Below are 57,671 nucleotides of genomic sequence, written 5' to 3'. Positions count from 1 at the left end.
AGCCAGAGCCAGGCGGTCAGCTGCCAGGCCAGTGAGGGAGCAACGCCGGAGAAAGGCTGCCCCAGCAGGGACTCCACGGTCGCCATGACTGCGGCCAGCCAGAGGGTGAACAGGATAGGGCTGCCAAACAGCGCCTTGGGATTGAAGCGATAGAGGGCCTCAACCATTGCCTGGATGATCTGTGATTTCTGTTTTTTGCCCTTCACCAACATGGTGTCGGTGCTCATTGCAGTGGACTTGCTCATTGGAAAGCTCCCAGCATCAGATAGTTGGCCATTGGCATCCGGATGGTGATCGACAGGGTCAGGTTCATCAGAATGCTCCTCCGATCAGACTCAGATGTTCGGCCACCGGGCCCAGTGCCAGCACCGGCAGGAAGGAGAGGCCACCTATCAGCAGGACGGTGATGATCAGCAGGGTAACGAACAGCGGGCCGCTGATGGGGAAGTCCCCTTCGCTCGTCTCCTGACGGGGCGCGCGGGCCAGCTGACCGGCGATGGCCAGTACCGGAATGATGTAGCCGAAGCGACCGAGCAGCATGGCCAGACCGATGGCGATGCACTGCCAGTTGTCACCGGCGGCAAAACCGGCGAAGGCGGAGCCGTTGTTGCCGGCAGCCGAGGCGTAGGCATAAATGAGGCGTGACAGACCGTGCGGGCCATCATGGCCGATGATGGTGCTGGCATCCGGCATCAGCAGGGTGACACCACCGATCACCAAAACCCCCACCGGCATGACCAGCATGCTGGCGACGACCCACTTCATTTCGGTGATGCCGAGGCGTTTGCCCAGATAGGTCGGGGTGCGTCCCACCATCAGGCCGCACAGGAACACGGTCAGCAGCACGAACAGCATCATGCCGTAGATACCGGAGCCGACCCCGCCGAAGATGACCTCACCCAGCAGCATGTTGATCATGCCAACCATGCCGCCGAGCGGAGTAAAGCTGTCGTGCATGGCGTTGACGGCACCGTTGGAGGCTGCAGTGGTTGCCACTTCCCAGATGCTGGAGAGCACAGGGCCGAAGCGGCTCTCCTTGCCTTCCCAGTTGCCAGCCATGTTGCTGGCGTCAGTGGTGAGCTGGGCGAGGGTGTGATCCGGTTTCAGCTCCTGTGAGAGGGAGACGAAGAGCCCCAGCACCAGCATGAGGGTCATGGCACCGAGAATGGCGCGGCTGTGGGCCATGTCCTTCACATAGCGGCCCAGAGTAAAGACCATGGCGGCGGCGATGGTGAGCAGGGCGACCATCTCCAGCCAGTTGGAGAGGGCTGTCGGGTTCTCGAACGGATGCGCCGAGTTGATGCCGAAGAAGCCGCCGCCGTTGGAGCCCAGCTGCTTGATGGCGATCTGCGAGGCCGCCGGGCCGAGGGGCAGCAGCTGCTCCTGACCTTCCACACCGTGGAACGGCAGATAGGCTGACAGGCTTTGCGGCACCCCTTGCCATACCAGCACCAGCGCCATGATCAGCGCGATGGGCAGCAGCACATAGAGGCAGAAACGCACCAGATCCTGCCAGAAGTTGCCAAGGTTGATGGTCTGCTGACGAGCGATACCGCGGAACAGGGCAATGGCGACGGCGGCGCCCGTCCCTGCGGAGACGAAGTTCTGGGTGGTCAGCCCAACCATCTGGCTGAAGTAGGAGAGGCTGGCCTCACCGGAATAGGCTTGCCAGTTGGTGTTGGTCATAAAGCTGACCGCGGTGTTGAATGCCAGTTGCCAGCTCAGACCCGGCAGTTGTTGCGGGTTGAGGGGCAGCAACCCCTGCGCCATCAGGATCAGGAACAGCAGACCGAAACCGGCGCCGTTGAAGGCCAGCAGGCTGAGGGCGTAGGACTTCCAGTCCTGCTCCCGTCCATCGGTGCCACAGCAAGCCAGCGTGGCGCGCTCGACCGGTGCCAACCAGCGGATTTTGCCTTCAAATACCCGGTAGATGTAGTTGCCCAGCAGCGGTGCCGGCAGCAGAACCAGCAGCACGAAGGCCACCGGATAGATAATTTCTTGCTGCATATAGGTAGTCCCTCACTCGTGACTGCGCGTGAGTGCGCGCATCAGATAGGCCATCAAGGCGAGGACGAGCAGCAGATATAGCCAATTCATATCGACTCCATTGAGATAATTAGCTGCGAGAGCCGATGTAAGATCATATCGACTCTGTTGGTGTCATTGACGCTGAAAAGGGTATGTAAAACAGGCGTAAAGGCGCCATAAAGCGCCATGTGGCAGGCGTAAAATCGGCGTAAAGAACGACGGATTTGCGAGAGAAATGGCGAGGAGTGATCAAAAAACCCGGCCTGAGCCGGGTTTGGGTGAAGGGGTTACATGGCTGTAGACGCCGGCTGCTCGTGACAGGCCAACTTCATCTGCCCTTAGCGCATAGTGACGAACTCTTCCGCGCTGGTCGGATGGATAGCAACGCAGTTGTCGAAGTCCGCCTTGGTGGCCCCCATCTTCATGGCGACGCCAAAGCCTTGCAGGATCTCGTCCATGGCAAAGCCGATACCATGCAGACCGACCACCTTCTCTTCCGGGCCGACACAGACCAGCTTCATCCGGGTGGGCTGGCGATGCTGGGTCAGTGCCGAGTACATGGCGGTGAACTGGCTGCGGTAGACCTTCACCTGGTCCTCGCCGTATTCGGCGATAGCTTCAGGTTCGGTCATGCCGATGGTGCCGATGGGCGGGTGGCTGAACACCACGGTCGGTACCAGATCGTAGTTGAGGTGCTCGTTCGGCTTGTTGTTGAACAGCCGTTCGGAGAGGCGACGGCCCGCAGCGACGGCCACCGGGGTGAGCTGGATGCGACCCGTGTTGTCACCCACTGCATAGATGTTGGCGACGGCGGTGTTCTGGAACTTGTCGGTCGGGATAAAGCCCTTCTCGTCCAGCGTGATGCCAGCGGCAGCCAGATTGAGGTTGTCGGTAGCCGGTACCCGGCCGATGGCCCAGATCAGGCAGTCGACGGTGAGATGGCGGCCATCTTCCAGTTGCAGGGTCAGGCTGTTGTCAGCGTTCTTGAGCACGGCTTTGGGAATGGCGTGGGTGTGCAGCTTGGGCCCTTCCTGCGCCATGATTTCGACCAGTGTCTCGTGGATCATGGGGTCGAAGTTGCGCAGCGGTGCGTGCTTGCGCACCACCAGATGGGTCTCTGAGCCGAGTGCCTGCATCACCCCGGCGATCTCGACTGCGATGTAGCCAGCTCCAACCACGGCAACCCGCTTGGGCTGGCTTTGCAGGTCAAAGAAACCGTCGGAGTCGATACCCAGCTCGGCACCCGGGATGGCCGGAATTTCCGGGCGGCCACCGGTAGCGATCAGGATATGATCGGCCGTGTAGTGCTCGCCATTAACCTCGATGGTGTTGCTGCTGACGAAGCGGGCGAAGCCCTTGATGACGGTGATCTGGTTCTTGCCCAGCACGTTCTGATAGGACTGGTGAATGCGGCCTATGTAGGCCTGGCGGGACTCGACCAGCTTGGCCCAGTTGAAGTGGTTGAGGGTGGTGTCAAAGCCGTAGTCGGCGCCATATTTCAGGGCATCGGCGATCTGGCCTGCATACCACATAGCCTTCTTCGGTACGCAGCCTACGTTGACGCAGGTTCCACCCAACTCTTTGGCTTCAATCAGGGCAACTTTCTTACCGTACATGGCAGCCCGGTTGGCAGAAGCAATACCGCCGCTGCCGCCGCCGATGGCGATATAGTCAAAATGCTGTGCCATTGCGAGGTTCTCCGCTCATTAAGAATGCAATCACAGCATGATGGGGATAAAGCGGCTGGCTCACAAGAGCCAGCACTCAGTTATGTTGGATCGGCAGGCGAATATGGAACTGGGCGCCCTGGCCCGGTTCGCTGGCACAGCTGATACGGCCTTTCAGCAGTTGCACCACCAGGTTGTAGATGATGTGGGTGCCCAGACCGCTGCCACCCTGACCCCGCTTGGAGGTGACGAAGGGATCGAAGATGCGCGGCAAGATTTCGGGCGGGATGCCGCGGCCATTGTCCGAATAGTCGATAAACAGCTCCTCTCCCTGCTGTTCCACCTTGATGGTGATCTTCTTCGGTTTGTCCCAGTTGTCGAACCCGTGGTTGATGGAGTTGAGGATCAGGTTCGAGTAGATCTGGGTAAAACTGCCCGGGAAGGAGAATATAGACAGCTTGGGATCGCACTGGATATCCACTTCGCACTGGCTCTTCTTCAGTTTGTGGCCAAGCGAGACCACCACCTGATGGAGGTTGTCGGCGAGGCTGAAGTTGTAGCGTGCTTCCGATGACTGGTCGACCGCCACCTGCTTGAAGCTGGCAATCAGCTCGGAGGCGCGCCGCAGGTTGCTCTGCAGCAGCTGCATCGACTCGTCGAGGTTGACGGTGAACTCGTTGAGATAGGAACGCGACAGCTGTTTTGACTCTATATGAGATTTGAAATCGGCAACCCGTTCCTGCAGGTAGGAGGAGGCGGTCACACTGATGCCGATTGGGGTATTGATCTCGTGTGCCACCCCGGCCACCAGCGAGCCGAGGGAGGCCATCTTCTCCGACTCCACCAGGGTTTGCTGGGCTTGTTTCAGGTCGTCGTACGCCTTGCCCAGCTGGTTGTTGGCTTCGCTCAGGCTGCGGGTACGCTCCACCACTTTTCCTTCCAGCTGCTCGTTGAGCTGGATTATCTCCCGCTCGACCTTTTTCAGCTGGGTGATGTCGTAGCCGAAGCCGATCTGGTACTTGAGGTTCGGCCCTTCATAGAAGGGTACGAAGGTCCACTGCAGCACCAGCTCGTGGGCCTGCTGGTCATGCATGATGACCTCTTTGTCCGCTAGTGAACCTTCCGCCGCCAGAATATCGTTCAGCTCTTCCCGTTGCGCCGGGCTGACAAAGAGATCCAGCCAGTTGTGTTGCAACAGCTCCTGCTGGTGGTAGCCGGTCAGCAGTATGGCTGCCGGGTTGATGCTGGCGATGGTCAAGTCTGGTTCCATGCAGCAGATGACCATGTTGGCGGAGTTGATCAGGGTGGCGGAGAAATCCCGCTCCTGTTGCAGCTGTTCCACCGCCTGATGACGAGCGACCAGCTCGTCACGTAGCCGGGTGCGCATCTGGTTGAGGGTGGATACCAGGGTATCCAGTTCGTCGGGTTTCTTGCGCGGCTGCGGGCGGCCTTCCAGCTCCAGCGCCATGTCGAGCCGATCGAGGTTGAACTTCTGGGCGTAGTTGGCGATGCGGTTGATGTGCCTGACCACCAGATAGTAAATGATGATCAGGATACAAAATGAGACCACCAGGGTCTTGATGGTCTGGCTGACCATGATCAGCACTGACTTCTCAATCAGACGCTGGTAAATCTGCTCCAGCGACGCGGCGACAAACAGCTTGCCGACAATTTCCCCCTGATAGGTGAGATTGAACTCCTGGGAGATGTCATAGCTTTCCCGTTCCACTCCCTGGGTCAACAGTGGCACTTCGGAGTTGCCGAGCATCTCCTTGACCATCACAAACTGCATGTTGGGCAGGTTCATGATCCCTTCGATCTGCACTTTGACCTGCTCCTCATCGAGGTTCCACAAGCTGGCGGCAATAGGTTGCAAAAAGGAGGCTTCGATCTGGCCGATGCTGTCTTCGATGACGGCGACATCCTTGCGGTAATCCCAGGCGAGTTGCAGCACCGTAATGATCATCGCCAATACGGTACTACACACCAGAATATAGGAGAGCAGGCGGTATGAGAGTCCGTTGCGGCCTACGGCCTCGGCGGTCTTGGAGATGAGTCCTGACATGGCGTCCTTGCGGTCTGGATGTTGTGTTTTTTAGTTTAACTGCTTCATGGACTTATGTCGTCTTTCCTGCGAACCATAAAAAAGGCCCCGTATCGGGGCCTTGGCAAGTGATTGATGATCAGTGTCCGCCGTTTGCCTTGGGCGGAATGGTTTCATCGAATACCGGCAAGGGTTTGTGCTCGGAAGCCAGATAGGTGTAGATCACCGGCAGTACGAACAGGGTGAACAGGGTACCGATGGCAAGGCCTGCCACGATGACGATACCGATGCTGAATCGTTGTGCTGCACCGGCGCCTGCGGCGTAGAGCAGCGGGATCAGACCGGCAATCATGGCGGCGGTGGTCATCAGGATCGGACGCAGACGCACCTTGGCGGCTTGCATCACGGCTTCCATCCGGTTCATGCCGCGCAGCAGCTGCTCTTCCTTCGCTACTTCACAGATCAGGATGCCGTGCTTGGTAATCAGACCCACCAGGGTGATGAGGCCCACCTGGGAGTAGATGTTCATGGTCGCCAGTCCCCAAGCCAAGGCAATCAAGGCCCCGCTGATGGCGAGCGGTACAGAGACCATGATGACCAGCGGGTCACGCACCGACTCGAACTGGATCGCCAGCACCAGGAAGATGATCGCCAGTGCCAGCGCGAAGGTGGCATAGAGCGCATTGCCTTCGGTGACGAACTGACGGGCTTCACCCATGAAGTCGTAACGATAGCCTTGCGGCAGCTTCTCGTCGGCGGTGGTCTGGAACCAGTTGATCGCATCACCCATGGCCACACCCGGAGCCGGAACGGCACCGATAGTGGCGGAGTTCAGCTGGTTGAAGTGGGGCAGGGCGCGGGGCTCGCCAACCACTTCAATGGTGATCAGGCTGCCGAGCGGGATCGACTTGCCATCTGCGGCCCGCACGTAGTAGCCCTTGATGGACTCCGGATTGAGACGGTATTTGCGCTCGACCTGCGGGATCACCTCGTAGGAGCGGCCATCCAGGTCGATACGGTTGACGTAACCGTCCGCCATCATGGTGCCCATGGTGATACCGATATCCTGCATGGTGATGCCGTAGGCACCCGCCTTGTCCTTGTCGATGCGGATCTTCATGGTGGCGGAGTCGTAGTTCAGATCGAGATCCGAATAGACGAACTGACCGTTACTCTGCGCCGCGGCCAGAATTTCACCGGCCACCAGGAACAGGCTTTCGAAGCTGTTCGGGGTGGTGATGACGAACTGGATCGGCAGACCACTCGATGCTCCCGGTAGTTCCGGGAACTGGAAGGTGGTGATGGCCATACCCGGGATGTCTTTCACCAGATTGGCGACCCGATCCAGCACCTCTTTCTGGCTCGCTTCACGCTGACTCCAGGGCACCATGGAGGCGATACCGAACGCCTGGTTGGCGTTGAACACCCCTGAGAAGACCTGGGAGAAGGCGATCTCGGGCTGCTCGTCCAGGATCTTGTTCACATCCGCCATGGTGTTTTCGATGTAGTCCAGGTTGGCGTTGGACGGTGCGGTACCCAGCACGGCCATTACCCCCTTGTCCTCTGACGGTGCCAGTTCGCTCGGGATGAACTTGAACAGCAACGGCAGGCTGGCGAACACGATGACGGCGAACACCACGATGACGGGGCGCTTTTTCATCACGGCGTGCAGCATGCTGTCGTAGCGATCGGTCATCCGTTCCAGCAGGTGGTGGACCGTGCTCTCGAATTTGCCCGGCTGCTCGTTGGCTTTGAGCATCTTGGAACACATCATCGGTGACAGGGTCAGGGCGATGATGCCCGAGACGAACACGGCGCCAGCCAGGGTCAGGGCAAACTCCTTGAACAGGGAGCCGGTGATGCCCCCCATCAGGGCGATAGGCGCGTATACCGCAGCCAGGGTAACCGTCATGGCGATGACCGGCACCGCAATTTCACGGGTACCGATAATGGCGGCCCGGAACGGCTCTTCACCTTCTTTGATATGGCGGTCGACGTTCTCCAGCACCACGATGGCGTCATCCACCACCAGACCGATCGCCAGCACCATCGCCAGCAGGGTCATCAGGTTTATCGAGAAGCCGAACATATCCATCATCATCACCACGCCGATAAGACTGAGCGGAATGGTGATGATCGGGATGATGACCGCGCGGAACGAGCCGAGGAACAGGGTGATGACCACCAGAACGATGGCGGCTGCCTCCAGGATGGTCTTGATAACCTCGTGGATGGACTCGTTGATCGCCACGGTGGAGTCATACATCACGTTGAGACGCATGGTGCTCGGCATATTGCGCTCAAGGCTCGGCAGCAGTGCCAGCACATCGCGGGCGATGTTGATGGGGTTGGCTGTCGGGGCGGCGTTGACCGCCATGACCACGGCTTCGCGACCATTGGCGCTGGCACGATAGACATCGTGACTCTTCTCGAGGGTTACCTTGGCGATGTCCGCCAGACGGATCACCTTGCCGTCGCGGGTAGCCACCACCAGTCGCTTCAGCTCGTCGACATCCTTGACCTGGGTCTCGGCATTGCCATTGAACAGGGTGAAGTAACCGGTCGCCTGACCTGTCGCGGACTGATAGTTGTTGCTGTTGAGCACCGTCATCACGTCGCTGGCAGTCAGGTTGAAGGCCGCCATCTTGGCCGGATCCAGCCATACCCGCAGGGCAAACTCGACACCGCCGTAGAGGTCAACCTTGGAGACCCCGCCGACAGTAAAGAGCTGCGGCTTGATAACCCGCTCCAGATAGTCGGTGATCTGGCTGGAGTTGAGCTCCGGGCTGGTAAAGCCGAGGTAGAGCACCGCCGTGGTTGAACCGGTGGAGGAGGTGACCGAGGGGTCTTCCGCCTCTTTCGGCAACTGAGAGCGCACCGAGTTCACCTTCGCCAGGATGTCGGACAGCGCGGCGTTGGGGTCGGTATTGAGCTTCATGTATGCAGTGATGGTGGAGCTACCCAGCTGGCTGGAGGAGGTCATGAAGTCGATGTTGTCGGCTTGCGCGACCGCCTGTTCCAGCGGCTGGGTGATGAACCCCTGGATCAGATCAGAACTGGCGCCATAGTAGCCAGTGCTGACGGTGATCACCGTGTTGGTCACCTCGGGGTATTCCCGTACCTGCATCTTGAAGATGGCCTGAAAGCCCAGCAAGGCGATCAGGAAGCTGAGCGAGATCGCCAGCACAGGCCGTTTTATAAATATGTCAGTAAATCGCATCGCAGATCTCCGCGCTTACAGCATCGGGGTTTGTGCCGGAACGGCCAGGGCATCGTTCTCGACCACATGCACCTTGGTGTCGTTGCTCAGGCGAACCTGACCCGACAGTACGATCTGGTCACCGGCCTGGATGCCGGAGAGCACATGCACATCGTTGCCACGGCGCTCACCCGCCTTGACCACAACCTGCTTGGCTCGCAGCACTTTCACCTTGTTACCCTCTTTGTCGGTCTCTTCGCCCTCTTTGAGCACATAGACGTTCTGACCGTAAAGGGTGAAGGAGATAGCGGTCTGCGGGATCACGATCTGATCTTTCACCGTCGGCAGAATGATGCTGGCGCGGGCGAACATACCGGAACGGAGCTGACCGTCGTTGTTCGGAATGTCTGCCTGTACCTGGATCAGGCCGCTCTGGAAGTTGACCGCAGGCTCGATGGCGGTGATATGGCCGTCAAACTGGGTTTGCGGATAGGCATCCACATTGATCTTGATGGTCTGGCCCAGCTTGATTTTGGAGATATCGGTCTGGGGCACGGTGAAGCGCAGACGCATCACGCTGGTATCTTCCAAGCGCACGATATCTGTGCCTGGTTGCAGATACTGGCCAAGGAACACATTGCGCAGGCCGACCACGCCGCTAAAGGGCGCGCGCACTTCACGACGGGCAATGGTCGCCTTCAGACTCTCGATATCCGCTTCCAGCGAGCGATAGGCCGCTTCGGCTTCATCCAGCTGCTCTTTGGAGATGGAGCTGGTCTTGTAGAGGTTCTGGAAGCGTTCGAATTTGGCTTTTGCCGCTGGCAGCTTGGCCTGGGAGGCGCGCAGATTGGCCTTCTCCACGGTGGAGTCCAGGCTCAGCAGCAGTTGGTCAGCCTTGACCGGTTTGCCCGACTCAAAGGTGATGGCATCAATGGTGCCAGCCAGTTCGGTGGAGAGGGTCACCCCCTGATTCGGCTCGATGAAGCCGATCGCTTCGATGGTCGGTACCCAATCCTGCGCCTTGGTCACCATGGCGGTGACGGGGAACTCGGGTTCCGGCCGGTTGGCCATGTATTGGGCAATCATCTTCTGTTTGAACAAATTGAAGCCGATGACGCTGCCAAACAAGGCGATCGCTATCAGCAACATAATGGCCATCCACTTTTTCATGAACAGGCTCCTGAGGTGGAAAGATTAGGGGATAAAATGGCATTCCAGCTGGCCTGGATCGCGGTTTCCAACTGCGATTCGGTCAGCGTGATGTTGTGCACCCTGCACTGCAGGGCCAGATGCATGACACTGTCCAGACTCAACACCTGGAGTGCCCGTATCGGTAAATCAATAAACAATCCTTGTTCAACGCCCTGTTCAAAAAATCGGTCCAGAGGCTCCCAGGCAGCCAGAATGACAGGATTGGTCTCCAATTCTGCCCCTAGCGGAGAGCTCTCGTACTGCAATTTGCACCGGATAGCGTTGGGTTCGTTAACAAAAATGGCATGAATATTGAGCCATAATTGGCGAAATTGTTGAAATGAAACTTTATCGATCGCTACATCTGCCATGACCATGGGGACACACTGCAAGATAGTGTGCTGATGCAGTTGCCGGATCAGATCATCCTTGTCACCGAAGTAGCGATAGATGGTGCCGGTGGCAACATTGGCCTTCTTGGCGACTTCTGCAATCGACAGACCATGAAAACCCCGTTCACCCAGCACCTCATGGGCCGCGTTGAAGATGCTCTCTTTTTTATCCAGAATCATCAGTGTGACTTTCGATTGAATGAACGTTCATTCATTCTAGATGGGCACAACATCAAGTCAAGACGGCAAGATGAACTGATGCGGGGATGTATGCCTTTTGTCAGGCTACAGGCAGGAATGTGGAAGAAAAACACACAGATTGCCTGAAAAAACAACGAACAGTCCTTCGGTGACAGAAAAGTGTAGACAAACCAGAAACCATCATTAATAATGCGCCCCGTTCGACAGCGTAGCGCCCGTAGCTCAGCTGGATAGAGCGCTGCCCTCCGGAGGCAGAGGTCACAGGTTCGAATCCTGTCGGGCGCACCATCAAAAGTGCGTCGGTTAAACGGGCGTTGTTGTGGAACAAAAACAGCTGTGGTGGCTGTAGCTCAGTTGGTAGAGTCCCGGATTGTGATTCCGGTTGTCGTGGGTTCGAGCCCCATCAGCCACCCCATTTTACAGCTTGTCAGGTACGCGAAGGTGGCGGAATTGGTAGACGCGCTAGCTTCAGGTGTTAGTGCCCCCCGGGTGTGAGGGTTCGAGTCCCTCTCTTCGCACCATACTTGCTGTATGACGAGGATGACCATAAGGTCGTCTTTGTTTTTTGAAGTAAACTATTTTGAAAGAAATAGCCTCGGTGATTAGCGCAGCCCGGTAGCGCATCTGGTTTGGGACCAGAGGGTCAAAGGTTCGAATCCTTTATCACCGACCACATTTAGAAAAACCTCGCTTCGGCGGGGTTTTTTGCTTTCTGGCCTCCGCTGGGCCAGTACTCTCTCCCTGTTACGTCTGTTTACACTCTATTTGGGCAGCGCGCCCCGCCTTTCGGTTATGCTTCAGCCTCGAGTCACTGACAACCGGATGTCATCGGCCCATTTCAGGCATTTTTCCATGAATAACAAAATTTCCTTTGCTTGCTCCCCCGCCATGCTGGCTGCCTTGCTGCTGGGGGGGTGTACCATCAAGCCGCCATCCACCGATGTGATGATGGGCTCCATTGCATCACAACCGCAGGAGGAGCGTTCTCTCTCCCCCTTGCTGACCAGCGGTGATTTTTGCGTTGCGGTGTCCCAACAGAAGGTGTTGGCACAACCTTGCAGCGGAAAAGACGATCAATTGTTCGAGTGGGATCTGGGTGAGTTGCGCCTGCAGGATCTCTGTTTGCAAGCCAAAAACGACAGCGAAGTGATGCTGGCACCCTGTGACGGTCAGGCGCAGTGGGAGTGGCAGAAAGACAGGCTTTTCAACAGCAAGGTCTCCCGCTGCCTCGATGTGGCCGGGCGACGCCATACTCCCGGCACGCCTCTGCGGTTGGCTGAATGCTACGGCGGGGCGAACCAGAGCTTCAGCTGGCAGCGGCCCAATCCCTGGCTGGAGACTCTGAAAAAACAAAGCCTCACATGGTGAGGCTTTGCTGAATCGGATAGCGGGCTGAAGAGGATCAGGCTGCGCTGACGCTCTCCAGCTCGAACAGCTTCTCCAGATAGACGGCGACGCCATCTTCGTCAGAGGTGAGGGTCTGCTCATACTCCGGCAGCGCCATTTTCAGGCGGTCATGGGCGTTGCCCATCACGATGCCGCGTCCCACCATGGTCAACATCTCGAAGTCGTTCATGCCATCGCCGAAGGCGATCGCCTCCAACATATCGAAACCGTTCTGCTCCAGCACGGCTCGCACAGCATTGCCCTTGTGCACCCCGGCGTGCATCACTTCGAGGCAGTCCGGCAATGAGAAGGTGACGTTGAGCTGATCGCCATAGCGCTGGTTGAGGTGTGCCTCGATCTTCAGCAGCTTTTCGTGGTCGCCGATGTAGAACACCTTGTTGATCTGCTCTTTCGGTTCCTGTTTCAGGTCATCGACCAGGCGGTAGGTGAACCCTGACTCGTCGTGGAACTGCAGCAGCCAGGGCAGCTCTTCTTCCACCACCCAGTCATCACCCTGATAGACATTGAGGTGGATAGAGGGATCTCGCTCCAGTGCAATCAGCTCGGCGGCAATCTCGGTCGGCAGCGGCTGGTTGAAAATCAGCTGATCCTGTTTGTCATGGACCACGGCGCCATTGGAAGTAATGAGGTAGATGTCCATCCCCAGCGCATCGCGGAAGCTGCGTACGTCAACGTGATGACGGCCGGTGGCGACCACGAATTTCACACCTTGTTCTACCAGGCGGTGCAGGGTATCCCGGGTACGGGGAGAGATCTGGTGCTGCTTGTTGAGCAGAGTGCCATCGAGATCGGATACAACTACCTTGAACATCATTACCTCGGCATCGATTGAAAACAGGGGCAGTTTACCTTAGCCCGCATTGTCACCCCATTTATTTAGGGTTACAAAAAATAGCCGGCTCAGAAGCGGGCGAAAAAGTCGACCATCGCGGTCAGGGCGGGTTGGCGCTTGTCATCGGATTCGATAAACAGCTCGTGCCAGGCACCCTCGATGCGCAGTGGTTTGCCCCCTTCGCACTTGGCAATGGTGCAGAAGCGATCCTGTGCGGCATTGTCCACCACGCTGTCGCTGCCAGCTTGCAGCACCAGCAGCGGGGTTTTGATGGCGCCCGCATCGGCGATGGCGGCATCGGCACCAGTGATCCCCTGATAAATCCAGTGGGCGGTCGCGCCACCCAGCTTGATCTGCGGGTGCTGTTCGTAGAGTTGGCGGAAGGCTTGATAGCGGGGCTGGCTGTGAGTCAGCTCGTTATCGGCAAAGCCGTGATCCTGATAGGCTCCCTGACCGGGGCCGTAGGGAGGCTCACCAATCCAACCGCCGACCGTGCCTATGGTGCTCGCCAATCCCTTGGCCAGCCACTTGGGCAGACCGCCGAGATTGATGCCCAGCATGGGGGAGGAGAGCACGGCCGCCTTGATATCATCGGGCCAGCGTTCCAGATAGCGGGCCGAGATGGCGCCGCCCATGGAGTGGGCCAGCAGGAACAGCTTTGCAGGCTGGTCCGCCATGATTATCTGGTCGTGAAACTGCTTGAGATCGACCACATAATCGTCGAACTGGTCGACATATCCCTTCTGCGGGTCATTCAGCATCCGGTCGGACATCCCCTGACCACGATGGTCGATGAGATAGAGGCTGTAGCCCTGACGCCAGAGATCCCACGCCAGCTCCTGATACTTGAGGTAGCTCTCGACCCTGCCATTGACGATCAGGATGGCGCGATCGACCTTGGCTTGCCGTAGCGCGGCATAGCGGATGGTTACGCCATCCTTGCCCTTAAACTCTCCTTCCACCGCATGCTGGCGCCAGAAGTCGGGCAGGGTTTGCTGGTAGAGGCTGGGTACATCGGCTTCGCTGGTGAGCTGATAGGTATTGGTCACGGCAAGGGCTCCGGCAGAAAACAGGGTCAGGGCCAACAGGGAAAGAGAGAGGGGTTTCATCAGGCACACTCCTGTTGCCAATGGTGATAAAGGGCGGCGATATCCCCCGAGCAGAGTAGCGCCATGCTGGCTTGCAAGCGGGGCAGGGGCCAGTCCCACCACTGCATCTCTTGCAGCATGAGGATCTGCTCATCGCTGAAACGGCGGCGGATCGGCTGGGCCGGGTTGCCGCCGACTATGGTGTAAGGGGCCACATCCTTGGTCACCACGGCGCGGGTGGCGATGACCGCACCATCACCTATGGTGATGCCGGGCATGATCATCGCTTCCGAGCCGATCCAGACATCGTTGCCAATCCGGGTGTCTCCCTTGCGCAGAAAGCCGCTGCGGGCCCCTTCGCCAAAGGTGTCGGGATTGAACGGGAAGGTGGAAACCCAATCCAGCCGGTGGCCCTGATTGCCCGCCAGCATGAAGGTGGCGCCCGAGCCGATGGAGCAGAACTTGCCGATGATCAGCTGATCCACCTCGCCCCAGAGGCCGCTCTCCCAGGTGTCGCGGGTCGAGCCATCGCCGAGCAGGTAACGGACGCAGTGATCCTCGAACGGCTTGCCGTGATAGTAGCCGGAGTAGTAGCTGTAGTCGCCGGCCTCTATGTTCGGGTTGGTCAGGTGATCCCGGATGATTTGCGATTCCAGCCAGCTGCCAAAAGGGTTCTCCATCACTCCTCCTGCGGATCGTCCTGCTCGCTCTGCTGCGCCCACCCTTTGCGGGTCAGCTGCATCCGTTGCCACCACTCTTCGTCCGCCAGAATTTCACCGGCCGGGCCGAGCTGGGGGTAGGGCATCTCTTTCTCTTTGCAGAGCTGGGCATAGATAGGATAACCCCCCTCGAACAGGATGCTGTTTTGCTCCTCCAGCGTGAGCGGGCAGCCGCGTTGATAGCAACCGGCCAGCTCGCGCTGGCGCTGCGCCTCGTAGAGGATGGCGGCGGCAGCCACCGAGACGTTGAGGGACTGCACCATGCCGACCATGGGGATGACGATATGGTGATCGGCCAGGGCCAGCGCCTCTTCACCGATGCCGTGCTTTTCCTGACCCACCAGAATGGCAGTCGGTTTGGTGTAGTCGATGGCGCGAAAATCGACCGAGCTTTCAGAGAGATGGGTCGCCAGGATCTGCATGCCGGAGGCTTTCAGCTCGGCAACGGCTGTGCCGATATCCGGGTGCAGTTTTACATCCACCCAGTTCTGGCTGCCGCGGGCGGTGCCCTTGCGCTTGTGGATCCAGGTTTTGGGCCAGACGGCGTGTACCCGGTGGATGCCGATGGCATCGGCGGTACGCACGATGGCGGCCAGATTGTGAGGTTTGTGTACCTCTTCCATACAGACGGTCAAATCGAGCTGACGCTGGGCCAGCATGTCGGTGATGCGCTTGAAGCGTTCGGGGGTCATGGCTTGTCTCAATAAAAGCAGCAGGCGGCTTGCGCCGCCTGTGTTCAGTTCTTCTGTCGGCTCACCTTGAGCACGTTGGGCATCACGCGGATCTTGCGCATGATGTTGGCCAGGTGGATGCGGCTCTTGGTGGTGATGAGCAGGCTGACCTGATAGACCCGGCCATCCTTCTCTTCGGTGCTGATGGCGTGAATGTTGGCGCCGGTGGCGGCAATCACGTTGGCCAGCTCGGCCAGCGCACCCTGATGGTTGACGATTTCGATGCTGATACCGGTGCGGAACTCCTGTTCCTGCTCCTTGTCCACTTCCCACTGCACCGGCAGGTACTTGTCCGGCTCCTTGCTGTAGCCCTTGATGTTGCGGCAGGCTTCCTGGTGGATCACCAGACCCTTGCCCGGGCTGATGTGGGCGATAATGGCATCCCCCGGGATCGGACGGCAGCAGTTGGCGAAGGTGACCAGCATGCCGTCGGCACCCTTGATCGGCATCTTCTTGCTGCTGGTTTTGGGCTGCTCTTCCGGCGGCAGTTCATCCCCCAGCATGCGGCGCGCCACCATTACGCTCATGGCGTTGCCGAGGCCCACATCGGCCAGCAGCCCCTGTAGATTTTCGTGCTTGGTATCGGCCAGCACCTGCTTGATGCGTGGCTCGGGAATATCTTCGATATTCTTGGCGCCTAGTGCATGGTTGAGCAGGCGGCGACCCAGCACCACCGACTCTTCGGTGCGCAGGTTCTTGAGGAACTGGCGGATCTTGGAGCGAGCCTTGGTGGTCACCACGAAGTTGAGCCAGGCTGCATTGGGGCGAGCCCCCGGCGCCGTGATGATCTCCACCGTCTGGCCCGAGTGCAGCGGGCTGCTGAGCGGGTAGGGGTGGCGGTCGACCCGCGAACCGACGCAGGCGTGGCCGATGTCGGTGTGCACCGTATAGGCAAAGTCCACCGGCGTGGCGCCAGCGGGCAGCTCCATGATTCGTCCTTCCGGCGTGAACACGTAGATCTCGTCGGGGAAGAGGTCGGTCTTGACCCCTTCGATAAATTCAAACGAGCTGCCGGCGCTCTGCTGCAATTCCAGCAGGCTCTGCATCCAGCGCTGGGCGCGGATCTGGGCAGTGGTGCCCGAGCTGTCGCCATCCTGCTTGTAGGCCCAGTGGGCGGCAACCCCTTTGTCGGCCATCTGATCCATGAACTCGGTGCGAATTTGCACCTCGACCGGTACCCCGTGCGGCCCCACCAGAGAGGTGTGCAGCGACTGGTAGCCGTTGGTCTTGGGGATGGCGATGTAATCCTTGAAGCGGCCGGGGCGCGGTTTGTAGAGGCTGTGCATCTGCCCCAGCACCCGGTAACAGGTATCTATGTCCTTCACCTTTACCCGAAAGGCGTAGATATCCATTACCTCATGAAATTGCAGCTCTTTTTTCTCCATCTTGTTGTAGATGGAGAAGAGATTCTTCTCGCGGCCACTGACCTGATGCTCGATCCCCGCCTCTTTCAGACGACCGCTGATTTCGCTCTGGATGGAGTCGATGATCTCGCGGCGATTGCCACGGGCGCGGCGCACCGATTCGCGCAACACGCGGGATCGCATGGGATAGAGCGCCTCGAAACCCAGCTCTTCCAGCTCGTTCTTCATGGTGTGAATACCGAGGCGGTTGGCGATGGGAGCGAAGATTTCGAGGGTTTCCCGGGCGATGCGGCGGCGTTTGTCAGGGCGCAGGGAGCCCAGGGTGCGCATGTTGTGGGTGCGGTCGGCCAGCTTGATCAGAATGACCCGGATATCCTGGGTCATTGCCATCACCATCTTGCGGAAGTTCTCGGCCTGCGCCTCTTTGCGATCGCGAAATTTCAGCTTGTCGAGCTTGGAGACCCCGGCCACCAGTTCTGCAACCGCATTGCCAAACTGTTCGGCCAGATCGGCCTTGGTGACCGAGGTGTCTTCGATGACGTCGTGCAGTACGGCGGCCATCAGGGTTTCATGATCGAGGCGCATGTCACCCAAGATTCGGGCAACGGCAACAGGGTGGGTGATATAGGGTTCGCCACTGGAACGCATCTGGCCCTGGTGGGCATCACGGGCCACCACATAGGCTTGCTTGAGCTTCTCAACCTGCTCTGGCGGCAGGTAGGAACTGGCTATTTCTTTAAGGTTTTCAAATAAATACAAGACAGTCCCCGCAGCGGTGAAACGGCAATTCGTGGAATTGAGGGTATAGCCCTGAGTTTGCGAGGTTTTCGAGCGGTTGTAAATGGGGATGAACAGTCGGCACCCGGGCGGGTGCCAACCGGAGGAATAACTTAACCGCGGCCTTCGGCGATGGCAGCAACGGCAGCCAGCTCGGCGGCTTCCTGCTCTTGCTGTTCGTAGCGGTCCTGGGTGTCCATCACTTGATTGTTCACCAGACCCAGCTCGATCTCACGCAGGGCGATCACAGTCGGCTTGTCGTTCTCTTCGTCGACCAGGGGATCTTTGCCTTGTACCGCGATTTGACGAGCGCGGCGCGCGGCGACCAGCACCAGGTCAAAACGGTTACCTACCTGTTTTACAGCATCTTCTACAGTAACGCGTGCCATGCAGGACTCCAGTGTTTGGGCTTTCTGTATTTAGAAAAGCAGTGTTTAAAAATGACGCAAAAGTTTACTTGTTTTTGGCTTACTCTGCCAGTAGCTGTTGCAGCAAGTTTTTTTGAGCCTGTTGCTGGTGACGCATCTCCAGCCGTTGGCACTCAATAATGGACCTGAGCTGGAACAGCGCCTGCTCGAAGTCTTCATTGATAATGACATAGTCATACTCGTCGTAGTGCACCATTTCGGCAATGGCTTTCGCCATCCGGCCGGCGATCACTTCGGCGCTGTCCTGACCGCGCCCAATCAGGCGGCGTTCCAGCTCTTCGCGGCTGGGGGGCAGGATGAAAATGGATTTGGTCGGCATCTGCTCGCGGATCTGGCGGGCACCCTGCCAGTCGATGTCGAGGAATACGTCGATCCCTTTGGCCAGACAGGCTTCGATGGCGGCGCGGGAGGTGCCGTAGTAGTTGCCGAACACTTCGGCCCATTCCAGAAAATCACCACGCTCGATCAGCGCCTTGAACTCTTCCACCTGAACGAAGTGGTAGTGTACGCCGTGCTCTTCGCCCGGGCGGGTGGCGCGAGTGGTGTGGGAAACCGATAGCTGCATCTTGCCAGCTTGATTGTGGTTGGTCAGCAAGGCATTGAGCAGACTGGATTTACCCGCGCCGCTCGGAGAAGAGATGATATAGAGTGTGCCTTGTTGCGCCATATTATTACCTTTAATCGAAACCGCTGTTTTGGTTGTAGCAGAGACCGCCGTCTTGTGCCCGAAAGGGAGACAGCCAAACGCAAAACGCGGAAAATTCTTGAGTCAGGGGGATGTAAAGGCGGCGAATTTTACCAGAATGCGGCGAATAAAAAAACGGCCGGAATCATATTCCAGCCGATCAAAGTATTCGTAGCTTGCTGCGGGAGCGTAACCCACATCAGCCTGCATTGTGCCTTTGGCTGAGGGCAGAGGCTATCAGGTTATCCCTGCCTGATGGCTCGGAATTCCCGAGGTGCCCTGTCATTACGGCAGTTGACGATCTGCACAGAGGCGGTCGAAGGCGGTGATCACCTGCTCGCTGGTGATTTTTCGCATGGCCTCCGGGTCTTTGAGACGGGTGCGCCAGCTCAATTCGGCCAGCGGCTTGCCGGTCTCCTGTTCGACCAGCTCCTGATAGACGCTGACCACGTAGTCGCGGCACAGATAGGGGCCGGTGCGGGCCGGATTGTGGTGGGCATAGAGACCGATCACCGGCGTGCCCACTATGGTGGCCATATGGGTGGGGCCGGTATCGGGGGCCAGCACCAGACTCGCCTCACCAATCAGCGCCAGCAGTTGCTTGAGGTTGGTCTGCCCCACCAGATCGACCGGTTTGCTCTGGCTTAAGCGCTGGATCTCGGCAGCCAGGTCCCGCTCCAGTTTGGCAGGCCCACCACAGAGATAGACCTGAAAGCCCTTGTTGGCGGCGTGATCTGCCAGCGCGGCATAGCCTGCGGCCGTCCAGTTTTTGAATGCCTTGCTGGCGGCTGCGCAGATAAGCAGAGTCGGTTTGCCGCCAATCTTCTCCCTTGCCCACGCCTGATGATCGGCGCTGATGGGCAGTTGCCAGTCCGGGGTCAGATCCTTGATGCCGAGCTCTTTGGCGAAAGCGAGGAAACCGTCCAGCACATGGGGAGAGGCAGGCGAAGGCACCTTGTGGTTGGTGAACAGCCACTGGCCGTCGTTGGCCCGCTCCCGATCAAACCCGAGTTTGACCTTGGCCTTGATGCCGAGGGTGGCGATGCTGGCCCGCATCGCCGCCTGCAGGTGGAGCAGGGCATCGAATTTGCGCCCCTTGAGGGTCTGCCAGAGATCGCGATAGCCGCGCCACCCCTTGCTCTTGTCGAAGGGGATCACCTCGACGCCGGGCAGATCGGCAAACAGGGTTGCCTCGATTTTGCCGGTGATCCAGGTGATACGGGTCTGTGGCCACTCCCGCTGGATGACGCGCACCAGCGCCAGTGCGTGGCAGCAATCCCCGATGGCGGAGAGCCGCAGGATGCAGATGGAGGAGGGGGGCGTTTGAAATAGCGGCATGTTGTGGCGCACGGCTGGCAAAAAGGGTGGATGGCATTATGCAAACTCCCCTCTGGATTGTAAAATTGCGCACAATCGTCAGCCAGGATAGGCCGGGCCCAGCGCCATGACCTGTCTCTGCACGTCGTTGATTAAAGGCCACTATTGCGGGCATGCCAGAGCGGCAGCCTCATCGCCAATTGAAAAATTGCGATCCATGACCCACCGAGCGGGATCTCCACGATGCGAGTACAGACCGAACACAACCAGATCTGCTGGTATGCCGAAGGGGCCTTTCGCGACCCCTCTCCCCAGTTATTCGATCCTGCCTGGTGGCAGAACAACCGTCAGGTGGTGGGAACCTCCATCGGGCGGGGGGTGACCTGGTTCGTCAAGGATGAGTCCCGCCATCTGGTGCTGCGCCACTACTATCGCGGCGGCATGGTGGGCAAGGTGGTGCGGGATCGCTTCTGGTTCGAAGGGGTCGAGTCGAGCCGCGCCATGGCCGAATACACCCTGCTGGCCAAGCTGTGCGAGCTGGGGCTGCCGGTGCCGCGTCCGTTTGGTGCCCGCATGGTCAAACAGGGACCCTTCTATCGTGCCGATATCCTGATCGAGCGAATTCGCGGTGCCAAGGATATGGTGGCGTTGCTCAAGCAGGGGCCGGTGGCGACCGAGGTGTGGCACAAGATAGGTCAGACAGTGCGTCAGCTGCACGATGCCGGGGTCTATCACGCCGATCTCAACAGCCACAACCTGCTGCTCGATAAAGAGGGCAAGGTGTGGGTGATCGATTTTGACAAGGGTGCGATCCGCTCCCCCGGCGAATGGCAGAAGGCCAATCTGGAACGCTTGCTCCGTTCATTCAATAAAGAGTCTCAACTGCATACCAGTTTCCACTTCGTACCGGAGAACTGGCAGACCTTGATGAACGGGTATCAGGGAAAAGCGATCTGACCCTGTTGCTCGGCGTGAACGCCAATGTTACTTATTGAGCAGGTATTCAGATCCTGTTTCGAGGCGCCCCATGGAAATGCTCAAGACACCTTTGGTCGATGTGACTGCCCGGCTTGATCCGGGTCTGCTGTCTGATGCCATGGCGCTGCTGGAGGCGGGGATCTGGAGCTGGTCAGCCCAACACGGACTGCAGCGTGATCCCTCCTGCCTGCGCCTGTTGGGATTGGGAGAGTGCTGGCCGGATGATCTCGGCTGGCTGGATCGGGTTCATCCCGACGATGTTGCCCGGCTGGAGGATGCCCTGCTCGCCTGCCAGAGCGGCCGCAGCAGCGGTCTGCGCCTCGAATACCGCATTCTGCATCATCACGGTCACTACATCCGGCTGGAAGAGCGGATGCGTCGCGATGAGCGGGGTTATCTGCTGGGGGTCGTCCGTCACCTCGATCCCGCTGCCGTGCTGGTGGAGGAGCGACATGGCACCGATCCGCTGACCGGTCTGGAGAGCCGTGGCCGTTTCGAGCAACTGCTGGAGGAGCGGCTGGCGACCGAGAGTGGCACTTTCAGTCTGCTGCAGTTTTCGGTCGATCACATGGCCAAAATCCAGCAACTGTTTGGCGAAGCGGCTTGCGACGCCATGCTGGCCAAGCTGGCGCGTATCGTACGCCACGAACTGCGGCGGGAAGATCCCTTTGCCCGCTGGGATGAGGACGGTTTTATCCTGATGCTCTCCCAGACCGAGCGGATGAGTGCGCTGGAGATCGCCGAGCGGCTGCGCCTCGAGATTGCCGATGCCAGCCTGCTGTCACAGCGGCCGGTCACCGTCAGCATCGGGTTGGTGCAGAGTCAGGCTGGCGAGCAGCTCGATCATCTGCTGGCCCGGCTGGCCAGCTGTCACAGTCAGGCCAGACGGGAGCACAACACCGTCGTCGGCTGAGTGAGGTCAGGGTTGGCCGCGCTTGTCACGCTGGCAGACCCAGAGCGAGGCCAGCATCAGCAGGCCGCCGATGGTTAGTCGGGTCAGGTCGGTATCCTTGCCCCAGAGCAGCAGATTGACCAGCAAGCCGGCCGGAATGAGCGCATTGTTCATGATGGCCAGCACCCCGCTGGTGACCAGTGTCGCCCCCTTGTTCCAGAGGAAGTAGCCTAGGCCGGAGGCACCCACCCCCAGCCAGAGCAGAATGCCCCACTGCAACCCTGACGTTGGGTATTGCGGCTTGCCCAGCAGCCACCAGGCGGGCAATGCGATCACCAGCGCTCCCAGATAGAAGCAGCCGAACACCGCCAGTTGCGGCGGTTGCTCCGCCTCCCGTGCCAGCAGTACCTTGTAGCCCACTTGACCCAGGGCGAAACAGAGGTTGGCCCCCTGCACCACCATAAATCCCAGCACATAGCTTTCGGTCAGGCCGTCGAAGCGGATGACGGCAGCCCCGAGCACCGCCAGCAGGGCGCCCCACAGATAGGTGGGCTTGAAGCGCCCTTCCAGCAGGTCGTGGAGCAGGGTGACGTAGATGGGGGTGAAGATGGTAAAGACCAGCACTTCCGGCACCGTCAGCAGCAGAAAGGAGTGGTAGTAGAAGAGATACATGATGCCGAGCTGGATGGCGCCCAGCGCCATCAGCTTGGCCGCCAGATCGGGGCGCAGCCAGCGGCGGCGCAGGAAGGGGAGAAACACCAGACTGGCGAGGGCGATGCGGGTCAGCACCGAGAAGTAGGCATCCACCTGGCCAGCGAGGTAGACCCCGATCAGGCTGAAGGAGAATGACCAGAGCAGGGTGACCCCTATCAAGTAGTTCATGTGTTTGATTTATCATCAGTTGTCAATTTTAAGGGGGCTATGATGGCCGAGATGGAAGCGGCAATCCAGCGTTTATGGGCGCGATTGCCACAGGTCGGAGCATTTTCCTTTACCGCCAGCAATAGCGAGGGGTCGGCGACCGACTGGAATGGTCGGGGCGAGGGGCGTGTGCAGGTGACCGATCATCAGGGGGGCTGGCTGTTTAACGAGCAGGGCCGTTACATCACGCCTCATGGCAGGGAGCTCGCCATGCACAACCGCTTCTGGTGGCAGCGCAGCGAACGGGGGATCCGTCTCTCCCATCTGCGTTATGAGGCGCCGGTCGAACTGTTCGAGCTGCTGCCGCAGGGGGATGGCCGCTGGCTGACCGCCGAGCCCCATCTGTGCGGGGCGGATCACTACAGCGCCGAGCTGACCGAGATCGACGGTGGTTTTCTGCTGAGCTGGCAGATCACCGGGCCGCGCAAGAACGAGCGACTCAGCTATCGCTATCTGATCTGACGCCGGCTGGCAGGCATAAAAAAACCGGCGCAGAGCGCCGGTAGCGGGGGACAAATCGGAGGTTTTTTAAAACAGTCCCAAAAACAGGAGAGATAGACTCTCGTCACACATTCAGAGATGGACTTCAGGCATTCAGGGCATAGCTCAGCATGGCTTGCAGCTTGCTATCGAAGAACCAGGGCAGCAGTACCATCAGCAGGCCCAGGATCCCGGCCAGCCGCTGGCGATACTGCCAGCCGGCAATCAGTACCAGACCACCGCACAGTGTGGTCAGGATGCCTGACATAGGGATACCTCGCGCTGCATGCGACGCTGTTGCGCCCACTGGTTCATGGCGACCGAGCCGAGGATCAGGGCCAGAGCAACACCTGTGGTGGGATGGATCTGCTCGCCGAGGAACAGGGCACCCAGCATCACGCCGAACAGCGGCACCAGATAGTTGCTGAAGGAGGCGAACGTCGGGCCGGCCTTCTGGATCAGCGCCATGTAGAGGAAGTAGACCAGACCGGTACAGAGGGTACCCAGCACGGTGATCGCGCTCAGGGCCTGGGTGCTCGGCAGGGTCAGGCTGCCGAGATCAACCATGAAGGGGGCGACCAGCAGCAACTGGATTGCCGAGGAGATCAGGATATTGCGGGCGACCACTACCGGATGGTCCTTGGCGAAGCGCTTGATCATCAGCAGGCCGATGGCGAAGCAGCTGGCACCCAGCAGGATGGCCATGGCACCGAGCAGACCGGCGTTCATGCCCTGGGAGAGTTTCGGCCAGAACAGGGTGAGCACACCGGCAAAGCCGATGATCACGGAAAGCAGACCGGTTTTGGTGATTCTTTCACCAGAAATAAACAGCGGTGCAGCCAGAATGGTCACAAACGGGATACAGCCCATGACCACGGCGGCGACGGCGCTATCCACATACTGTTGGCCCCAGGCGACCATGATGAAGGGGATGGTGGCATCCAGCAGGGCGATCAGCATATAGGTGCGCCACGGGGTGTGCTCACTCTTGAGCCGCATGAACAGGCAGAGCAGACCCAGGGTCAGGCTGCCGCACAGGGCACGACCGGCAGCCACCAGAATGGGGGGCAACTCGGCAACGGCCTGGTGCATGAAAATGAATTGGGAACCCCACAGCAGGCCAATGGCCAGCAATAACAGATAGCTACGCATTTGAATCTCCGATGTATTAAGCCAGCGCATTCTAGGCAATCTGTTACTATGGTAAAAATGAATTGTTGGCATTTAACTATGGCAAATATCGATGGATAGCTCGCTCGCCCGTCTCGACCTCAACCTGCTCGCCGTATTCGACATGCTGATGCAGGAACGCAATGTCACCCGTGCCGCCGAACGGCTGCATCTCTCCCAATCCACCGTCAGTCACGCCTTGGGGCGGCTGCGGGTGGCGCTGGATGACCCGCTGTTCGTGATGAGTCGGCGCGAGATGATGCCGACCGAGCGAGCCAAGGCGCTGGCCGGTCCGGTACGGCAGGCGCTGGCGATGCTGGAGCAGGGATTGCGGCAGGCCAAGGGGTTTGATCCAGCCACTGCGCGGCGGATTTTCCGCATCGCCACCCCGGGTTCGGTAGAGCACGGACTGGTACCGGTGCTGGTGGAGCGGCTCCATCGGCAGGCCCCTCACTGTCGGCTGGAGGTGTGCGAGCTGGCCGACAGCAACTACGAGCGGGAGCTGGAGAAGGGGGAGCTGGATCTGGTGATCGGTTTCGCCGGGGCGAATCACCTCTCACCCCGCTTGTGGCGGGAGGAGTGGTTCAACAACCCGCTGGTCTGCCTGTCGCCGCTCGGCAGCGAATTGCCCGATGTGCTGACTCCGGTCGAGCTGGTGAGCCGTCCCCACATCCACACCTCCAGCTGGGGTCACAGTCAGGCGATGGTGGAGCTCTGGCTGGCCCGCTTCGGGGTGGAGCGGGAGCTGGGCGTGCGGTTGCCGAGCTTTATGGCGGTGCCGCCACTGATGGCGACCGGCCGCTATCTGGTGGTGGTGCCCGAGATGATCGGGCGCCACTTCTGCCGCTACTACCCGCTGCGGATGCACCAGCTCGACCCCGCAATCCCCATCGTCTACCTGATGGCGGGGCACCCGCTCACCGCCCACGACGAGGCGATAGGCTGGTTCAAGAGCCTGTTGCACCAGCTGGTGTTCGACCTCTACGGCGACGATGCGCTCGGGACTCCCGCTCAGCGGATGCTGGCGAAGTAGTCGAGCCCCATGGTGCTTTTCACCTCTGCCAAGACCTCATCGGTGATGATGCGAGCCTGCTCGGTGCCCTGATAGAGCAGCTCCAGCAGCATCTTCTTGTCGGCGATGGCCGCAGCACGGCGCTCCCGCATCGGGGCGAGCAGGGTTTGCAGGCAGTCATTGAGCACCTGTTTGCAGCGCATGTCCCCCAGTCCGCCTCGTCGGTAGTGGGCCTTCATCTCGGCGACCAGCGCCTTGTCGGGGTGGAAAGCATCGAGATAGGCGAACACCGTATTTCCCTCCACCTGACCCGGATCGCTCACCTTGAGGTGGTTGGGGTCGGTATACATGGCGAACACCGCCTGTTTGACCTCTTCCGCCGACATGCCGAGCTCTATGGTGTTGCCGAGGGATTTGGACATCTTGGCCTTGCCGTCGATGCCGGGCAGGCGGCCGGTGTCACTCAGGATCGGTTGGCACTCGGTCAGCACCTCTTTGCCTACCAGCGAGTTGAAGCGGCGGACGATCTCGTTGGTCTGCTCCAGCATCGGCAGCTGATCTTCCCCGACCGGCACGTGGCTGGCGCGAAAGGCGGTGATGTCGGCGGCCTGACTCACCGGATAAACCAGAAAACCGGCCGGCAGCGTGCGTTCGAACCCTTTCTGCTGGATCTCCGCCTTGACGGTGGGGTTGCGCTCCAGCCGGGCGACGCTGACCAGATTGAGGTAGTAGCAGGTGAGTTCGGCGAGAGCGGGCAGGGCGCTCTGCAGGCAGAAGGTGGTCTTGGCCGGGTCGAGGCCGACCGCCAGATAGTCGGCCATCACCTCCAGCACGTTGTCGGCCACCTTGGCCGGGTTGTGGCCGTTGTCGGTCAGCGCCTGCAAGTCGGCGATCATCACGAATTGACGGTAGTGGTGCTGGGCTTCGACGCGCTGGCGCAGGGAGCCGACATAGTGGCCGATGTGCAGTTTGCCGGTGGGACGATCGCCAGTCAGGATTACGGGGTTGTGCATGTCACTCTCTCCAGTTGGGTGAGCCGGGAGGCGACAAAGGGATAAAAACAGTTGACCGCCTCTCGGCGGTCACGGTGTTTTCTTTGGGAAATTTACAATAGAAACGCGGTGCCGCCTGTTTAGGAGCAGCACCACCAGTAGTTGTGATTGAATGCGGTCATATTCATAGCAAATCAAACTACGCCGGTTTCATTACTTCTGCAAGGGGACGACCAGCAGATCGCAGGGCACCGTATTCATCAGCTGACGGGCGCTGGAGGTGAGCAGGCTCCAGAAGCTCTGGCGATGGCCGCACACCAGCAGGTCGATCTCGTACTCCTTGACTGCCTGATTGACCCGCTCGCTCAGATCGCCGCAGATCACCAGCTTCTTCTCGATGGGATAGTCCACCGAGGCCAGAAATGCCTCCAGCTTCTCTTTCGCTTCGGCGATCACCTGATCCTGCACGTTGTCGATGTCGATATCGATCATCTCGGTGTAGAGATCCTTGAGGTCCACATCGACATGGATAACCGACAGCTTGGCGCCGTTGGAGCGGGCTCTGTCCACCGCCTTGTCTATCACCTTGCGGTTATCTTCAGAGAGGTCGATCGCAGCCAGAATATGCTTGTAATAGGTTGTTCCACTCATGGGGGTTCTCCTTACCGATCCTTCAGCCCACTATACCAATCTCTGCTGAAACTAAAATGGTGCCTCAGGCACAGTTTTGGGATTTAAATGAGTTTAATGACGTGTGACACAGGGTCAGCCACTCAGTTATTAACCACTATTCGCCTATAAATTAAACAATAGTTTGACGCCGGTCACACCCCTCGGCTTGCCGATCTGGGGGGAGAGGCATAGGATGGGCCCGTGCTTCGCAATGAACACAAAACAACAAAAAGCATCTGAATACCGCTTTGGGGAGCCACGTGCTCCCTTTTGTTTTTCTGCCTCATTTCTTGCCGCTTTTCTGACTGATAGCGATCCGGCATCAAGTTAATCTCCTTCGATTTGGTTATGCTGTAGCCAGTTTCTTTGGAGGCCTTCCCATGATCATTCATCCCCAGATTCAAGGTTGTGTTGCCCGCAACTGTCACCCTATCGGCTGTCGCGCCGCAGTGCAGCAGCAGATCGAACGGATCAAGGCTGCTGGCCCGTTCAACGGCCCCAAGCGGGTGCTGGTGCTGGGTGCCTCCTCCGGGTTTGGACTGGCGTCGCGCATTGCACTCGCCTTCGGTGCCGGTGCCGACACCATCGGCATCTCCTTCGAGCGTGGCTCTTCCGACAAAGGATTGGGCAGCGCCGGTTGGTACAACAACATCTGGTTTCGCAAGGAGGCGGAGCAGGAGGGGCGTATCGCCATCAACCTGATCGGTGATGCCTTCTCCGACGGCATGCGCCAGCAGGCCATCGACACCATCCGCCAGCAGCTTGGGCAGGTGGATCTGGTGATCTATTCGCTCGCGAGCGGCATCCGGGTGCTGCCCGATGGCACGCAGGTGCGTTCGGTGCTCAAGACCACCGGCCAGCCGTTCAGCGGTTGGGGGTTGGATCTGGAGCGCGATACCCTGGTGCAGCAGTCGCTGGCACCAGCAACGCCGGAGGAGATCCGCGACACCGTCACCGTGATGGGCGGCGAGGATTGGCAGCTCTGGATGCAGGCGTTGCAGCAGGCGGATTGTCTCGCCCCCGGTGCGCAAACCGTGGCCTACTCCTACATCGGCCCGGAATCCACCTATCCCCTCTATCGGGATGGCACCATCGGTTATGCCAAGGAGCATCTGCACGCCACCGCCGAGACCATCAACCTGCAGCTGGCCGAGATTGGTGGTCACGCCTGGGTGTCGGTCTGCAAGGCGCTGGTGACCAAGGCGAGCGCCTATATCCCGGTGCTGCCGGTCTATCTGGGCCTGCTGATGGGGGTAATGAAGGAGCGCGGTGTGCACGAAGGCTGCATTGAGCAGATGCAGCGACTGTTCGCCGCCAAGATGTACGGGCCCAATGGGGTGGTGGCCGATGGTAACCGGCTGATCCGGATGGATGACCACGAGCTCGACCCGGCCATTCAGGCCGCCGTTTCGGCGCTCTGGCCCAAGGTGACGCCGGACAATTTCCACGGGCTGGGGGACTTTGCCGGGCTGCGGCAGGACTTCATGCAGCTCAACGGCTTCGAGCTGCCGGGTGTCGATTATGCTGCGCCGGTGGATGTCGCCTCCCTTAGGGAGCTGACCCCCTGAGCTGAAAGAAACGGGATCTCCCTCTCGTTGGCGGGTTGATTCGCGGCGGGAGTGTGGCGACAATCGATACCAAATCACTGAGGAGAAACAAGATGCTGGCCCAAGCCATGATCGAGAAGTTGAACGAGCAGATTAACCTGGAGTTCTACTCCTCCAATCTCTATCTGCAGATGAGCGCCTGGTGCGAAGACAAGGGCTTTGAAGGGGCGGCGACCTTCCTGCGTCAGCACGCGGTCGAGGAGCGCCAGCATATGGAGCGTCTGTTCACCTACGTGAGCGAGACCGGCGCCATGCCCAAGCTGGGTGCCATCGATGCCCCTCCCCACGAGTTCAAGTCGCTGGGCGACGTGTTCCGTACCACCCTGGAGCACGAGTACCACATCACCAAGTGCATCAATGGTCTGGCCCACGTAGCCTTCACTACCCAGGACTACTCCACCTTCAATTTCCTGCAGTGGTATGTGGCCGAGCAGCATGAAGAGGAGAAGCTGTTCAAGAGCATCGTCGACCGTCTGGGTCTGGTGGGTGAAGATGGCAAGGGCCTCTACTTCATCGACAAGGAGCTGGCCGAACTGGCCAAGGGCGCCCCTGCCAGCATCATGGACAGCAACGCCTGATAGTCGTGGACACTTAGTGTTCAGCCAGTACAATAACGGCCCTTTTAAGGGCCGTTGTTTATTCTGGTGGGCAGTCACCGTTGTGATGTCAGCCAGAGGCAATCTCGGTTCTGGCCAGGTGCCGTTTCTATTTTGATAAGTGAGTGATGATGAAGCAGGTCGATGTGGTGGTGATCGGGGCCGGTGCGGCCGGATTGATGTGTGCGGCGCAGGCGGGCTACCGTGGCCGCTCCGTGCTGGTGCTCGATAACGCCAAGAAGCCGGGCCGCAAGATCCTCATTAGTGGCGGTGGTCGCTGCAACTTCACCAACCATCAGGCGGGCGCTCACGCCTACCTGTCGGAGAATCCCCACTTCAGCAAGTCGGCGCTGGCTCGCTATACCCAGCAGGACTTCATCGATCTGGTGGATCGCCACGGGGTCAACTATCACGAGCGCACCTTGGGGCAGCTGTTCTGTCTCGAGAGTGCCAAGGAGATCGTCGATGTGCTGCTCACTGAGTGCGACTGGGCCGGGGTGACCCTGCAGTTCCAGACCGAGATCCTCACCGTCAGCAAGCAGGACGAAGGCTTTGTGTTGACGACCAGCAAGGGTGAGATCGGCTGTCACTCGCTGGTGGTGGCGACCGGCGGTCTCTCCATGCCCAAGCTGGGTGCGACCCCTTATGGCTTCAAGCTGGCGGAGCAGTTCGGCCTCAACGTGCTGCCGACCCGCGCCGGTCTGGTGCCCTTTACCCTCCATCAGGCGGAGAAAGAGGCGTTTGCCGATCTGGCGGGCATCAGCCTGCCGGTAGCGGTCACCGCCGAGGATGGCACTCGCTTCAAGGAGGCGATGCTGTTTACCCATCGCGGCCTCTCCGGCCCCGTCATCCTGCAGATCTCCTCCTACTGGCACGCTGGCGAGAAGATCCACATCAACCTGCTGCCGGAGCTGGATATTCCGGCCGCCCTGCGCGAATGGGCGCAAGCGCACCCCGCGCAGGAGCTGAAAACCGTGCTGGGGCGCGAGCTGCCCAAGCGTTTCGTCGACAAGCTGGTGGAGTTGGGTCAGCTGGTCAGCAAGCCGATGCGCCAGTACAACGAGCGGGAACTTGAAGCGATCGCCAACCTGCTGGGTGACTGGCAGATCCTGCCCAACGGCACTGAGGGGTATCGCACCGCAGAAGTGACCTTGGGTGGCGTCGATACCAACGAGCTCTCCTCCAAGACCATGGAGGCACGCAAGGTGCCCGGCCTATACTTCATCGGCGAAGTGGTGGATGTGACCGGCTGGCTGGGTGGCTACAACTTCCAGTGGGCCTGGTCCTCCGGCTGGGTGGCTGGCCAGTTCTGTTGATAGGAAGAAAAATCTGTGCAGAGATCTTGCCATACCTATTCATGTAAGAACTTTCCTTTTTGTGTGGCGAGCTCTTTTATTGTTCAACTGAGTGCAATGAAATATGCCCCTTATGAAAAAGGGGTATTAGATGATTGCTCGGGTGATAGGGTTGTTATGTATTTTTCAATGGTCATGGGCTGCAGAGTCATTTCAGTTCCAAAGCTATCGGGATGGATTCTTGCGCATGATGCTAATCACACCCAGCGTCCAGGGAGAGCTATTTTTACGGGGTGATGATAAATTGGTGCCATTACAAGGCGGTATAATCGAAGATTTGTTTACCCTGCGTATTCCAGTATCCTGTCAGTTATTAAGTTCGCAACAAACTATCTATTGGTCATCGCCAGGACGGCCACTAATCAAGGGTCAGGTGCCGGCACAGTCGTGCAAGCGTCTCCCTGAGTTGCCATTGAAATTGCCGGTTCGGGTTTTTTCCAAAGGTGGGAAATGCCTGATCGATACTGCGGGTAATACTTTGTGGCATACAGCATCTGAATTGGCAAAGAAAAATCGTGCGTCTGTCTATCAAAATGTTTACGCATTATTTCTTACAAATAAACCCGCCTTTGCGGGGCAAGATATTCATCGGTTACGTGCTCAGGTTCTTCATTGTCCTGATCCAGCATTGTTTGAACATATCGATGCTGAACATGCCCGCCAGCTATTTAAGGAAGGACTACTGTTGCAAAAACAATAAAATCTATAATGAATTGAAAGCCATATTGCGATTGTTTTCGTCATTTTATACTGAATCAGTCTCAGCCTATTGCATAGGCTACCCTCCCTATTGGGCGTTTTTATGCCGATGTTACCACTCTCGCCTATTCAATTAAGTTGTTGTCATGTTGATGACTTTTAAATGAGTTTTTAAGCGCATAAAAAGCATAGTATAGTTGCCTTTTATTTAGAGTGGTGCGCAGTTTTGAGATATTTATAACTGTGGTTTTATAAATATACAGAACAAGAATGTGTAGTAATGTTATACTAAGGCAGATGCCATGATTTCATCATGGCATCTGCCTTAATTGTTGTGTTATCTCAGCCTGGCAAAGCCAGGTATTAATTTGGTTAATATATTGGCAGCATCAATTCCAGAGACCGGTAAGAATGATTTTTCCACTCTGATGAACGAGCCCTTCCCAGTCATCACCGCTCACTGTTTTTCTGGTCATATTGTCAGTGAGTGAAAATTGCAGGCCCAGGTCATAGAAGCGGGTATAACCTATACCCCCCTCATCCCATTCTTGTGCTGGTCGTGATTCAATAATCTTTCTGGACCTCAGGTCTATGGGAGGACCATTACACTCTATGGGCGTGGATACCGGCTGGTTACCAGCAGAGCTGAAGATGATGCTGGTAGGCACAGGCACTGCCCGGGAGGATTCGATTTGTCCGTCCGGGTAGAAGGTACACCGACCCTGATGGGGAATACCGACATCTTGCGTGACTTTGACCTCCAGTCGAGCCGCATTGGTATAACCGGTTTCCGACAGCTCGTAGTTAAACACCAGATTGTCCTTGCCCACCTCACCGGTCTGATAAGGCGATGGGTTACCATCGGCCGACTTGATGCTCACTGTCTGTGCTCGCGGTATAAACTCAAAACCGCCCTTAAATGGTATGCGTAAACCGTCCAAAGGCGAGTTAGTATATGAAGTGATAAGTTGGGCTATGTTATCTATATTTAATTTTTTGTCATTTGCCATGTTTTTTATTAAATTTGAACTTAAAAACATTTTTATCTGTGATGTGCCACGCTGCTCCCTTACTCTTTGAGAGCTTGAATAGTTGCTACCTTGCAAGCCAACCCAGTCCTCATTGGCAAACTTAAAAGCCACTTTATCATAAAGAGTGATCTTGCGAGCAGAAAAGAAAAAAGGAGCTAAGGGCGAACTGCTAGTGCCGTTCCAATCTAGCTGATATGAGGCAACGGTACACGAGATCCCCTTGGCGTAAATAACCGTATCGGCAACACAGGAGCCGCTTCCACCGGGGGCTGGGAGCGGATTGCCATTGCTATCTATCACGATCTCTTCATTGATATCTTTGCTGACAAGCTTGATGTGTCCGACTTTATTGGTGGTTAATTTACGCACGCGCCAGTCGACTGGCCCGGTTTGGGCGGTGCAACGATTGGAGTTGTTCTTATCTTGGTAGATGCAATAGTTGAGGTCACGCACTACCGATGTGCCTACTGGCATATCCCGCAGATACCAGAATGCACTTTGCGATAATTTGCTGAGCAAGCCAACGGTACGACTGCTAGGGTCGCTGAAGCCATAGAAGCCTTTGGAGTCTATCTGAGCGGGCCTCACACGTGTATTCTTGCCGATGCATCCCTGCTTATTAGAGCCATTACTGTCACACAGCAAACCCACATACGGGAAGGGAATGGGGCCATCCTCCCATACATCTAGTTTGTAGCCATCCAGTAATCTTGATGGCAGAAAAGGAACATCATTGTTAAAGGCCAATACACCATCAGATGTACCGCCCAGATTAGTGATGTTAACATAAGTTATATCAGGGGTATAAGCCAAGAAATCGGGATGGTTCTCTACGCTAAGGATTACAATGTCTGACGCTCGTTCGATATAACGGACCGGGGTGTTGGCCATCACTTGGGAACTACTTAGCAGTAGCGTGAATATTTTTACAAGGTTTTTCATAAATTTCTCGAGGGTGTTTTAAATATTTCAAAGTAGTCATGCTTTGACATGTTTTATTTCAGTCGACAGGCCATGTTTGCAGATGTGGTATTGTTTTTATTGAATACTGCACCGCGAGGCAATAGTATTCATCATGGCATTTTCATTAATTGTTGTGTTATCTCAGCCTGGCAAAGCCAGGCATTAATTTGGTTAATATATTGGCAGCATCAATTCCAGAGACCGGTAAGAATGATTTTTCCACTCTGATGAACGAGCCCTTCCCAGTCATCACCGCTCACTGTTTTTCTGGTCATATTGTCAGTGAGTGAAAATTGCAGGCCCAGGTCATAGAAGCGGGTATAACCTATACCCCCCTCATCCCATTCTTGTGCTGGTCGTGATTCAATAATCTTTCTGGACCTCAGGTCTATGGGAGGGCCATTACACTCTATGGGCGTGGATACCGGCTGGTTACCAACAGAGTTGAAGATGATGCTGGTAGGCACAGGCACTGCCCGGGAGGATTCGATTTGTCCGTCCGGGTAGAAGGTACACCGACCCTGATGGGGAATACCGACATCTTGCGTGACTTTGACCTCCAGTCGGGCCGCATTGGTATAACCGGTTTCCGACAGCTCGTAGTTAAACACCAGATTGTCCTTGCCCACCTCACCGGTCTGATAAGGCGATGGGTTACCATCGGCCGACTTGATGCTCACTGTCTGTGCTCGCGGTATAAACTCAAACCCTCCCCTAAAAGGTATGGATAGACCAAACAGGTAACCGGTTGAATATGTGGCATACAGTTCCGCAATGTCATCGAAATGTATTTTATTTTGCTTGTACATTCTCTTGAGAAGTGCATTATTGAAAAATACTTTAATCTGTTCTGTTCCGCTCCGGCTTCTAATCCTTGCTGAGTTCACTATAGTTGTATTCCCAGGATAAATAGGCGCCCAGTTAATTTGTGGGCCAAACTTGAAGGCGATTAATTCATTGCTACCAGATAGTCTTTGCTTGAGAACCATAGAAAAGAAATATTCATCTAAGGGTGAATAAGGGGGATACGGAGCCGGTACCCAGCTTAGGTTGTATGAGGCAATGGTGCATGTGAGCCCATCGCTATCGCCCACCCTGTCAGCAATACAGGCGCCGCTCCCACCGGGGGCAGGAGTAGGGTTGCCATTGCTATCTATCACAATCTCTTCATTGATATCTTTGCTGACAAACTTGATGTGCCCGGCCTTATTGGTGGTTAATTTACGCACGCGCCAGTCGTGTGGCTGGGTTTGGGCGGTGCAACGATTGGAATTGTTTGTATCTTGGTAGATGCAATAGTGGAGGTCACGCACTATCGATGTGCCTACCGGCGCATCGCGCAGATACCAGAGTGTATTTTGCGATAATCTGCTGCTCAAACCATAGGAACTGTGCCCATAGTCGCTGAAGCCATAAAAGCCTTTGGCGTCTATCTGAGCAGGCCTCGCTCGTGGACTGAAACCGCTGCACCCCTGCCTAAAATTGCCACCATTATTATTGCTACACAGCAAACTTGCATACGGGAAGGAAATGGGGCCATCCTCCCATACATCCAGTTTGTAACCATCAGGTAAGACTCGTGGTAAAAAATTATCATCGTTACTAAAAGCCAACACTCCATTGGTCTTGTCCAGGTTATAGATGTTAACATCAGTAGGTTTAGGCGTACGAATGAGCAAATCGGGGTGCCCCTCTACGCTTACGATGACCAGATTCGATTCTTTGTCGATATAACGGACCGGGGTGTTGGCCATCACCTGGTAACTACCTAGCAGTAGCAGCAATATTTTGGAAAGATGTGTCATGAGTTATCCTGATATGTTCAAAATATGTCAACCCAGTCGTGTCTTGAATACTGTTTTCAGTCCGCGACGTTTAGGGATGCATCATCACGAAGAGAAGCGGATACGCTTATGCGTTAAGCTGGTGAGCATGCTTGACCTATGGTCATAAAACGGCGGTCATACACGATCAGCTTCTGATTGCCGGATTGTGAAATCTTGGTGTTATACCAAGTCTCCCCCGGTAGCAGATATTTGGTATCTGCCGTGCTGTCTGGTTCATCACAGCCTTGTTTGACAATAAACTCAAAGAAGGTGTTGCCTGTGTTGCGAATCGTCCCTTCGCTTTCATCGAGCTCGTAATTGAATTTCTCCTGACGGGGTCGCACCACCAGAATGGATTGCACCTCAATGTTCAGCTCCAGTGTACCTTTGCGATCGACGGGTGGTTTTTTTTCAAGCTGGGCTGCGGGTGATTCGACAAAAAAGACGCGATAGTAGCGCTCCTGATCATCCTTGGCTCCCTTGTAATAGAGTTTGACATTTTGCCTCTGCCCTTCGTGCAGTACAAAGCGTTTGGGGGTGTACAGCAGCTCACCGGGCAACATGGCCAATGGGTAGCCTTTGGCTGTGGGGTCGCTTATCTTCTGTGCTTTGACTTCATACACCTTGGGTAAACGGTCATTATTAATAATGGTCCGCGCTATCAAATCACTTGATGGTTCCATGATTGCTGTCATGGCACCTATATCAATGGCTGTGACGGGGAGCCCCCAAACCAGCGAGATCAAACACAAGAAAGTACGATACATATCTATCTCTTCCAATAATAAGTTCTGGTGACCTTCATCATGGCCTGGGGCATTTTGCTATTCACCATCTGTCGATCATTCGATGAGTGACCGGAGCTTTGATTGTCATCAACATTACCCGGAGTGATACATCCTTCCTTGATAAGGTGCTGCTTGTACCACCTTTATCGGTCTCACAAGCCAGCTGTCCTCGGTTTCGTTTTCAATTAACAGGAAATGATGGCGTCGTGCTTAATCACAATGACCCAATATCCGGTGCAGTCAGCGCAGCGTACAACCATTGCGTCGAGCAAAGAGAGGTCTTCACGGTTAATTCCTTGTCACCATCGCATATGTCGGCAGCCCCTTGCAGGTAATGACCCCTATCCAGGCGGCGCCAGTCTGCTCTTCAAGATCCAACTCCGCCTCACAAAAATCACTGCCGCGGCGGAACATCAACATGGGGTTGGCTTTATCCACATCCAGAGAGAACTCCCCTGCTTCATTGGTGACCGTGCTGCCGATGTGATTATCCAACCTGGCATTGGTCAGCAGGCTGCCATCCTCTGCCTTGATGATGCCAAACACTGTGACCATCTCTTTGATATTGTTGCGCGCATCCAGGGTGGCCACGTTGCCGGGAAACAGGGTGTAACGTTGTTTACCGGTGTTTATTTCATAGCTGTCCATGCTGGTTTTGCTGTTGAGCAGCTCGATTTCATATTCCTGATAGGGTTGCAGGGCCAGGAAGGTTTTCTCACCTTGCAGGGGATAGTCCTGGCCATTGACCTTGGCCAGCATTTGTCCACCACCAGATAACCCGGTATCGATAAGCACGCCAGCGTTGGCCTCGTTCCTGCCTGATGCTGCCAGGTGTTCACCCGCAGTGGCGATCGAGCCCCGTGCGATCAGGTTGCCGTTAAGATCACCCTGACTGCTGCGCGACAGACTGGAGGTGCCGCTAATGACTTGATGCTCGAAGCCCAAGGTACCCGAGAGGGCGGGGGAACCTCGTTCATCACCGTTCAAGACCTTTTGGACGTTGAGAGAAGCCAGGTTGACAACCCCCTCCAACCGCTGCTGGTAGTTGAGGTTGGCAATGCTCTGGCCCTGTTCGTTGCTGCTCATGCCCATGCTGAACAGCTGGCCCAGCGGCAAGCTGTAATCGAGCGTGATGCTCTTGTTGCTGTTGCTACCGATGCGGTCATCATTGCCGCTCTGCACGCTGGCGCGCATCGACAGGTTGCCATAGCGACCGGAATAGAGGTGCTGGTAGTAGTCCAGATAGTTGCGTGTGCTGCCTATCTCTTTGTCATGGGTAGTGCTGAACGAGAGTTGGCCCAGGCCATTCAGCCAGCCGCCAAGGCTCAAACTGAGTCCTGATGAGTAGAGGTGGCTTTCGCTGAGGTTAAGGCGTGAGCCGCTGCTCAGCTTCTCTTGTGAAGCCCAGAGTGACACATTGTCGATCGGTTGTACGCTGATGTTGCTACCTGCTCGCCAGGCGCTATCAGAAGAGGCCATGGCCTGGGCGCCCAGGTTGATGCGTTCATGGGCCTGCCACTGTATCCCGCTTTCAGCAACAACGGCCTGGTTGAAGGCATAGCTGGTACCGGAATAGGTGAGGGCATCCAGGGTGCGAGAGAAAGATACGCCCAACAAGGGAGAGTCACCCTGCTCATCTGAGGTTGATTCCATCCAGCCCCCCCACCACTGCCAGCCCCAACGGCCGACGAACTGGTTGCCCCCTCCCAATTTGGTGACGCGCTGGGTGCTGGTGTCGGTCAAACGTCCATCAACATAGACTTCAACGGTGACGTTATAGACACCACCAGGGAAGGAAGTGGTATCAATACTCTGGTTGCCGATATTGAGGTTCTGCAGCCCAATCAGACGGCCATCCCGATAGATGCGCGCTTCGCCGTTGGCGGGCATAAAGACCTGCACCGGGGTCGTGGATTGGTTGGCGTTCTGCTGGCGAGACTGGGCCTGGTTGCCATAAGAAGCACCATAGATACGTCTGCTGTTCAGGGCTGTGACCATGCCCAATGTTTGCAAATCCCAGGTCGATACCATGCCAGCGGCCAGACGACGATCATCCAGATCCCGCTCGTACATGGCACTGTAAAGTGTGCCGCTTTGCTGTGGCTCGCCCAGGTTGAAGAGAGAACCATCCAGCGTCATGTGATGCGCCCCGTAGCCGAAGGTACTGCCAAGCTGGACAAAGTTGGAGTCGAGATAGCCGTAATCCGTGTTGTTGAAGGAGTAGCCCAAGTTGTAACGATGCACGCTGGTCAGCGCCTCTACACTGGGTGTCAGGCTGGTGCTTGAATCTTGGGTAGCGGCCATCCCAAAGGCATCGCGAGAAACTTCTATATTCAACTGCATGGTGAGCAAATCCAGCTTCATGCTGGCATCGGAATTGACCTCCAGATGACCTTGCTCATCAAAGGTGCGTTGTTCGCTATCGGCAGAGAGGGTCGAGACCAGCGCCTCGTTGAGCTGCGTCTGTTGCTGGCTGGCACCGAAGTCGATATTCAGCAGTTGCAACTGCTGTTCTCTGAGCACCAGAGTGGCACTGCCAATCGGATCTGAGGTGAGGGTTTCTTTCCCGCTCAGTTCATCCCGATAGTGCAGTAGCACAGGGACTGACAAACCATCGCGCAGTGCACTGGCAAAACTGGCTGGAATGATGACATTGGCAAGGCGCAACGGTGCGATCGATTCTGCGGCTGCGCTGGTGGCAAGCAATAGAGCGGCAACACTGACGGCATATTGTTGAATCCAGGGGCGCATCATTTATCCAAAGTAGTGATTAGTCTGCTGCTTGAGCTGGTCGCTGCAAGGTTACTTGACGGTGGCAAAGTCTTTGCCGAGCCAGAGACCGACGTGACTCTTCTCGTGATTGGTATCAACCCGTTTGAAGACGCGCTGTTTGCCCGGCAAGTCGTAATAGGTCTCTTTGCACTGCTTGCCCGGTTGGTCGCGGCAAACACCATAGGCCACCACCCGATAAGAGGCATTGCCCCGATTGGTGAGCTCGCCATGGCTCAAGAGATAGTCAAAGCGTACCTTGCGTGGGGTCACCACCAGAATGGTGCCGATCTGGGCAGAGGTAGTGGCCATCGCCTGACGACTCTCGTTGCGCTGCTCATCCATGGAGAGCGCCGTATCGCGCCAGGTGATGCGGTAGTAACGCTCCTGGTCATCAGCGGGACCTTTATAGAAGAAACGCACGTTGTTCTTCCCCTTGGCGGGCAACATCATGCGTGCCGGTGAGAGCAGCAATTCACCCTCTACCTCCATCGGAATGTCTACCCCTCCTTCTTCAGGGGATGAGATACGCGAGATATTCACCGTTACCAGTCGAGCCTGGTCACTGTTGTTTTCAATCTCTTTGGCCACTTCGGTTTCATTGCTATCGATAAAGGTCGTGACCGACCCTACGTTGATCGCATTGACCACCGGCAGATAAAACAGGCCTGCCAGCAGAAAGATCGTGAATCGCATGATGGTGTTCCGTAATTAAAAAAGGGGGACCAGATTGGCCCCCCAGTTGGAGTCGGGTGGCGTGTTTAGGCCCAGCTGGCGACAAACTCAACGCTGACCTCACCAGACCAGATACCGTCAGGCAGGGTGGTGAATGGAGCGTTTGTCCCATTGACGGTGGCGCTGTCGATATTGAAGCTGAAGGCGGCCTGAGCACTGGTGCGCTCACCAGCGGTATTGGCGCCCTGTGCAACTGGTGCCAGGTTGCCACCATTGATGCCGGCTGCGGTGTCAATCAGGGTGGTGTAGCCTGTGGAAGCGACCGGCTGGCCCATCCAGAACACACCCACATCGACAGTTGAACCGCCGCTCAGGTGGTTCAGGGTACCGCTCAACTTCTTGGCCTTGAGGGTAAATTCGGTCAGCTCAGCGCCCACCTCGCCGGCATTACCCTGAACGCTAACGTCGAACAGGCCATCGACGGTGTTAAAGCCCTTGATGCCTTCGGCATATTGGAATGCGAGGCTGCCCAGCGGAGTGACGACCAGGTCGCTACTGGTATCTTTCTTGGCTGTGGCTTTCCAGGTTGCAATGGAAGGAGGTGCTTCAACTGCAGCATGGGCAGCAGTTGACGCAAAGCCAGCTAGAACGATGGCGATCAGAGTCTTTTTCATTATAAATCCTCGGTTGTTTTTATATTCTGGTGATTGAATATGCGTTCTCGTGGTCTTGGCTGGTATGCAATGCACTTATTATCGGAATCTCACCGCGACATGCCTGTTTGCCAAGATGGAAAAATATTAATCGGCCATGTTTCGAGATGCGACCAAAAAGCATGTAGGACAATTCCTAAGGTGCATTTAAAAAACAACAACGGAGTTTGTTGTTTTTTTGTTGGTTATTTCGGCGACTGTTGTTGCATCGATGTTTTGGCAGGGATGCTTGAAACAATCTATTACGAAATAGTTATTGCTAGACATAACAATGTGTTAAGTGGTAATCGAAAGTACCTTTGCTTTACCATTCCTTAACGTATAGTTATGTAGGGAATCTTATAAAGGCATTAATTATCAATGATTTACAAGTAGATCTTTCTCTCCGTTAGCCATGGCCACATTCAGCTATAATCATGATGCATCAGACATTCATGTATTAGCTCCAGCAGTAAATGCCAGATAAGATTCATGATTGATGAGGCGTTCATTAAGCTATTAGAAAGCTTGGCTATGGCTTGATACGCCTTAGGAACTCAAGTAAAGCTAAGAATAGACAGCATTATTTTGGTTTTCAGTTGGATCCGTCCTGGAGGGAGCATGAGAAAAGTATTGGTTGTGGATGATCATCCAGCAATAAGAGTTGCCATTCGCATATTGTTGCAACAAGAAAATTATATAGTTGCGGGTGAGGTTGATAATGGTGTTGATGCCCTGTCAGTTTTTAAAAAAATCAATCCGGATATTACTATCATTGATATCGGAATTCCAAGTTTGGATGGTATAGAAGTGATTAAAAGAATTAGAATGGAGGGATCGCCTGCTATTATCATTGTTTTCTCCGCGCTCGATAGTCAACATAATATGTTAAGGTGTTTGCAAGCCGGAGCAGATGGTTTTGTCTCAAAATTAGATGATATTATGATGCTTAAAAAGGCTATATTGAAATGCCAGAGTCAGAAAAAAGCTTTTCCAAAAAAAGTTATGCATCATGGGAAATATGCAGAGCTAATTGATGGAGATAATATTTTCAGCACCCTATCAAGTCGAGAAATGACAGTGTTGCGCAACCTCTGCCTTGGCAAGGCAAATAAGGAAATTGCTATAGATATGTTGCTTAGTGAAAAAACCATCAGCACTTATAAAGCACGACTGATGGCAAAGTTAAATGTTTCCAATATTGTGGAGCTAATAGAACTAGCAAAGAGCAAAAGTCTTTTTTGAGTGGACGCCAATGAAAATGAACAGCTTCATTAAATATCTTGCTATTATGCTGGTGATACCTTTTTTTAGCTTTGCATCATCGAAAGACGAATATATTAAAATTCATTCTCGTGAGAAATCGTATAACTATAAAAACACCTTGCCGGCATTTAATGCTGAACAACTAATATGGTTGCGTAAAAAAGAGCAATTGGTATTGGCTGTGCCATTGCCTGATAACCCCCCCTTGGATATTACCATTCGCTCAGAAAACTATGAGGGTGCAACGGCCGATGTACTTGGATTGCTGTCGAAAATTCTTGATATAGATATTTTTGCCAAAAAATACCCTTCACGTGATGCAGCGATCATGGCTGTCAAGATGGGTGAGGCTGACATGATCAGCTCTGCCAATGGGTATGAGATAAATAATGGATTGTTATTAACGGATGTCTATCTTGAAGATCAGCCGGCTCTCTATAAAAACATCAGTGTAAATAATAAAAAGATAAAAAATATTACGGTGGCAGAAGGTTATTTGCCTATGGCCGAAATAATAAAAATATTACCTGGTGTGAAGATAGATATACATGCCTCAAAATACAGTGCGGTAGCTGCGGTTGCCTATGGTGAGGCTGATGCCGTATTGATTGACATGATATCAGGTAACTTTATTGTCAATAAGCTTTATCAGGACAGTGTGCATCTGGTTAGACCACTTTTTGCGCAGACCAATGGTTTTGCATTTGGACTCAAGTCTGATGATGATCTCCTAAGAGATATAGTGAATATTGCTCTCCGTGTCGTCACCACGTTCCATCATGACTCTATTTTGAAAAGATGGAGTGGTGGGGGCCTATCTATCGAATCAAAGCCTGCCATGCTGACGGAAGAGGAATGGCAATGGATCAATAGCAAAGGGGAGCTTAGAATTGCGGTAAATAAAGGGGCACCGCCACTGAGCTTTATCGATGTCAGAGGTAACCTGCATGGCATCTCTCTGGATGTATTACAGGTGATTGGTGCCAAGCTCGGCATTCAGGTCACTCCCGTACCTATCGGCTCTTCTCTTGAACAGCTAGAAAGACTGGGGCGCAGAGAGGTTGATGCCATCGTCATTACCCCGACGAAAGCTCGTGAAGACACGCTGCTGTTTAGCCGTGCGTTTATGCTTGATCCCATTGTGATGGTCGTTAAGAAAAATCCACAGCGACCATCTGCCAGCGAGATATTAGAACGTGGCCGTATTGCGCAGATTGAGGGTGCTCGATTGGAATATCCTTATGGGGGCCAGCTATCAGTCAATAAGCCAGTATGGGTGAAAAAACTTACTGACGCGGTGGAATGTGTCTTCTCTGAACGATGTGATATGGCACTGGTGCCACTGCGAGCAGCCAAGTATCTGATTAACTCAGAATATTCAGATAGCTTGATCATTGCTGGTGAGCTTTTTGATTCGATGCCAATAAGAGCATCCTTTGCTGTCAACCAAGATCAGTCAAACCTGATTGGCATCATCAATAAAGTATTGGCCTCCATCCCACCTGATGAGCTGGATATATTGGCATCTCGCTGGCGAGTCAGTGCAAAACATGATGAAATGTCTTTTTATGAGTTTATAGTTATTTATGCTAAGTATATTTTTGCAGCACTGCTGACGCTGGTATTAGCCTTTTTTTGGATACTCTATTTGCGCCGGCAAGTCAAGCTGAGAAAAAAAGCGGAAATAGAGCTGAATGCACAGCTTAACTTTATTGAAGAGTTGGTGGATAGTACTCCCCATCCTATTTATGCTAGGGATGTAACAGGTCGCTTGATACTCTGTAATAGCAGTTATGCGGCATTTTTTGATGTTGAAAAAAGAGACTTAATCGGCTTGACAATAGAAGAATGTGAGCGACGCTGGCCATATATGTCAGTCCTTGGCGATGTTTATCGAGGGACTCTTCAGGATGCAGAGCCCAGAGATGGCGATCATGTATTGCTGCTGACCGATCGAGTTTTAAATATATATCACTGGATACAGGTTTTTCGTGGCCTTTCAGAAGAGGTCGATGGTGTTGTCGGTGGCTGGATAGACATCAGTGAACGAGTCTCTTTGATCGAGAGACTAGATAATGCAAGCCGTGATGCTCAGGCGGCCAGTCGTGCCAAGTCAACCTTTTTAGCCACAATGAGCCATGAGATCAGAACGCCGATGAATGCCATCATTGGTTTGCTTGAGTTGACATTAAGAAAGGATGGCTTGAATACGGAGGACCGTGATGCAATTCGAGTCGCCTATCAAGCGTCACATGATTTACTAGGGTTGATAGGTGACATACTGGACCTTTCAAAAATTGAATCAGGCAAACTGGAGCTGTCTCCATCACCGCAACAAATCAATGTACTTAACCAGTCTGTAATCAATGTTTTTTCTGTCGTAGCACGTCAGAAGGGACTGACCTTGAAATTATACGACCAGCATGATGTGGCCGTCATGGTTGACCCTATTAGGTATAAGCAGGTGCTTTCCAACTTAGTGAGTAATGCCATTAAATTTACCCGCCAAGGCGGTGTCGAACTGGCGGTTGATTTACGGCCAGATGGAGAATGGTGTGACATCACCGTAAGTGTCGCTGATACCGGGATCGGGATCAGTAAGGAAGATTTGGAGTATCTGTTTTTGCCCTTTAGTCAGGCTACGCAACCTGCCGATATACAAAAATCTGGCACCGGGTTGGGACTGATGATCAGCCGGACTCTGTGTCAGATGATGGGAGGTGATCTGGAAATAAACAGTGAGCTGGGACTGGGGACAAAGGTAATCGTGTCGCTTCGTTTGCCTCTTGCGGAAACCTTGGCTGTCCGAGAGTGTGGCTCAGAAGAGAGGTTTACTCCGTCATATGACAATGCGGGATACCGTATTCTTGTTATTGACGATCACCCGACAAATCTCTTGCTGGTCAGCCAGCAACTGACATTTTTAGGTCATGAGGTGCTGACGGCCAGCTCAGGTAAATCCGCTCTGCAACTGTTGTCACAGGAGCCTGTTGATATCATCATTAGCGACTTCAATATGCCTGATATTGATGGTTTGGAATTTACCACTTTGCTGCGCCAGCAGGAGCGAGATAATGAAGCCGTGCGTACCGTAGTGATTGGTTTGACTGCAGATGCTCGCCAAGATCAAGTGCAGAGGGCCATGGAGGCTGGGATGGACGATTGTTTGTTCAAGCCCGTGAGTCTCGATGACCTCAAGGCATGCTTGGCTACCCACCACCCAGGGAAAATATTGCTGGCTCCTGAAGATATGGCTACTCGATTCATGCATAAATTGAGCAAGCTTACGGTAGGGAACAGTGAGCTGATGAGCGTATTGATTAATGAGTTTGTCACTGCATCTGAACAAGACATGCAGCATCTTGCTGAAGCCTGTATGCAAGGTCATAGCCAGAAGTTCTTGGCCCAGCTGCATCGTTTGAAAGGGGGGGCCAGGATTCTGGGAGCGGATGAATTGGTTGCCTGCTGTAGCGAATGGGAGCAGTCACCTCGTCTGTCGGTTTGCATGCCCGCAGCATTGAGACAGGTCCGAAATATGTATCAACAGGTAAAGGCTGGGGTCGATTATTGGAATAAAGCACACAAAACGAGAGGGGAGTAACCCCTCTCACTGCGGTCTTAGGCGATTACCAGTAGGCTACTAGCTCATACCCACTTTCGGTTAGCTGCCCAGCAGACTGGGCCGTTTGTTGATATGAAAGATAATATTGTTCCGTTGCTGGGACTGACTGGTACTTTGTAGTGAGCTTTTTGCCATTAAGCATCACAGTGGGGGTATCACTTGCCGTCGACAAGGTGCGAGCTTTAAACGTTAACCCGCTATCGGGAGAGGTTAGCTTGGCTGCCAATACTTGAGCCGCCGGGTTTGTTGTGGAAATGGCTTGTTGCCCCGGATGCAGCAAGCTGACGGAGGATTGGCTGTCTTTGCTGGCTGTTGCTTGCCAGGTCACTGTCTGGCTCAGTGTTTGTGCCTCGACCTGGTTGGCAATCAGCAGGGTGGGGAGTGCAAGCAGCAGGAAGTTCTTTTTCATGATGTGTATCTCCTGTGTGGTGGCCCCGAATGGAGTCAATTTCTCTATCGGCGAGCATTAGAAAAAGCTTAGACCGACCTGGAGTGGCACAATGCGCAGCCTTGTTGTTTTACATGCGGGAGAGGTGCGGGTGTTGCTCGAAAATCAAATGATGTTGTTGGCGGTGTTCGAACGGGCGGCGCTGATGCTGATGACCCTCTTCTTCCTGACCCGCACCCGGCCGTTCCAGCGGCTGTTCCAGAAGCGGGATCACACCCCGGCGGAGCTGGTGCTGGTAGCCTCCATCTTCTGCCTGTTTGCGGTGTTCAGCACCTACACCGGCATTCCGGTAGAGGGGGCGCTGATCAACGTGCGGATCATCGCCATCATCTCGGGCGGCATTCTGTTCGGCCCCTGGGTCGGCATTCCGGCCGGGGTCATCTCCGGTCTGCACCGCTATCTCATCGACATGGATGGCCACACCTCGATCCCGTGCCTCATCGCCAGCATCATCGCCGGTCTGCTCGCCACCTGGCTGCACCTGCGCTGCCGCAAGTCGCGGCTCTGGCTCTACGGCATTCTGGCGGGGATGCTGTGCGAAGGGCTCACCATGCTGCTGATCTGGCTGCTGACCGAGCCCCACGAAGTCGGGGTGGAGATCGTCAACCATATCGCCTATCCGATGATCGCCGGGGCGCTCTGCATCGGCCTTATCATCAAGCTGGTGCAGGATCTGGATGACGAGAAGGAGCTGATTGCCGCCAAGCAGGCCAAGCTGGCGCTCGATATCGCCAACAAGACGCTGCCCTTCTTCCAGAACATCGATCGCCACTCTCTCAGTCAGGTGTGTGATGTGATCCGGCGCGACATCAGCGCCGATGCGGTGGCCATCACAGATACCCATGACGTGCTGGCTTATGTCGGGGTGGGCAAGGACTATTACGAGCTGGATGAGCACCACGCCATCAGCGGCATGACCCAGCAGGCGGTGCTGCTCGACCAGATCATCATCAACAACGATCTGCGCCAGTATCACCTCTCCGATTTCCACTCGGTCATCATTATTCCGCTGCGAGAAAACGGCTCGGTGAGCGGCACCCTCAAGATCTACTACCGCCGCACCCACAGCATCACCAGCTCCCTGCGGGAGATGGCGGTGGGCCTCTCCCAGCTCATCTCCACCCAGATGGAGGTGTCGCGCATCGAGCAACTCAAGGAGATGACCCGCAAGGCGGAGTTCACCGCCCTGCAGAGCAAGATCAACCCGCACTTCCTGTTCAATGCCCTCAATGCTATCTCGTCGCTGATCCGCATCCGGCCCCAGCAGGCGCGCCAGCTCATCGCCAATCTGGCGGACTACCTGCGCTACAACCTCAACAAGGGGGATGAGCTTATCGACATTCAGGAGGAGCTGCAGCAGGTGCGTGACTACGTGGCAATCGAGCAGGCCCGCTTCGGCGACAAGCTAGAGGTGGTGTTCGAGGTGGATGACGTGCACATTCAGGTGCCGAGCCTGCTGTTGCAGCCGCTGGTGGAAAACGCCATCCTGCACGGCATCCAGCCCCGCAGCGCGCCGGGCCGGGTCACCATCGAGGTGAAACAGCTGGCGGGCGGCATCCGGGTATCGGTGCGCGATACCGGTTACGGCATCAGTCAGGCGGTGATCGACGGGGTCGCCGCCGGTCGGGTGGAGAGTCGCAGCATTGGCCTGATGAACGTGCATCAGAGGGTCAAGCTGCTCTATGGTGACGGCCTGCACCTCAAGCGGCTGGAGCCGGGTACCGAGGTGAGTTTCTATCTGCCGGATCAGGAGTCGATGCCATGCTGAGAGCCATCATGGTTGAGGATAAGTGTGTGCCGCGAGAGGTGTTGTCATGCTGAAAGCGATCATTGTGGAAGACGAATGTTTGATTCGTGAGGAGCTTGCTTCTCCTGTGCTCCTTCAGGGGGCAATGTCATGTTGAAAGCGATCATAGTGGAAGACGAGTATCTGGCTCGCGAGGAGTTGATCTATCTGGTGAATCAGCACAGCCAGATCGAGATAGTGGCGAGCTTCGAGGATGGGCTGGAGGCGTTCAAATACCTGCAGGATCACGAGGTGGATGTGGTGTTTCTGGATATCCAGATCCCTTCCATCGACGGCCTGCTGCTGGCCAAGAACCTGCACAAGTCGAGCCATCCGCCCCACATTGTCTTCGTCACCGCCTACAAGGAATTTGCGGTGGAGGCGTTCGAGCTGGAGGCGTTCGACTACATCCTCAAGCCCTACAACGAGCCCCGCATCATCAATCTGCTGCAAAAGCTCGAGCATGCGGGCAAGTCGCAGCCAGCCACCACAGGGGAGGCGAGCGGCGAGGGGATCAGCCCCCACAATCGCACCGTCAATCTGGTGAAGGGGGAGCGCATCATCGTCACCCCCTGCGAGCAGATCTACTACGCGGAAGCCGACGAGAAGCTCACCTATGTCTACACCCGCGACGATCGCTACGTGATGACCATGACCATCAGCGAGTTTGTCAGCCGGCTGCCGGCCGAGGGGTTCTTTCGCTGCCACCGCTCCTACTGCGTCAACATCAACAAAATCCGCGAAATAGTCCCCTGGTTTAACAGCACTTATCTCATCCGGCTCCATGATCTGCCGTTCGAGGTGCCGGTCAGTCGCAGCAACATCAAGGCGTTCCGTCAGCTGATGCGGCTCTGATTGTCATTCATTCCCGCCGATCTGCATTTCATGCCTTAATCGATCGGCGCGAACTGCGTCTTGCCTATAGTGGCCTCAATTTCCTTAAGGCCATCGACCGAGACGCATCATGACCAAAGAGATGAATCGCACCCGGTACCTGACACTGATCGGTACCATTATCACCCAGTTCGCACTGGGTTCCGTCTACACCTGGAGCCTGTTCAACGCCCAGCTCTCCGACAAGCTGGACGAGCCGGTGAGTCAGGTCGCTTTCGCCTTCGGGCTGCTCAGCCTCTCGCTGGCGGTCGCCTCCTCCATGGCGGGCAAGCTGCAGGAGCGATTCGGGGTGCGCAACGTGACCCTGGGTGCCGGTGTGCTGCTCGGCATCGGTTTCTTCCTCACTGCCCATGCCAGCAATCTGGCGATGCTCTACCTCTGCGCCGGCATTCTGGTCGGTTTTGCCGACGGTACCGGCTACCTGATGACTCTCTCCAACTGCGTGAAGTGGTTCCCGGAGCGCAAGGGGCTGATCTCCGCCTGCTCCATCGGGGCCTATGGTCTCGGCAGTCTCGGTTTCAAATACATCAACCTGCTGCTGCTCTCCAGCTCCGGCCTTGAGACCACCTTCCAGCTGTGGGGGCTGATCGCCATGTCTATGGTGCTGGTGGGCGGCATGCTGATGAAGGATGCGCCCAAGCAGGCCGCTTCCGTGCAGCAGAGCGAGAGCCGTGACTTCACTCTGGCCGAGGCGATGCGCAAGCCGCAGTACTGGATGCTGGCGCTGATGTTCCTCACCGCCTGCATGAGCGGCCTCTACGTCATCGGCGTGGCCAAGGATATCGGCGAGAAGATGGTGGGTCTGCCTGCTGTAGTCGCCGCCAATGCCGTCGCCATCATCGCCATGGCCAACCTGGGCGGCCGTCTGGTGCTGGGTATCCTCTCCGACAAGATGTCCCGCATCCGGGTCATCACCATTGCCCAGCTGATTACCCTGGCGGGCATGGCGCTGCTGCTGTTCGTGCCGCTCAATGCCAACCTGTTCTTTGTGGCGGTCGCCTGTGTGGCGTTCAGCTTTGGTGGCACCATCACTGTCTACCCCTCGCTGGTGAGCGACTTCTTCGGTCTCAACAACCTGACCAAGAACTACGGCGTCATCTATCTGGGCTTTGGTCTGGGCAGCATCATCGGCTCCATCGTGGCCTCCCTGTTTGGCGGCTTTATGGCGACCTTCCACCTGATCCTGGTGTTGCTGGTGGTGGCGCTGGTGCTCTCCCTCACCATTCGCCTGCCGGCACCGGTAGCGGTGGAGCGGGCCTGATAAGCCTCCCTGCCACAGCAAGCAAAAACAGAGACCCGGGCCATGCCCGGGTCTTTGCATTTCCGATGGTCGATCAGCGCGGCGCTAGCCCCAGCAGCTGGCGGGCCTTGCGGCAGCTTTCCTCCACCGTTGACCAGTCGTCACCGGTTACCGTGATATGGCCCATCTTGCGGCCGGAGCGGGGTTCGCCCTTGCCATAGAGGTGCAGATGCAGGCCGGGCAGCGCCAGCAGGGCAGCCCAGTCAGGTGTGCCGTTCTGCCAGAGATCTCCCAGCAGGTTGATTAACAGGGCGGGCCGCACGGCGATCTGCTCCGGCAGCGGCATATCGCACAGGGCCCGCACCTGCAACTCGAACTGGCTGCATGCGGCGTTGTCGAGGCTGGGGTGACCCGAGTTGTGGGGGCGGGGCGCCAGCTCGTTGACCAGCAATTTGCCTTCCACCAGAAAGAACTCCACCGTCAGCACCCCCATGTAATCGAGGGCGGCAATCAGTGGCTCAGCGATCCCTTTGGCCTCGCGCTCCAGCGTTGGCACATTGGCCGGGGAGCGGGTCTGGTCCAGAATGCCGCCGCTGTGCCAGTTCTGCACCAGTGGCAGGGCGCTGATGGCGCCGCCCGGACTGCGGGCCAGGGTCAGGGCAAACTCCCCCTCCAGCGCCAGCCGTTGTTCCAGCACGCAGGGCACGCCACTGGCTGCCAGCGCGCTCGCCAGCTCATCCAGATCGCTCACCTGCCACTGCCCCTTGCCGTCGTACCCTTCGCGGGCCGTCTTGAGAATGGCGGGCAAGAGTTCGCTGGCCTCTGCGGGGATAGGCTCTTCCGGCAGTAGCGCCAGATAGGGTGCGACCCGGATGTTGGCTCCGCGCAGAAAGGCTTTCTCTTCACGGCGATCCTGACAGATGCGCACCGCGCTGGCGCCCGGGCGTACCGGCTTTTGTTTTTCGAGCAGTGCCAGGGTGGCGGCGGGCACATTTTCGAACTCGCAGCTGATGGCCTCGCAGCGGCTGGCCAGTTCGTGCAGGGCTGCGGTGTCGTCATAGGGGGCGACAATATGGTGATCGGCTGCGGCCCCGGCGATGCTGGCCGGATCGGGATCCAGCACCACTACCTTGTAGCCGAGGCGGTGGGCGGCCATCACAAAGTAGCGGCCAAGCTGGCCGCCCCCCAGCATGCCGAGGGTGGCGGGTGGCAGGATCATGTCGGTTCCTCCAGCGTGAGGGCCAGCACCCGGTCGCGCTCGCGGGTGCGGGAGTCGTCGAGCTGCTGCCGGTAGCGGGGGGCGTCGTCGTCTTGTGCGACCGAGAGCAGGGAGACGGCGAACAGAGCGGCGTTGGCCGCTCCCGCTTCGCCGATGGCGAAGGTGGCGACCGGTACCCCCTTGGGCATCTGCACGATGGAGAGTAGCGAGTCCATCCCCTTGAGATGTCGGGAGGGGATGGGCACCCCCAGCACCGGCAATGTGGTCTTGGCGGCGACCATACCCGGCAGGTGAGCGGCGCCACCGGCTCCGGCGATGATGGCGCGCAGGCCGCGCTCGCGGGCACTGGCGGCATACTCGAACAGCAGATCCGGGGTGCGATGGGCCGAGACTACCTGTGCCTCGTAGGGCACGCCGTGCTCCTTGAGGATGCGGGCGGCAGCCTGCAGCACGGGCCAGTCGGAGTCGGAGCCCATTACCAGGCCGATCAGGGGAGGGGTGTTCATCTTTTCTGGTTCCTTGCTGTTAAACGTTTGCTTTTGGTGGGCAAAAAGAGCCGGCAAGCCGGCTCAGAATTTCTCGGGTCGCACGATTTCGACCGGTTGCAGAAAGGCGATCATGGCGTAATCGGGGTAGTAGCGACTCTGCAGGTGGGCCAGCAGCCGCTCCGCCTGCTCCCGGCTGCAGATGGCCTCCAGCCGGATGTTGCCGCTCTCGCTCCAGCTGGCGTTGCGCTCACCATGATCGCCACGACCGCGGGCATCGGTGATGGTGTAGCCGCGCAACCCCTCGCGGGTGAGGGTGCGCAGCAGGGTCGGCTCCAGATTGGCTTCCGTGATGACGGTCAGCAGGGTGCGGGTCTCGGTCTGCATGTGGCTACTCCGTGAAGTGGCGGGCCCAGCTGTGGTAGAGCGGGATCCCCAGCATGATGTTGAACGGGAAGGTGACCCCCAGCACGGCGCTGAGGGACAGCCCCGGGTTGGCCTGGGGCACGGCGATGCGCATGGTGGCCGGCACGGCAATATAGGAGGCGCTGGCCGCCAGGGTGGCCAGCAGGGTCAGGCCGCCGAGAGAGAGGCCCATCAGCTGGCCAGCAGCCAATCCCAGCCCCGCCGAGGCGAGCGGCATCAACAGGGCGAAACCGAGTAGGAACAGGCCGTGGCGGCGCAGATCCTGACACTGACGGGCGACGATGAGGCCCATCTCCAGCAGGAACAGCGCCAGCGCACCCTTGAACAGGTCGACAAACAGCGGTTTGAGCGGGGCAATCCCGTCCGGCCCGGCCAGATAGCCGATGGCCATGCCGCCGAGCAGCAGGGTTACCCCTTTGCCGAGGAAGGTCTCGTGGGCCAGCATGCGCCAGCGGGTCTCGCGGCTGATGCCCCGGGCCAGCACTATGCCCACCAGAATGGCGGGGATCTCCATCACTGCCAGGAAGATGGAGAGCTGGGATTCAAAGCTGATGCCCCGCTCGGTGAGCCAGTTCACCCCGACCGCAAAGGTGGCGACGCTGACCGAACCATAGTGGGCGGCGGTGGCAGCGGCATCGACCCGGTTCATCTTGAGGCGCAGCACGGCAAAGCCGAGCAGGGTCTGCACCACGCCGAGCAGGATCACCAGCGCCAGTTGTGGCAGCAGAGGTTGCAGGGATTGCTGGGCCAGACCGACGCCGCCCTTGAGGCCGATGGCCAGCAGCAGAAAGAGGGAGAGGGTGTCGTAGAGGGCAGGAGGCAGTTTGAGCTCGGAGCGCACCAGACCGGCCAGCAGACCAAACAGAAAGAAGAGTACAACAACGTCCAGCATGATGGTTCGTAGGGCAGTTCAGATAATGGTTGCATGCTAGAGCCCGCAATGTTTCGATAAAATCAGATTCTCGCTGATGGTTGTTCGGTAAAAACTGATAGGGAACGGCATGCTCAACTACAAACAGCTCTACTACTTCTGGCATGTGGCGCGCAGTGGCAGCGTGACGCAGGCCGCCGAACAGCTGCATCTCACGCCGCAGACCATCAGCGGTCAGGTTGCAGAGCTGGAGCAGTCCCTCGGGGTGGCGCTGTTCAACCGGGTGGGGCGGCGTCTGGTGCTGACCGCCGCCGGACGGCAGGCGCAGGAGCAGGCGGGGGCCATTTTCTCGCTCGGTGCCGAGCTGGAGCACACCCTGCGCCACGCCAGTCAGGAGCTGACCATGCAGGTGGGGATCGCCGATTCGGTACCCCGCACTCTGGCGTTCGAGCTGCTGGCCCCCGCCATGGCGCTGGCGACTCCGTTGCGGCTGGTGTGTCACGAGGAGCGGGCCGAGCAGCTGTTCAGCGAACTGGCCCGCCACAAGCTCGACATGGTGCTGATCGATCGCCCGCTCCCTCCCGACAGCGGCGTGCGTGGCTATAACCACGAGCTGGGGCGCAGCCCGCTGGCGCTGTTTGCCAGTCCCGAGTTGGCGGCGCGGGCGCGGGATGGCTTTCCCGCCTCGTTGGAGGGGTTGCCGCTGCTCATCCCCGGAGAGAAATCGGCTACCCACGATCGGCTGCTGGCCTGGTATCGCCAGCAGGGCATTCATCCCCATCTGGTGGGGCAGTTTGATGACTCCACTCTGATGAAGTCGTTCGGCAAGGCGGGGATGGGGATCTTCCCGGCGCCGCTGGCGATGGCTGACGAAATTGGTCGCCTCTACGGGGTGGAGCGAATTGCGACCCTCACCGACGTCACTCTCTCTTACTATCTGGTCTCGGCAGGGCGCCATCTTTCTCATCCCGGGGTACAGGCGGTGATGGAGGGGGCCCAGCAGCGGCTGGCGGCGCTGGTTGGCAATAAATAGAAATCTGGATGGCTATACATCCAGCTTGGCTCTGCCTATAATCCTCCCGCTTTGGCGCATCATGCTTAATAGGGAATCCGGTGAGAATCCGGAGCTGGCGCGCAGCGGTAAGGGGGAACGAAGCGACATCAGGGCACTGCCGTCAGGCGGGAAGCCGTCGCCATAGGCTATCAGCCCCCGAGCCCGAAGACCTGCCAGAGTTCGTATTTCGGGCCGAGAGAAACCGGCCACGAAGTAGATACTTACGCGAACTTAAGGATCTCTCATGTCGAAGAAATTTCTGGCGGCTGCCCTGTTGCCGACGGCGGCGTTTGCCCAGCAGCTGACCATTCCCGTCAATCCCACCATGGTGGTGACCGCTACCCGCGTCGCCCAACCTGCCTCCAGCGTTCTGGCCCCGGTCAATGTGGTGACCCGGGACGAGATCGATCGCCTGCAAGCCCAGACCGTGACCGATGTGGTCAAGACCCTGCCCGGTGTGGAAGTGGTCAGCAATGGTGGCCGAGGCCAGCTCAGCTCGCTGCGGGTGCGTGGTGGCACCTCTTCCCAGACGCTGGTGCTGGTGGATGGGGTACGCAGTGCCTCCCTGACCGCCGGGATGACCGAACTGAACAATCTGCCACTCAATCAGGTCGAGCGGATCGAGTATATCCGCGGCCCGCGCGCCACCATCTACGGCTCCGACGCCATCGGTGGGGTGATCAACATCATTACCCGTCCCGACAAGGGGACAAATCAGCACAAGTTCAATATCGGTGCTGGTTCCCATCAACAGCGTCAGGCCGCTTTCAGTAGTGCCAGCCAGGTAGGTGAGGCGGGTCAGCTCAAGGTGGCTGGCGGTTTTGATGATGAAGAGGGTTACAACGTACACCCCTTGCCCGGCATCAACGATGGTGACCGTCACGGGCATCAGGGCTACAACGCCATGCTGGACTACCAGCAGGCGCTCGGCAGCAATTGGGATCTGTTCGGTACAACCCGCTGGTTCCGCAATGTCGCCCAGTACGACCGCTCTTCTGCGGCTTCCGCCTGGGGGCCTGCCACCCATCAGCGCAACGAGACCTGGACTGAAAACCAGAGCTATCAGCTGGGGTCGCGCTATCACGATGATCGCTATCTGAGTGAGTTGCGTGGCGCCTTCTCCAAACAGGATGCGTACGACTATCAGGACAACAGTGGCCGCGATCAGGCCAATAACCGGACCTACACCCGCCAGTACAGCCTGAACTGGGTCAACAGCTTGAAATTGAACGAGAGCTGGACGCTGGGAGGCGGGGCCGATTGGCAGAGTGATCGACTGGATGATCGCTCCCGCTCCTCCGGCTCCACGTATCCGGCCGACGCCAAAGAGCGTGACAACAACGGCCTCTATGCCCTTGCTCAGTTCGACAACCAGACCTGGCAGGCCGAGCTGAGCGGCCGCAGTGATGACAACGAGCAGTTTGGTCGTCACAACACCTGGCAAACTGGCGCAGGCTGGCGTTTTGTCGAGGATTACCGCCTGAGCGCCCGCTATGGCACCGGTTTCCGCGCCCCCTCCTTTAATGACCTCTACTATCCGGGCTCTGGCAATCCTAACCTGAAGCCGGAAGAGTCGAAGAGCAGCGAGCTGATGCTGGATGGTCAAACTGCGGGTGTCGAGTGGCGAGCCACCGGTTATCGCAATGACTTCGAACAGATGATCCAGTGGGCTCCCAACAGTCAGGGGATGTGGACACCACAAAACGTTGGCAAGGCGCGCATTGAAGGGATCGAGCTGGAAGGGGAGTTCGACACTGGCTGGTTGAGTCATAGGGTCTCTGCCGAGTATAAGTCTCCCAAAGACAAGGTGACCGACAAGCAGTTGCAGCTGATCTCCCGTAAAGGGGCCAAGTGGGTGACTCAGGCGCAGTGGCAGCAGTTTGATGGTTCATTGAGCTGGATCTATCAGGGGGAGCGCTATGGCGATGTGGCCAACACCACCAAACTCGGTGGCTACAGCGTGTGGAATCTGGCGGTCGGCTACAAGGTCACCCCGGCGCTCAAGGTATCTGGCAAGATCAACAACCTGCTGGATAAGGAGTATCAGACTGCAGTGGGGTATCCGGCCGATGAGCGCGCTTACTACGTGACGATGGATTACTCACTCTAAGCCGGACCCGGCCAAGCGGAAAAATCTGGGGCCCTGCTATTGGCAGGGCCTTTTCTATTGGCGGCAGGCGGGAGTATGATCGCCGCCTTGCACCAAAGGGGAGCTCAAGTGGCCAATATTCTCGTGTTTGATTCCGGTATGGGTGGCCTGACCATCTACCGCGAGATCCGCCGCGTTCTGCCGGCACACAACTATTTCTACTGCTTCGATAATGCCAACTTCCCCTATGGTGAATTGAGCGAGCCCGCCCTGATTGCTGCCTGCACCCGCTTGGTGACCACCATGGTGGCCCGTCATCATATCGATCTGGTGGTGATTGCCTGTAATACGGCCAGCACGATAGCGCTGCCAGCCCTGCGTGAGGCACTGGATATTCCTGTGGTGGGGGTGGTGCCAGCCATCAAGCCTGCCGCTGCACAGACTCGCAATGGTTGTATCGGTCTGCTGGCTACGCCAGGCACTGTGAGCCGCGACTATACCCACGAACTGATCGCCCAGTTTGCTCCCGGCAAGCGGGTGCTGCTCAAGGGCACCACCGAGCTGGTCATAGAAGCCGAACACAAGCTGGCGGGCTTGCCGGTCAATATGGCGTTGCTGCGCGAGGTATTGGCCGACTGGCTGGATGGGGAAGAGCAGCCGGATACGCTGGTGCTCGGTTGTACTCACTTCCCGCTACTTAATGAAGAGATTGGGCAACTGATGCCGCAATGCCAGCTTATTGACTCGGGCAGTGCTGTTGCCAAACGGGTGGCCTGGTTGCTGAACAATGGCGGGCATGCCACCGTGCAGCCTGTACATATAGAAGAGGTAATTGCCAGGGCTTACTGTACCCGGCTGGATGGGGAGGCTCAAAAACTGACAGCCCCCTTGCAAGCATGGGGGCTGTCATCACTGGAAGAGGTGAAGTACTGACGAGCGGTTAGGCGTCAGTTTCGCTACCTTCTCTTTCCTCTTTATCACGTTTGTCATTCGCTTCACGCACCTTGAGGGTGCGCTGCTGATACTCTTTATCATTCAAAGCGGCAATCGCTTTGGCGGCATCGGCGGCGGGCATCTCCACGAAACCGAAACCTCTGCGCTTGCCGGTTGCCTTGTCTTTCATCAACCGCACGGAAATGACCTGGCCCTGTTCGGCAAACAATTCGCGCACTGCGATCTCATTGGCGCGATAGGGCAGGTTGCCTACATATAAGGTGCAAGTCTCCTGATTGGCGATCGACTCGGCAACATTAGCCGGGGTTCGCTTCAGGAACAGCGGTACCACGAAACCGCCGATGGCCAGACCTGCTGCAAAAATCACTTCCGCTTTCAAAGAGAACTGCAGGGCCTGGGCAACCAGGTAGCCAACCACTGCCAATACCAGAGCAAGGATTGCGGCCTGCATATATACGGGAAACTTGGATAAATTCATCTTAAAAGACCTTTTGTAAATGAAAGCAAAAAAGGTGCAACACTATATTCACCTCCATGGTAACCAGCTTTCCTGATTGGCGCTACCATGGACCACTCGGGAGAGGTTATCGGCTCCAGTATGGCATTCCCAAGGTCACTGAAGGCGACATAAATGACGCTAAAATGGGAGTGAAATAACCGGATTGTGGATAACATTGTATATATACACTGAATAAGCTGTTTTTAATTGAATAATTTGAAATTTTCGTGATTATCTTCAAAAAAAGTCTTGTCATCGCAGCGCCGCCCCCTATAATGCGCCCCTACCAGCACGGCGGAACACGCCGGACTGATGAGCCAGCTTCCTAGCGAAGTGGGCGCCGAAAGAAAAGCGAAAACAACCGCTTGACTTTCGAGGTGAGAAGCGTAATATGCGCCTCCTCAACGCGACAAGCGTGACGTTCTTTAACAATTTGAATCAAGCAATCTGTGTGGGCACTCACAGCATCGAACATCAAAAACAATTTTTGATTTTCAATGTCTGGTGAAGTGACCAAGACGATTTCTTAGCAATAAGAAGTCGAACAGTTTATTTCAGCAATTCATTGAGCCGCTTTTCGAAGCAACCAAACTTAAATTGAAGAGTTTGATCATGGCTCAGATTGAACGC

General features: G+C 56.6%; 49 protein-coding genes, 4 tRNA genes and 1 riboswitch (1 of these 54 running past the window's edge). Of the genes, 21 read left to right on the top strand and 32 right to left on the bottom strand.

Going from position 1 to position 57,671, the window contains the following annotated elements; translation table 11 throughout:
• The 7 genes from kdpB to G5137_RS14100 all read right to left on the bottom strand — a co-directional run.
• A protein-coding gene (gene kdpB, locus G5137_RS14130) for a potassium-transporting ATPase subunit KdpB (protein ID WP_005355771.1) crosses the window boundary here: on the bottom strand, positions 1-245 show its 5' portion. The gene continues 1,813 nt to the left of window position 1, outside the view; only the first 245 of its 2,058 coding nucleotides appear in the window; it begins with the start codon at positions 243-245; its stop codon lies beyond the left edge, outside the window.
• A 67-nt stretch (positions 246-312) separates the two neighbouring features.
• Positions 313-2,007, bottom strand: a complete 1,695-nt coding sequence (gene kdpA, locus G5137_RS14125) for a potassium-transporting ATPase subunit KdpA (RefSeq protein ID WP_421255568.1) — start codon at positions 2,005-2,007, stop codon at positions 313-315.
• Positions 2,008-2,366: 359 nt separating this feature from the next.
• Positions 2,367-3,716: a glutathione-disulfide reductase gene (gene gorA, locus G5137_RS14120; protein ID WP_100652171.1), complete on the bottom strand. Its 1,350-nt coding sequence runs from the start codon at positions 3,714-3,716 to the stop codon at positions 2,367-2,369.
• Positions 3,717-3,792: 76 nt separating this feature from the next.
• The gene (locus tag G5137_RS14115) at positions 3,793-5,760 is read right to left on the bottom strand and encodes an ATP-binding protein (RefSeq protein WP_245148451.1); all 1,968 of its coding nucleotides are present in this window, start codon (positions 5,758-5,760) and stop codon (positions 3,793-3,795) included.
• A gap of 118 nt (positions 5,761-5,878) precedes the next feature.
• A complete protein-coding gene (locus tag G5137_RS14110) occupies positions 5,879-8,959 on the bottom strand; it encodes a multidrug efflux RND transporter permease subunit (RefSeq protein WP_216952542.1) in 3,081 nt (1,026 codons plus the stop codon).
• A gap of 15 nt (positions 8,960-8,974) precedes the next feature.
• Positions 8,975-10,108, bottom strand: coding sequence for an efflux RND transporter periplasmic adaptor subunit (locus G5137_RS14105; RefSeq protein WP_216952544.1), 1,134 nt, complete (start codon positions 10,106-10,108; stop codon positions 8,975-8,977).
• Complete coding sequence (locus tag G5137_RS14100; protein ID WP_421231413.1) at positions 10,105-10,701, bottom strand: TetR/AcrR family transcriptional regulator; 597 nt, start codon at positions 10,699-10,701, stop codon at positions 10,105-10,107. Before G5137_RS14100 ends, G5137_RS14105 begins: the two co-directional genes overlap by 4 nt.
• Before the next feature lie 232 nt (positions 10,702-10,933).
• On the opposite strand from G5137_RS14100, the gene G5137_RS14095 reads away from it, so the two are divergent.
• From G5137_RS14095 to G5137_RS14075, 5 genes are all read left to right on the top strand, one after another.
• Positions 10,934-11,010: transfer RNA gene (locus G5137_RS14095), tRNA-Arg, on the top strand.
• A 51-nt stretch (positions 11,011-11,061) separates the two neighbouring features.
• A tRNA-His gene (locus G5137_RS14090) sits at positions 11,062-11,137 on the top strand.
• Positions 11,138-11,157: 20 nt separating this feature from the next.
• Positions 11,158-11,243 (top strand) — tRNA-Leu (locus G5137_RS14085).
• Between the two features lie 75 nt (positions 11,244-11,318).
• Positions 11,319-11,395: transfer RNA gene (locus tag G5137_RS14080), tRNA-Pro, on the top strand.
• A 179-nt stretch (positions 11,396-11,574) separates the two neighbouring features.
• Positions 11,575-12,090, top strand: coding sequence for a ricin-type beta-trefoil lectin domain protein (locus G5137_RS14075; RefSeq protein WP_115522699.1), 516 nt, complete (start codon positions 11,575-11,577; stop codon positions 12,088-12,090).
• Positions 12,091-12,124: 34 nt separating this feature from the next.
• Here the strand turns inward: G5137_RS14075 and G5137_RS14070 are convergent, their stop codons facing one another.
• From G5137_RS14070 to G5137_RS14035, 8 genes are all read right to left on the bottom strand, one after another.
• Positions 12,125-12,940, bottom strand: coding sequence for a Cof-type HAD-IIB family hydrolase (locus G5137_RS14070; protein ID WP_421255567.1), 816 nt, complete (start codon positions 12,938-12,940; stop codon positions 12,125-12,127).
• Between the two features lie 89 nt (positions 12,941-13,029).
• The gene (locus G5137_RS14065) at positions 13,030-14,070 is read right to left on the bottom strand and encodes an alpha/beta fold hydrolase (protein WP_421255566.1); all 1,041 of its coding nucleotides are present in this window, start codon (positions 14,068-14,070) and stop codon (positions 13,030-13,032) included.
• Positions 14,070-14,729, bottom strand: a complete 660-nt coding sequence (locus G5137_RS14060; RefSeq protein WP_421255565.1) for a CatB-related O-acetyltransferase — start codon at positions 14,727-14,729, stop codon at positions 14,070-14,072. Before G5137_RS14060 ends, G5137_RS14065 begins: the two co-directional genes overlap by 1 nt.
• Positions 14,729-15,460: a tRNA (guanosine(18)-2'-O)-methyltransferase TrmH gene (trmH, locus tag G5137_RS14055; RefSeq protein ID WP_421206760.1), complete on the bottom strand. Its 732-nt coding sequence runs from the start codon at positions 15,458-15,460 to the stop codon at positions 14,729-14,731. The genes G5137_RS14060 and trmH overlap by 1 nt, the downstream gene beginning before the upstream one ends.
• Before the next feature lie 44 nt (positions 15,461-15,504).
• Positions 15,505-17,622 carry a bifunctional GTP diphosphokinase/guanosine-3',5'-bis pyrophosphate 3'-pyrophosphohydrolase gene (spoT, locus tag G5137_RS14050; protein WP_005339255.1) on the bottom strand — a complete coding sequence of 706 codons (2,118 nt, stop codon included), beginning with the start codon at positions 17,620-17,622 and terminating at the stop codon, positions 15,505-15,507.
• A 131-nt stretch (positions 17,623-17,753) separates the two neighbouring features.
• Positions 17,754-18,029: a DNA-directed RNA polymerase subunit omega gene (gene rpoZ / locus G5137_RS14045; RefSeq protein WP_005307060.1), complete on the bottom strand. Its 276-nt coding sequence runs from the start codon at positions 18,027-18,029 to the stop codon at positions 17,754-17,756.
• Between the two features lie 79 nt (positions 18,030-18,108).
• Positions 18,109-18,735, bottom strand: a complete 627-nt coding sequence (gene gmk, locus G5137_RS14040; RefSeq protein ID WP_005339253.1) for a guanylate kinase — start codon at positions 18,733-18,735, stop codon at positions 18,109-18,111.
• A 303-nt stretch (positions 18,736-19,038) separates the two neighbouring features.
• Positions 19,039-20,091, bottom strand: a complete 1,053-nt coding sequence (locus G5137_RS14035) for a glycosyltransferase family 9 protein (protein WP_266135178.1) — start codon at positions 20,089-20,091, stop codon at positions 19,039-19,041.
• Between the two features lie 222 nt (positions 20,092-20,313).
• Here G5137_RS14035 and G5137_RS14030 point away from each other — a divergent pair, with 222 nt between their 5' ends.
• Both G5137_RS14030 and G5137_RS14025 read left to right on the top strand, forming a co-directional pair.
• A complete protein-coding gene (locus G5137_RS14030; RefSeq protein WP_005357122.1) occupies positions 20,314-21,027 on the top strand; it encodes a 3-deoxy-D-manno-octulosonic acid kinase in 714 nt (237 codons plus the stop codon).
• 70 nt (positions 21,028-21,097) lie between these two features.
• Positions 21,098-21,961, top strand: coding sequence for a GGDEF domain-containing protein (locus G5137_RS14025; protein WP_040069586.1), 864 nt, complete (start codon positions 21,098-21,100; stop codon positions 21,959-21,961).
• Between the two features lie 6 nt (positions 21,962-21,967).
• Here G5137_RS14025 and G5137_RS14020 read toward each other — a convergent pair whose 3' ends face one another.
• A complete protein-coding gene (locus G5137_RS14020) occupies positions 21,968-22,822 on the bottom strand; it encodes a carboxylate/amino acid/amine transporter (RefSeq protein ID WP_139741965.1) in 855 nt (284 codons plus the stop codon).
• Between the two features lie 39 nt (positions 22,823-22,861).
• Here G5137_RS14020 and G5137_RS14015 point away from each other — a divergent pair, with 39 nt between their 5' ends.
• The gene (locus G5137_RS14015; RefSeq protein WP_080771398.1) at positions 22,862-23,323 is read left to right on the top strand and encodes a DUF6314 family protein; all 462 of its coding nucleotides are present in this window, start codon (positions 22,862-22,864) and stop codon (positions 23,321-23,323) included.
• 124 nt (positions 23,324-23,447) lie between these two features.
• On the opposite strand, the gene G5137_RS14010 is transcribed toward G5137_RS14015, so the two are convergent.
• On the bottom strand, positions 23,448-23,609 hold the full coding sequence (locus G5137_RS14010; RefSeq protein WP_005339236.1) for a hypothetical protein: 162 nt from the start codon (positions 23,607-23,609) through the stop codon (positions 23,448-23,450).
• Positions 23,594-24,493, bottom strand: a complete 900-nt coding sequence (locus G5137_RS14005) for a DMT family transporter (RefSeq protein WP_421255564.1) — start codon at positions 24,491-24,493, stop codon at positions 23,594-23,596. The genes G5137_RS14010 and G5137_RS14005 overlap by 16 nt, the downstream gene beginning before the upstream one ends.
• Before the next feature lie 91 nt (positions 24,494-24,584).
• Between G5137_RS14005 and G5137_RS14000 the strand changes: the two genes are divergently transcribed.
• Positions 24,585-25,544: a LysR family transcriptional regulator gene (locus G5137_RS14000; protein WP_005339232.1), complete on the top strand. Its 960-nt coding sequence runs from the start codon at positions 24,585-24,587 to the stop codon at positions 25,542-25,544.
• Here the strand turns inward: G5137_RS14000 and trpS are convergent.
• Together trpS and G5137_RS13990 are read right to left on the bottom strand one after the other, a co-directional pair.
• On the bottom strand, positions 25,523-26,536 hold the full coding sequence (trpS, locus tag G5137_RS13995; protein WP_421255563.1) for a tryptophan--tRNA ligase: 1,014 nt from the start codon (positions 26,534-26,536) through the stop codon (positions 25,523-25,525). The genes G5137_RS14000 and trpS overlap by 22 nt on opposite strands.
• 192 nt (positions 26,537-26,728) lie before the next feature.
• Positions 26,729-27,166 carry a universal stress protein gene (locus G5137_RS13990; RefSeq protein WP_005339229.1) on the bottom strand — a complete coding sequence of 146 codons (438 nt, stop codon included), beginning with the start codon at positions 27,164-27,166 and terminating at the stop codon, positions 26,729-26,731.
• Positions 27,167-27,567: 401 nt separating this feature from the next.
• On the opposite strand from G5137_RS13990, the gene fabV reads away from it, so the two are divergent.
• The 4 genes from fabV to G5137_RS13970 all read left to right on the top strand — a co-directional run bounded on the left by fabV (position 27,568) and on the right by G5137_RS13970 (position 31,445).
• Positions 27,568-28,755, top strand: coding sequence for an enoyl-ACP reductase FabV (gene fabV, locus G5137_RS13985; RefSeq protein ID WP_421255562.1), 1,188 nt, complete (start codon positions 27,568-27,570; stop codon positions 28,753-28,755).
• Positions 28,756-28,847: 92 nt separating this feature from the next.
• Positions 28,848-29,372, top strand: coding sequence for a non-heme ferritin (ftnA, locus tag G5137_RS13980; RefSeq protein WP_005339225.1), 525 nt, complete (start codon positions 28,848-28,850; stop codon positions 29,370-29,372).
• Positions 29,373-29,521: 149 nt separating this feature from the next.
• Positions 29,522-30,706, top strand: a complete 1,185-nt coding sequence (locus G5137_RS13975) for an NAD(P)/FAD-dependent oxidoreductase (protein WP_421236173.1) — start codon at positions 29,522-29,524, stop codon at positions 30,704-30,706.
• Between the two features lie 130 nt (positions 30,707-30,836).
• Positions 30,837-31,445, top strand: coding sequence for a hypothetical protein (locus G5137_RS13970; protein ID WP_421255561.1), 609 nt, complete (start codon positions 30,837-30,839; stop codon positions 31,443-31,445).
• A 388-nt stretch (positions 31,446-31,833) separates the two neighbouring features.
• On the opposite strand, the gene G5137_RS13965 is transcribed toward G5137_RS13970, so the two are convergent.
• The 6 genes from G5137_RS13965 to ecpA form a co-directional block, all read right to left on the bottom strand.
• Complete coding sequence (locus G5137_RS13965; protein WP_421255560.1) at positions 31,834-33,417, bottom strand: hypothetical protein; 1,584 nt, start codon at positions 33,415-33,417, stop codon at positions 31,834-31,836.
• A 209-nt stretch (positions 33,418-33,626) separates the two neighbouring features.
• Positions 33,627-35,243, bottom strand: a complete 1,617-nt coding sequence (locus G5137_RS13960; protein ID WP_421255559.1) for a hypothetical protein — start codon at positions 35,241-35,243, stop codon at positions 33,627-33,629.
• A gap of 113 nt (positions 35,244-35,356) precedes the next feature.
• On the bottom strand, positions 35,357-36,031 hold the full coding sequence (locus G5137_RS13955) for a fimbria/pilus periplasmic chaperone (protein ID WP_421203629.1): 675 nt from the start codon (positions 36,029-36,031) through the stop codon (positions 35,357-35,359).
• A gap of 309 nt (positions 36,032-36,340) precedes the next feature.
• Positions 36,341-38,803 (bottom strand): TcfC E-set like domain-containing protein, encoded by a 2,463-nt coding sequence (locus tag G5137_RS13950; protein ID WP_421206747.1) that lies wholly within the window; start codon positions 38,801-38,803, stop codon positions 36,341-36,343.
• 51 nt (positions 38,804-38,854) lie between these two features.
• Positions 38,855-39,517 carry a hypothetical protein gene (locus tag G5137_RS13945; RefSeq protein WP_421203626.1) on the bottom strand — a complete coding sequence of 221 codons (663 nt, stop codon included), beginning with the start codon at positions 39,515-39,517 and terminating at the stop codon, positions 38,855-38,857.
• 65 nt (positions 39,518-39,582) lie between these two features.
• Entirely contained in the window at positions 39,583-40,170 is a 588-nt protein-coding gene (ecpA, locus tag G5137_RS13940; protein WP_421203624.1) for a common pilus major fimbrillin subunit EcpA, read from the bottom strand.
• A gap of 639 nt (positions 40,171-40,809) precedes the next feature.
• On the opposite strand from ecpA, the gene G5137_RS13935 reads away from it, so the two are divergent.
• The gene (locus G5137_RS13935; RefSeq protein WP_421203623.1) at positions 40,810-41,433 is read left to right on the top strand and encodes a response regulator; all 624 of its coding nucleotides are present in this window, start codon (positions 40,810-40,812) and stop codon (positions 41,431-41,433) included.
• A gap of 10 nt (positions 41,434-41,443) precedes the next feature.
• Entirely contained in the window at positions 41,444-45,055 is a 3,612-nt protein-coding gene (locus G5137_RS13930; protein WP_421206745.1) for a response regulator, read from the top strand.
• Between the two features lie 25 nt (positions 45,056-45,080).
• Here G5137_RS13930 and G5137_RS13925 read toward each other — a convergent pair whose 3' ends face one another.
• Positions 45,081-45,485 carry a hypothetical protein gene (locus G5137_RS13925; RefSeq protein WP_421203620.1) on the bottom strand — a complete coding sequence of 135 codons (405 nt, stop codon included), beginning with the start codon at positions 45,483-45,485 and terminating at the stop codon, positions 45,081-45,083.
• A 133-nt stretch (positions 45,486-45,618) separates the two neighbouring features.
• Here G5137_RS13925 and G5137_RS13920 point away from each other — a divergent pair, with 133 nt between their 5' ends.
• The 3 genes from G5137_RS13920 to G5137_RS13910 all read left to right on the top strand — a co-directional run bounded on the left by G5137_RS13920 (position 45,619) and on the right by G5137_RS13910 (position 49,465).
• Entirely contained in the window at positions 45,619-47,292 is a 1,674-nt protein-coding gene (locus tag G5137_RS13920; protein ID WP_160880862.1) for a sensor histidine kinase, read from the top strand.
• A gap of 129 nt (positions 47,293-47,421) precedes the next feature.
• Positions 47,422-48,165 carry a LytR/AlgR family response regulator transcription factor gene (locus G5137_RS13915; RefSeq protein WP_421203619.1) on the top strand — a complete coding sequence of 248 codons (744 nt, stop codon included), beginning with the start codon at positions 47,422-47,424 and terminating at the stop codon, positions 48,163-48,165.
• 109 nt (positions 48,166-48,274) lie between these two features.
• Positions 48,275-49,465 (top strand): L-lactate MFS transporter, encoded by a 1,191-nt coding sequence (locus tag G5137_RS13910; RefSeq protein ID WP_040069602.1) that lies wholly within the window; start codon positions 48,275-48,277, stop codon positions 49,463-49,465.
• Positions 49,466-49,538: 73 nt separating this feature from the next.
• Here the strand turns inward: G5137_RS13910 and G5137_RS13905 are convergent, their stop codons facing one another.
• The 4 genes from G5137_RS13905 to G5137_RS13890 all read right to left on the bottom strand — a co-directional run bounded on the left by G5137_RS13905 (position 49,539) and on the right by G5137_RS13890 (position 52,466).
• A complete protein-coding gene (locus G5137_RS13905; RefSeq protein ID WP_421255558.1) occupies positions 49,539-50,663 on the bottom strand; it encodes a 5-(carboxyamino)imidazole ribonucleotide synthase in 1,125 nt (374 codons plus the stop codon).
• Positions 50,660-51,169, bottom strand: coding sequence for a 5-(carboxyamino)imidazole ribonucleotide mutase (purE, locus tag G5137_RS13900; protein WP_421255557.1), 510 nt, complete (start codon positions 51,167-51,169; stop codon positions 50,660-50,662). The genes G5137_RS13905 and purE overlap by 4 nt, the downstream gene beginning before the upstream one ends.
• Positions 51,170-51,232: 63 nt before the next feature.
• Complete coding sequence (locus G5137_RS13895) at positions 51,233-51,535, bottom strand: P-II family nitrogen regulator (protein WP_005321666.1); 303 nt, start codon at positions 51,533-51,535, stop codon at positions 51,233-51,235.
• Between the two features lie 4 nt (positions 51,536-51,539).
• Entirely contained in the window at positions 51,540-52,466 is a 927-nt protein-coding gene (locus G5137_RS13890) for a sodium-dependent bicarbonate transport family permease (protein ID WP_005342109.1), read from the bottom strand.
• Between the two features lie 109 nt (positions 52,467-52,575).
• Here G5137_RS13890 and G5137_RS13885 point away from each other — a divergent pair, with 109 nt between their 5' ends.
• The 3 genes from G5137_RS13885 to murI all read left to right on the top strand — a co-directional run bounded on the left by G5137_RS13885 (position 52,576) and on the right by murI (position 56,521).
• On the top strand, positions 52,576-53,478 hold the full coding sequence (locus G5137_RS13885; RefSeq protein WP_182970116.1) for a LysR family transcriptional regulator: 903 nt from the start codon (positions 52,576-52,578) through the stop codon (positions 53,476-53,478).
• 35 nt (positions 53,479-53,513) lie between these two features.
• A riboswitch (cobalamin riboswitch) is annotated at positions 53,514-53,692 on the top strand.
• Positions 53,693-53,743: 51 nt separating this feature from the next.
• Entirely contained in the window at positions 53,744-55,609 is a 1,866-nt protein-coding gene (locus G5137_RS13880) for a TonB-dependent receptor domain-containing protein (RefSeq protein WP_421206738.1), read from the top strand.
• Between the two features lie 108 nt (positions 55,610-55,717).
• Complete coding sequence (gene murI / locus G5137_RS13875) at positions 55,718-56,521, top strand: glutamate racemase (protein ID WP_216979762.1); 804 nt, start codon at positions 55,718-55,720, stop codon at positions 56,519-56,521.
• Between the two features lie 7 nt (positions 56,522-56,528).
• On the opposite strand, the gene G5137_RS13870 is transcribed toward murI, so the two are convergent.
• Positions 56,529-57,020, bottom strand: coding sequence for an RNA recognition motif domain-containing protein (locus G5137_RS13870; RefSeq protein ID WP_005339200.1), 492 nt, complete (start codon positions 57,018-57,020; stop codon positions 56,529-56,531).
• Positions 57,021-57,671 lie beyond the last annotated feature (651 nt).

Source organism: Aeromonas sp. 600282 (assembly GCF_049175755.1).
GTDB lineage: Bacteria > Pseudomonadota > Gammaproteobacteria > Enterobacterales > Aeromonadaceae > Aeromonas > Aeromonas veronii_A.
The sequence above is the reverse complement of the archived record's forward strand: the minus strand, read 5'-3'. Positions and strand labels throughout refer to the sequence as shown.

Excerpts from the sequence above, each read along its gene's own strand:
- kdpA (WP_421255568.1), bottom strand. The coding sequence starts at position 2,007 with ATGCAGCAAGAAATTATCTATCCGGTGGCCTTCGTGCTGCTGGTTCTG.
- gorA (WP_100652171.1), bottom strand. The coding sequence starts at position 3,716 with ATGGCACAGCATTTTGACTATATCGCCATCGGCGGCGGCAGCGGCGGT.
- G5137_RS14115 (WP_245148451.1), bottom strand. The coding sequence starts at position 5,760 with ATGTCAGGACTCATCTCCAAGACCGCCGAGGCCGTAGGCCGCAACGGA.
- G5137_RS14110 (WP_216952542.1), bottom strand. The coding sequence starts at position 8,959 with ATGCGATTTACTGACATATTTATAAAACGGCCTGTGCTGGCGATCTCG.
- G5137_RS14105 (WP_216952544.1), bottom strand. The coding sequence starts at position 10,108 with ATGAAAAAGTGGATGGCCATTATGTTGCTGATAGCGATCGCCTTGTTT.
- G5137_RS14100 (WP_421231413.1), bottom strand. The coding sequence starts at position 10,701 with ATGATTCTGGATAAAAAAGAGAGCATCTTCAACGCGGCCCATGAGGTG.
- G5137_RS14075 (WP_115522699.1), top strand. The coding sequence starts at position 11,575 with ATGAATAACAAAATTTCCTTTGCTTGCTCCCCCGCCATGCTGGCTGCC.
- G5137_RS14070 (WP_421255567.1), bottom strand. The coding sequence starts at position 12,940 with ATGTTCAAGGTAGTTGTATCCGATCTCGATGGCACTCTGCTCAACAAG.
- G5137_RS14065 (WP_421255566.1), bottom strand. The coding sequence starts at position 14,070 with ATGAAACCCCTCTCTCTTTCCCTGTTGGCCCTGACCCTGTTTTCTGCC.
- G5137_RS14060 (WP_421255565.1), bottom strand. The coding sequence starts at position 14,729 with ATGGAGAACCCTTTTGGCAGCTGGCTGGAATCGCAAATCATCCGGGAT.
- trmH (WP_421206760.1), bottom strand. The coding sequence starts at position 15,460 with ATGACCCCCGAACGCTTCAAGCGCATCACCGACATGCTGGCCCAGCGT.
- rpoZ (WP_005307060.1), bottom strand. The coding sequence starts at position 18,029 with ATGGCACGCGTTACTGTAGAAGATGCTGTAAAACAGGTAGGTAACCGT.
- gmk (WP_005339253.1), bottom strand. The coding sequence starts at position 18,735 with ATGGCGCAACAAGGCACACTCTATATCATCTCTTCTCCGAGCGGCGCG.
- G5137_RS14035 (WP_266135178.1), bottom strand. The coding sequence starts at position 20,091 with ATGCCGCTATTTCAAACGCCCCCCTCCTCCATCTGCATCCTGCGGCTC.
- G5137_RS14030 (WP_005357122.1), top strand. The coding sequence starts at position 20,314 with ATGCGAGTACAGACCGAACACAACCAGATCTGCTGGTATGCCGAAGGG.
- G5137_RS14025 (WP_040069586.1), top strand. The coding sequence starts at position 21,098 with ATGGAAATGCTCAAGACACCTTTGGTCGATGTGACTGCCCGGCTTGAT.
- G5137_RS14020 (WP_139741965.1), bottom strand. The coding sequence starts at position 22,822 with ATGAACTACTTGATAGGGGTCACCCTGCTCTGGTCATTCTCCTTCAGC.
- G5137_RS14015 (WP_080771398.1), top strand. The coding sequence starts at position 22,862 with ATGATGGCCGAGATGGAAGCGGCAATCCAGCGTTTATGGGCGCGATTG.
- G5137_RS14010 (WP_005339236.1), bottom strand. The coding sequence starts at position 23,609 with ATGTCAGGCATCCTGACCACACTGTGCGGTGGTCTGGTACTGATTGCC.
- G5137_RS14005 (WP_421255564.1), bottom strand. The coding sequence starts at position 24,493 with ATGCGTAGCTATCTGTTATTGCTGGCCATTGGCCTGCTGTGGGGTTCC.
- G5137_RS14000 (WP_005339232.1), top strand. The coding sequence starts at position 24,585 with ATGGATAGCTCGCTCGCCCGTCTCGACCTCAACCTGCTCGCCGTATTC.
- trpS (WP_421255563.1), bottom strand. The coding sequence starts at position 26,536 with ATGCACAACCCCGTAATCCTGACTGGCGATCGTCCCACCGGCAAACTG.
- G5137_RS13990 (WP_005339229.1), bottom strand. The coding sequence starts at position 27,166 with ATGAGTGGAACAACCTATTACAAGCATATTCTGGCTGCGATCGACCTC.
- fabV (WP_421255562.1), top strand. The coding sequence starts at position 27,568 with ATGATCATTCATCCCCAGATTCAAGGTTGTGTTGCCCGCAACTGTCAC.
- ftnA (WP_005339225.1), top strand. The coding sequence starts at position 28,848 with ATGCTGGCCCAAGCCATGATCGAGAAGTTGAACGAGCAGATTAACCTG.
- G5137_RS13975 (WP_421236173.1), top strand. The coding sequence starts at position 29,522 with ATGAAGCAGGTCGATGTGGTGGTGATCGGGGCCGGTGCGGCCGGATTG.
- G5137_RS13970 (WP_421255561.1), top strand. The coding sequence starts at position 30,837 with ATGATTGCTCGGGTGATAGGGTTGTTATGTATTTTTCAATGGTCATGG.
- G5137_RS13965 (WP_421255560.1), bottom strand. The coding sequence starts at position 33,417 with ATGAAAAACCTTGTAAAAATATTCACGCTACTGCTAAGTAGTTCCCAA.
- G5137_RS13960 (WP_421255559.1), bottom strand. The coding sequence starts at position 35,243 with ATGACACATCTTTCCAAAATATTGCTGCTACTGCTAGGTAGTTACCAG.
- G5137_RS13955 (WP_421203629.1), bottom strand. The coding sequence starts at position 36,031 with ATGTATCGTACTTTCTTGTGTTTGATCTCGCTGGTTTGGGGGCTCCCC.
- G5137_RS13950 (WP_421206747.1), bottom strand. The coding sequence starts at position 38,803 with ATGCGCCCCTGGATTCAACAATATGCCGTCAGTGTTGCCGCTCTATTG.
- G5137_RS13945 (WP_421203626.1), bottom strand. The coding sequence starts at position 39,517 with ATGCGATTCACGATCTTTCTGCTGGCAGGCCTGTTTTATCTGCCGGTG.
- ecpA (WP_421203624.1), bottom strand. The coding sequence starts at position 40,170 with ATGAAAAAGACTCTGATCGCCATCGTTCTAGCTGGCTTTGCGTCAACT.
- G5137_RS13935 (WP_421203623.1), top strand. The coding sequence starts at position 40,810 with ATGAGAAAAGTATTGGTTGTGGATGATCATCCAGCAATAAGAGTTGCC.
- G5137_RS13930 (WP_421206745.1), top strand. The coding sequence starts at position 41,444 with ATGAAAATGAACAGCTTCATTAAATATCTTGCTATTATGCTGGTGATA.
- G5137_RS13925 (WP_421203620.1), bottom strand. The coding sequence starts at position 45,485 with ATGAAAAAGAACTTCCTGCTGCTTGCACTCCCCACCCTGCTGATTGCC.
- G5137_RS13915 (WP_421203619.1), top strand. The coding sequence starts at position 47,422 with ATGTTGAAAGCGATCATAGTGGAAGACGAGTATCTGGCTCGCGAGGAG.
- G5137_RS13910 (WP_040069602.1), top strand. The coding sequence starts at position 48,275 with ATGACCAAAGAGATGAATCGCACCCGGTACCTGACACTGATCGGTACC.
- G5137_RS13905 (WP_421255558.1), bottom strand. The coding sequence starts at position 50,663 with ATGATCCTGCCACCCGCCACCCTCGGCATGCTGGGGGGCGGCCAGCTT.
- purE (WP_421255557.1), bottom strand. The coding sequence starts at position 51,169 with ATGAACACCCCTCCCCTGATCGGCCTGGTAATGGGCTCCGACTCCGAC.
- G5137_RS13895 (WP_005321666.1), bottom strand. The coding sequence starts at position 51,535 with ATGCAGACCGAGACCCGCACCCTGCTGACCGTCATCACGGAAGCCAAT.
- G5137_RS13890 (WP_005342109.1), bottom strand. The coding sequence starts at position 52,466 with ATGCTGGACGTTGTTGTACTCTTCTTTCTGTTTGGTCTGCTGGCCGGT.
- G5137_RS13885 (WP_182970116.1), top strand. The coding sequence starts at position 52,576 with ATGCTCAACTACAAACAGCTCTACTACTTCTGGCATGTGGCGCGCAGT.
- G5137_RS13880 (WP_421206738.1), top strand. The coding sequence starts at position 53,744 with ATGTCGAAGAAATTTCTGGCGGCTGCCCTGTTGCCGACGGCGGCGTTT.
- G5137_RS13870 (WP_005339200.1), bottom strand. The coding sequence starts at position 57,020 with ATGAATTTATCCAAGTTTCCCGTATATATGCAGGCCGCAATCCTTGCT.